The organism is Chryseobacterium sp. SSA4.19, assembly GCF_022601875.1.
Classification (GTDB): Bacteria; Bacteroidota; Bacteroidia; order Flavobacteriales; family Weeksellaceae; genus Chryseobacterium.
Genome location: NZ_JAKVIP010000004.1, coordinates 94,009 through 151,679, shown reverse-complemented (window position 1 = coordinate 151,679; position 57,671 = coordinate 94,009). Strand labels below are relative to the sequence as shown.

At 38.0% G+C, this 57,671-nt stretch carries 57 protein-coding genes and 3 tRNA genes (2 of these 60 only partly in view); 31 read left to right on the top strand and 29 right to left on the bottom strand.

Translation table 11 applies throughout. The annotated features are described in order from the left end of the window. Positions 1 to 1,058, top strand: the 3' portion of a protein-coding gene (locus MKJ01_RS04060) for a hypothetical protein (RefSeq protein WP_241611775.1). 274 nt of this gene lie to the left of the window's left edge; the window shows 1,058 of its 1,332 coding nt (coding positions 275-1,332); its start codon lies off the left edge, out of view; the stop codon is at positions 1,056 to 1,058. A 9-nt stretch (positions 1,059 to 1,067) separates the two neighbouring features. Further along, positions 1,068 to 1,955, top strand: coding sequence for a hypothetical protein (locus MKJ01_RS04055; RefSeq protein WP_241611777.1), 888 nt, complete (start codon positions 1,068 to 1,070; stop codon positions 1,953 to 1,955). Between the two features lie 56 nt (positions 1,956 to 2,011). Here MKJ01_RS04055 and MKJ01_RS04050 read toward each other — a convergent pair whose 3' ends face one another. The 3 genes from MKJ01_RS04050 to MKJ01_RS04040 form a co-directional block, all read right to left on the bottom strand. Beyond that, positions 2,012 to 2,461 (bottom strand): GNAT family N-acetyltransferase, encoded by a 450-nt coding sequence (locus MKJ01_RS04050; RefSeq protein ID WP_241611779.1) that lies wholly within the window; start codon positions 2,459 to 2,461, stop codon positions 2,012 to 2,014. Further along, positions 2,454 to 3,077: a ribosome biogenesis GTP-binding protein YihA/YsxC gene (yihA, locus tag MKJ01_RS04045; protein WP_241611781.1), complete on the bottom strand. Its 624-nt coding sequence runs from the start codon at positions 3,075 to 3,077 to the stop codon at positions 2,454 to 2,456. Before yihA ends, MKJ01_RS04050 begins: the two co-directional genes overlap by 8 nt. Before the next feature lie 67 nt (positions 3,078 to 3,144). Beyond that, complete coding sequence (locus MKJ01_RS04040; RefSeq protein WP_241611783.1) at positions 3,145 to 3,906, bottom strand: alpha/beta fold hydrolase; 762 nt, start codon at positions 3,904 to 3,906, stop codon at positions 3,145 to 3,147. 272 nt (positions 3,907 to 4,178) lie between these two features. Between MKJ01_RS04040 and mraZ the strand changes: the two genes are divergently transcribed. The 18 genes from mraZ to MKJ01_RS03950 all read left to right on the top strand — a co-directional run bounded on the left by mraZ (position 4,179) and on the right by MKJ01_RS03950 (position 23,926). Further along, positions 4,179 to 4,637, top strand: a complete 459-nt coding sequence (gene mraZ / locus MKJ01_RS04035; RefSeq protein ID WP_241611784.1) for a division/cell wall cluster transcriptional repressor MraZ — start codon at positions 4,179 to 4,181, stop codon at positions 4,635 to 4,637. Positions 4,638 to 4,675: 38 nt separating this feature from the next. Continuing rightward, on the top strand, positions 4,676 to 5,569 hold the full coding sequence (gene rsmH / locus MKJ01_RS04030) for a 16S rRNA (cytosine(1402)-N(4))-methyltransferase RsmH (RefSeq protein WP_241611785.1): 894 nt from the start codon (positions 4,676 to 4,678) through the stop codon (positions 5,567 to 5,569). Positions 5,570 to 5,639: 70 nt separating this feature from the next. Next, positions 5,640 to 6,005 carry an FtsL-like putative cell division protein gene (locus MKJ01_RS04025; RefSeq protein WP_241611786.1) on the top strand — a complete coding sequence of 122 codons (366 nt, stop codon included), beginning with the start codon at positions 5,640 to 5,642 and terminating at the stop codon, positions 6,003 to 6,005. Continuing rightward, positions 5,989 to 7,980 (top strand): penicillin-binding transpeptidase domain-containing protein, encoded by a 1,992-nt coding sequence (locus tag MKJ01_RS04020; RefSeq protein ID WP_241611787.1) that lies wholly within the window; start codon positions 5,989 to 5,991, stop codon positions 7,978 to 7,980. Before MKJ01_RS04025 ends, MKJ01_RS04020 begins: the two co-directional genes overlap by 17 nt. 71 nt (positions 7,981 to 8,051) lie before the next feature. After that, a complete protein-coding gene (locus MKJ01_RS04015) occupies positions 8,052 to 9,512 on the top strand; it encodes a UDP-N-acetylmuramoyl-L-alanyl-D-glutamate--2,6-diaminopimelate ligase (protein WP_241632498.1) in 1,461 nt (486 codons plus the stop codon). A 6-nt stretch (positions 9,513 to 9,518) separates the two neighbouring features. Next, the gene (locus MKJ01_RS04010; RefSeq protein ID WP_241611789.1) at positions 9,519 to 9,884 is read left to right on the top strand and encodes a hypothetical protein; all 366 of its coding nucleotides are present in this window, start codon (positions 9,519 to 9,521) and stop codon (positions 9,882 to 9,884) included. An 18-nt stretch (positions 9,885 to 9,902) separates the two neighbouring features. Continuing rightward, entirely contained in the window at positions 9,903 to 11,144 is a 1,242-nt protein-coding gene (mraY, locus tag MKJ01_RS04005; protein WP_241611790.1) for a phospho-N-acetylmuramoyl-pentapeptide-transferase, read from the top strand. A 70-nt stretch (positions 11,145 to 11,214) separates the two neighbouring features. Then, positions 11,215 to 12,552, top strand: a complete 1,338-nt coding sequence (murD, locus tag MKJ01_RS04000) for a UDP-N-acetylmuramoyl-L-alanine--D-glutamate ligase (protein ID WP_241611791.1) — start codon at positions 11,215 to 11,217, stop codon at positions 12,550 to 12,552. A gap of 42 nt (positions 12,553 to 12,594) precedes the next feature. Further along, the gene (locus MKJ01_RS03995; protein ID WP_241611793.1) at positions 12,595 to 13,833 is read left to right on the top strand and encodes an FtsW/RodA/SpoVE family cell cycle protein; all 1,239 of its coding nucleotides are present in this window, start codon (positions 12,595 to 12,597) and stop codon (positions 13,831 to 13,833) included. 10 nt (positions 13,834 to 13,843) lie between these two features. Then, positions 13,844 to 14,086 (top strand): hypothetical protein, encoded by a 243-nt coding sequence (locus MKJ01_RS03990; RefSeq protein ID WP_241611794.1) that lies wholly within the window; start codon positions 13,844 to 13,846, stop codon positions 14,084 to 14,086. A 9-nt stretch (positions 14,087 to 14,095) separates the two neighbouring features. Next, a complete protein-coding gene (gene murG / locus MKJ01_RS03985) occupies positions 14,096 to 15,190 on the top strand; it encodes an undecaprenyldiphospho-muramoylpentapeptide beta-N-acetylglucosaminyltransferase (protein WP_241611795.1) in 1,095 nt (364 codons plus the stop codon). Positions 15,191 to 15,242: 52 nt separating this feature from the next. Further along, entirely contained in the window at positions 15,243 to 16,601 is a 1,359-nt protein-coding gene (murC, locus tag MKJ01_RS03980) for a UDP-N-acetylmuramate--L-alanine ligase (protein WP_241611796.1), read from the top strand. Positions 16,602 to 16,686: 85 nt separating this feature from the next. Continuing rightward, entirely contained in the window at positions 16,687 to 17,643 is a 957-nt protein-coding gene (locus MKJ01_RS03975) for a cell division protein FtsQ/DivIB (RefSeq protein WP_241611797.1), read from the top strand. Positions 17,644 to 17,719: 76 nt separating this feature from the next. Then, complete coding sequence (gene ftsA / locus MKJ01_RS03970; protein ID WP_241611798.1) at positions 17,720 to 19,117, top strand: cell division protein FtsA; 1,398 nt, start codon at positions 17,720 to 17,722, stop codon at positions 19,115 to 19,117. 89 nt (positions 19,118 to 19,206) lie between these two features. Then, the gene (ftsZ, locus tag MKJ01_RS03965) at positions 19,207 to 21,126 is read left to right on the top strand and encodes a cell division protein FtsZ (RefSeq protein WP_241611799.1); all 1,920 of its coding nucleotides are present in this window, start codon (positions 19,207 to 19,209) and stop codon (positions 21,124 to 21,126) included. Between the two features lie 94 nt (positions 21,127 to 21,220). Then, complete coding sequence (locus tag MKJ01_RS03960) at positions 21,221 to 21,667, top strand: GatB/YqeY domain-containing protein (protein WP_241611800.1); 447 nt, start codon at positions 21,221 to 21,223, stop codon at positions 21,665 to 21,667. 226 nt (positions 21,668 to 21,893) lie between these two features. Continuing rightward, positions 21,894 to 22,304 carry a BrxA/BrxB family bacilliredoxin gene (locus MKJ01_RS03955; protein WP_241611801.1) on the top strand — a complete coding sequence of 137 codons (411 nt, stop codon included), beginning with the start codon at positions 21,894 to 21,896 and terminating at the stop codon, positions 22,302 to 22,304. A 107-nt stretch (positions 22,305 to 22,411) separates the two neighbouring features. After that, entirely contained in the window at positions 22,412 to 23,926 is a 1,515-nt protein-coding gene (locus MKJ01_RS03950; protein WP_241611802.1) for a GH3 auxin-responsive promoter family protein, read from the top strand. A 29-nt stretch (positions 23,927 to 23,955) separates the two neighbouring features. On the opposite strand, the gene MKJ01_RS03945 is transcribed toward MKJ01_RS03950, so the two are convergent. From MKJ01_RS03945 to MKJ01_RS03915, 7 genes are all read right to left on the bottom strand, one after another. Continuing rightward, positions 23,956 to 24,363 carry a hypothetical protein gene (locus MKJ01_RS03945; protein ID WP_241611804.1) on the bottom strand — a complete coding sequence of 136 codons (408 nt, stop codon included), beginning with the start codon at positions 24,361 to 24,363 and terminating at the stop codon, positions 23,956 to 23,958. Between the two features lie 47 nt (positions 24,364 to 24,410). Beyond that, positions 24,411 to 24,758 (bottom strand): hypothetical protein, encoded by a 348-nt coding sequence (locus MKJ01_RS03940; protein ID WP_241611806.1) that lies wholly within the window; start codon positions 24,756 to 24,758, stop codon positions 24,411 to 24,413. Positions 24,759 to 24,980: 222 nt separating this feature from the next. Then, positions 24,981 to 25,973 carry an endonuclease/exonuclease/phosphatase family protein gene (locus tag MKJ01_RS03935; RefSeq protein ID WP_241611809.1) on the bottom strand — a complete coding sequence of 331 codons (993 nt, stop codon included), beginning with the start codon at positions 25,971 to 25,973 and terminating at the stop codon, positions 24,981 to 24,983. A 5-nt stretch (positions 25,974 to 25,978) separates the two neighbouring features. Continuing rightward, positions 25,979 to 26,710 (bottom strand): rhomboid family intramembrane serine protease, encoded by a 732-nt coding sequence (locus tag MKJ01_RS03930; RefSeq protein ID WP_241611811.1) that lies wholly within the window; start codon positions 26,708 to 26,710, stop codon positions 25,979 to 25,981. 4 nt (positions 26,711 to 26,714) lie between these two features. Continuing rightward, positions 26,715 to 28,496 carry a DNA mismatch repair endonuclease MutL gene (gene mutL / locus MKJ01_RS03925; protein WP_241611813.1) on the bottom strand — a complete coding sequence of 594 codons (1,782 nt, stop codon included), beginning with the start codon at positions 28,494 to 28,496 and terminating at the stop codon, positions 26,715 to 26,717. A 303-nt stretch (positions 28,497 to 28,799) separates the two neighbouring features. Continuing rightward, positions 28,800 to 29,651, bottom strand: coding sequence for a YoaK family protein (locus tag MKJ01_RS03920; protein ID WP_241611815.1), 852 nt, complete (start codon positions 29,649 to 29,651; stop codon positions 28,800 to 28,802). A 25-nt stretch (positions 29,652 to 29,676) separates the two neighbouring features. Beyond that, positions 29,677 to 30,171, bottom strand: a complete 495-nt coding sequence (locus tag MKJ01_RS03915; RefSeq protein WP_241611818.1) for a hypothetical protein — start codon at positions 30,169 to 30,171, stop codon at positions 29,677 to 29,679. Positions 30,172 to 30,406: 235 nt separating this feature from the next. Here MKJ01_RS03915 and MKJ01_RS03910 point away from each other — a divergent pair, with 235 nt between their 5' ends. The 5 genes from MKJ01_RS03910 to MKJ01_RS03890 all read left to right on the top strand — a co-directional run bounded on the left by MKJ01_RS03910 (position 30,407) and on the right by MKJ01_RS03890 (position 36,888). Further along, positions 30,407 to 31,339, top strand: coding sequence for a GLPGLI family protein (locus tag MKJ01_RS03910; protein ID WP_241611820.1), 933 nt, complete (start codon positions 30,407 to 30,409; stop codon positions 31,337 to 31,339). A 136-nt stretch (positions 31,340 to 31,475) separates the two neighbouring features. Further along, positions 31,476 to 31,730, top strand: coding sequence for a FeoA family protein (locus MKJ01_RS03905; protein ID WP_302850471.1), 255 nt, complete (start codon positions 31,476 to 31,478; stop codon positions 31,728 to 31,730). Beyond that, the gene (gene feoB / locus MKJ01_RS03900; protein WP_241611823.1) at positions 31,730 to 33,763 is read left to right on the top strand and encodes a ferrous iron transport protein B; all 2,034 of its coding nucleotides are present in this window, start codon (positions 31,730 to 31,732) and stop codon (positions 33,761 to 33,763) included. Before MKJ01_RS03905 ends, feoB begins: the two co-directional genes overlap by 1 nt. 236 nt (positions 33,764 to 33,999) lie before the next feature. Beyond that, positions 34,000 to 35,382, top strand: coding sequence for a phosphoglucosamine mutase (gene glmM, locus MKJ01_RS03895; protein ID WP_241611824.1), 1,383 nt, complete (start codon positions 34,000 to 34,002; stop codon positions 35,380 to 35,382). Positions 35,383 to 35,505: 123 nt separating this feature from the next. Beyond that, on the top strand, positions 35,506 to 36,888 hold the full coding sequence (locus MKJ01_RS03890; protein ID WP_241611825.1) for a tetratricopeptide repeat protein: 1,383 nt from the start codon (positions 35,506 to 35,508) through the stop codon (positions 36,886 to 36,888). A gap of 194 nt (positions 36,889 to 37,082) precedes the next feature. On the opposite strand, the gene MKJ01_RS03885 is transcribed toward MKJ01_RS03890, so the two are convergent. The 3 genes from MKJ01_RS03885 to MKJ01_RS03875 all read right to left on the bottom strand — a co-directional run bounded on the left by MKJ01_RS03885 (position 37,083) and on the right by MKJ01_RS03875 (position 39,049). Beyond that, entirely contained in the window at positions 37,083 to 37,973 is an 891-nt protein-coding gene (locus tag MKJ01_RS03885; protein ID WP_241611826.1) for a DMT family transporter, read from the bottom strand. Then, on the bottom strand, positions 37,960 to 38,610 hold the full coding sequence (gene aat / locus MKJ01_RS03880; RefSeq protein WP_241611827.1) for a leucyl/phenylalanyl-tRNA--protein transferase: 651 nt from the start codon (positions 38,608 to 38,610) through the stop codon (positions 37,960 to 37,962). The genes MKJ01_RS03885 and aat overlap by 14 nt, the downstream gene beginning before the upstream one ends. 61 nt (positions 38,611 to 38,671) lie before the next feature. Continuing rightward, entirely contained in the window at positions 38,672 to 39,049 is a 378-nt protein-coding gene (locus tag MKJ01_RS03875) for a DUF3127 domain-containing protein (RefSeq protein WP_241611828.1), read from the bottom strand. Between the two features lie 178 nt (positions 39,050 to 39,227). Here MKJ01_RS03875 and MKJ01_RS03870 point away from each other — a divergent pair. The 5 genes from MKJ01_RS03870 (at position 39,228) to MKJ01_RS03850 (ending at position 41,950) form a co-directional block, all read left to right on the top strand. Beyond that, positions 39,228 to 39,309 (top strand) — tRNA-Leu (locus tag MKJ01_RS03870). A 6-nt stretch (positions 39,310 to 39,315) separates the two neighbouring features. Continuing rightward, positions 39,316 to 39,391, top strand: a tRNA-Gly gene (locus tag MKJ01_RS03865). A 6-nt stretch (positions 39,392 to 39,397) separates the two neighbouring features. Beyond that, positions 39,398 to 39,481 (top strand) — tRNA-Leu (locus MKJ01_RS03860). Positions 39,482 to 39,822: 341 nt separating this feature from the next. Further along, the gene (locus MKJ01_RS03855) at positions 39,823 to 40,530 is read left to right on the top strand and encodes a response regulator transcription factor (RefSeq protein ID WP_241611829.1); all 708 of its coding nucleotides are present in this window, start codon (positions 39,823 to 39,825) and stop codon (positions 40,528 to 40,530) included. 4 nt (positions 40,531 to 40,534) lie between these two features. After that, positions 40,535 to 41,950, top strand: a complete 1,416-nt coding sequence (locus MKJ01_RS03850; RefSeq protein ID WP_241611831.1) for a HAMP domain-containing sensor histidine kinase — start codon at positions 40,535 to 40,537, stop codon at positions 41,948 to 41,950. 56 nt (positions 41,951 to 42,006) lie between these two features. On the opposite strand, the gene MKJ01_RS03845 is transcribed toward MKJ01_RS03850, so the two are convergent. Then, a complete protein-coding gene (locus tag MKJ01_RS03845) occupies positions 42,007 to 44,685 on the bottom strand; it encodes a carboxypeptidase-like regulatory domain-containing protein (RefSeq protein ID WP_241632483.1) in 2,679 nt (892 codons plus the stop codon). Positions 44,686 to 45,241: 556 nt separating this feature from the next. On the opposite strand from MKJ01_RS03845, the gene MKJ01_RS03840 reads away from it, so the two are divergent. Continuing rightward, on the top strand, positions 45,242 to 46,123 hold the full coding sequence (locus MKJ01_RS03840) for a cupin-like domain-containing protein (RefSeq protein ID WP_241611835.1): 882 nt from the start codon (positions 45,242 to 45,244) through the stop codon (positions 46,121 to 46,123). 93 nt (positions 46,124 to 46,216) lie between these two features. Here MKJ01_RS03840 and MKJ01_RS03835 read toward each other — a convergent pair whose 3' ends face one another. From MKJ01_RS03835 to lepA, 15 genes are all read right to left on the bottom strand, one after another. Beyond that, the gene (locus MKJ01_RS03835; RefSeq protein ID WP_241611837.1) at positions 46,217 to 47,941 is read right to left on the bottom strand and encodes a hypothetical protein; all 1,725 of its coding nucleotides are present in this window, start codon (positions 47,939 to 47,941) and stop codon (positions 46,217 to 46,219) included. A gap of 75 nt (positions 47,942 to 48,016) precedes the next feature. Beyond that, on the bottom strand, positions 48,017 to 48,754 hold the full coding sequence (locus tag MKJ01_RS03830) for a metallophosphoesterase family protein (RefSeq protein WP_241611839.1): 738 nt from the start codon (positions 48,752 to 48,754) through the stop codon (positions 48,017 to 48,019). Next, on the bottom strand, positions 48,755 to 49,297 hold the full coding sequence (locus MKJ01_RS03825; RefSeq protein WP_241611841.1) for an RNA 2'-phosphotransferase: 543 nt from the start codon (positions 49,295 to 49,297) through the stop codon (positions 48,755 to 48,757). Next, positions 49,290 to 50,267 carry an ADP-ribosylglycohydrolase family protein gene (locus MKJ01_RS03820; RefSeq protein WP_241611843.1) on the bottom strand — a complete coding sequence of 326 codons (978 nt, stop codon included), beginning with the start codon at positions 50,265 to 50,267 and terminating at the stop codon, positions 49,290 to 49,292. Before MKJ01_RS03820 ends, MKJ01_RS03825 begins: the two co-directional genes overlap by 8 nt. Next, a complete protein-coding gene (locus MKJ01_RS03815; protein WP_241611844.1) occupies positions 50,268 to 50,954 on the bottom strand; it encodes an NAD-dependent deacylase in 687 nt (228 codons plus the stop codon). A gap of 4 nt (positions 50,955 to 50,958) precedes the next feature. After that, on the bottom strand, positions 50,959 to 51,465 hold the full coding sequence (locus MKJ01_RS03810) for an O-acetyl-ADP-ribose deacetylase (RefSeq protein WP_241611845.1): 507 nt from the start codon (positions 51,463 to 51,465) through the stop codon (positions 50,959 to 50,961). Further along, positions 51,455 to 52,114 carry a DUF4291 domain-containing protein gene (locus tag MKJ01_RS03805; RefSeq protein ID WP_241611846.1) on the bottom strand — a complete coding sequence of 220 codons (660 nt, stop codon included), beginning with the start codon at positions 52,112 to 52,114 and terminating at the stop codon, positions 51,455 to 51,457. Before MKJ01_RS03805 ends, MKJ01_RS03810 begins: the two co-directional genes overlap by 11 nt. Continuing rightward, entirely contained in the window at positions 52,114 to 52,524 is a 411-nt protein-coding gene (locus tag MKJ01_RS03800; RefSeq protein WP_241611847.1) for an ADP-ribosylation/crystallin J1, read from the bottom strand. Before MKJ01_RS03800 ends, MKJ01_RS03805 begins: the two co-directional genes overlap by 1 nt. Before the next feature lie 13 nt (positions 52,525 to 52,537). After that, complete coding sequence (locus MKJ01_RS03795; RefSeq protein WP_241611848.1) at positions 52,538 to 53,005, bottom strand: macro domain-containing protein; 468 nt, start codon at positions 53,003 to 53,005, stop codon at positions 52,538 to 52,540. Between the two features lie 11 nt (positions 53,006 to 53,016). Further along, on the bottom strand, positions 53,017 to 53,925 hold the full coding sequence (locus MKJ01_RS03790; protein WP_241611849.1) for a sugar kinase: 909 nt from the start codon (positions 53,923 to 53,925) through the stop codon (positions 53,017 to 53,019). A 46-nt stretch (positions 53,926 to 53,971) separates the two neighbouring features. After that, the gene (locus tag MKJ01_RS03785) at positions 53,972 to 54,976 is read right to left on the bottom strand and encodes an SPFH domain-containing protein (RefSeq protein ID WP_241632481.1); all 1,005 of its coding nucleotides are present in this window, start codon (positions 54,974 to 54,976) and stop codon (positions 53,972 to 53,974) included. A gap of 78 nt (positions 54,977 to 55,054) precedes the next feature. Continuing rightward, on the bottom strand, positions 55,055 to 55,603 hold the full coding sequence (locus MKJ01_RS03780) for a 2OG-Fe(II) oxygenase (RefSeq protein WP_241611852.1): 549 nt from the start codon (positions 55,601 to 55,603) through the stop codon (positions 55,055 to 55,057). Positions 55,604 to 55,637: 34 nt separating this feature from the next. Then, positions 55,638 to 56,180, bottom strand: a complete 543-nt coding sequence (locus tag MKJ01_RS03775) for an NADAR family protein (protein ID WP_241611853.1) — start codon at positions 56,178 to 56,180, stop codon at positions 55,638 to 55,640. A gap of 130 nt (positions 56,181 to 56,310) precedes the next feature. Then, positions 56,311 to 57,006 carry an NUDIX domain-containing protein gene (locus tag MKJ01_RS03770; RefSeq protein WP_241611854.1) on the bottom strand — a complete coding sequence of 232 codons (696 nt, stop codon included), beginning with the start codon at positions 57,004 to 57,006 and terminating at the stop codon, positions 56,311 to 56,313. Positions 57,007 to 57,115: 109 nt separating this feature from the next. Next, positions 57,116 to 57,671, bottom strand: the 3' end of a protein-coding gene (lepA, locus tag MKJ01_RS03765) for a translation elongation factor 4 (protein WP_241611855.1). Its footprint extends 1,241 nt past the window's final position; 556 of the gene's 1,797 nt are visible here — the last part of the coding sequence; the start codon falls outside the window, past its right edge; the stop codon is at positions 57,116 to 57,118.

Sequence of the window (57,671 nt, the reverse complement as noted above, 5' to 3'; positions counted from 1 at the left end):
CTTATCTTAATGAGCAAAAAAATAAGGAAACTGAAATTAAAGGATTGACCGTTTCTTTAGATAACAAAGAAGAACAATTAAAAAATATTGGGGAGAATATTGAGGCTATCCAGGATAAAATTGAAAAAATAAAATTAGAAATAAATGATCTTCCCAGAAATCCTGAAATTTATAATGTTAAAGCGACCAAAGGTGCCTCTACAAAATTTTGGATCGGTTTAATTATTTTAATTCCAATCACTTTGTATCTTTTTACTTTTTATATTTCTACCTCTTATTCAGCTTTCTTTAAAAGTTTTGATACAAACGGAAATATCATTCAGAATGTTTTGGATGCACAGGCTTTTAATAAAGCCTGGGATGAAGGAGCGCTGGAAGGAGCTTTTGTCACATTAATCCCATTTGTTTTTTTAGGATTGGGATATCTGATTCATATGTTTGGCGAGAATAAAAATTTTGTCAATTACTCCAAAGTTGCCTTGCTCTTCATTATAACATTTGCTTTTGATGCGATTTTGGCATATGAAATTGAATCAAAACTATATGAATTGAACAAAACCTTCAGCTCTTCTCCCTTTGACCTTTCAATAGCCTTTACAAAAAATCAGTTTTGGGGAATTATCTTCGCAGGATTTATTGTGTACATTATCTGGGGTCTCGTTTTCGATTTTGTGATGAAAGAGCATAAAGAAAAAGATAAGATTAAACATGAACAAACAAAAAGGCAGAAAGATATTTTAATTTATGAGGAAAAAATCAAAGATCATGAAAAACAAAGAGACGAAACCCGAACAGGTATTGGAAGTATTAAGGAAATGGTTGCGAAAGCAAAAGGCAGAATTGAAGAACTTCAGAATATCATTGACGGTACTATTATTCCTACAAAAGACTATAGACTGTATGCATCAGAGTATATGCAGGGCTGGATCACCAATATTAATGAAAGAATCCATTCTCAGAAATTAATTGAAGAATGTATGGAAAGGTACCATGCTAATCTCAAGAAAGTTGGTGCCAGTGCAGATAGTCAGAATACCGTTTATATGTCTATTCTATAAAAAACTGATATGAAAAAAATAATTTATTTTTTAATCTTTTCTGCACTTTTCATTCAGTGTGGAAAACCTAAAGAACAGATTCAGGGAATCTCGGCTCCTGCCAACACCACTAATTTGAAAAATTTAAATGTAAGTATTCTGATTGATCTCTCGGATAGGATTGATCCCGAAAAAAATGCCAATCCAACTATGGAATATTTCCAGCGTGATGTAGAATATATTAAATCAATAAATAAAGGATTTTTAGATCACATCAAAACAAAAAGAGTAATTCAGCTCAATGACCAGATGCAGGTTTTTTTCAACCCGGAACCTTCCGATCCGAAGATGAATGAACTCACAAAAGAATTGAAGGTCTTTTTCGATAAAACCACGACAAAAGATAATATTAATCTGGTTGATAAAAAATATTCCTCCTTACCTTTACAAATCTATCAGTCTGCTATAAAAGATAAGCAATATGTTGGCTCAGATATCTGGGGATTTTTCAAGAATCAGGTAAAAGATTATTGTATCAAAGAGAATTACCGAAACCTCCTTTTCATCTTAACAGATGGCTACATTTATCACAAAGATTCCAAGTTTTCTGAAGGCAAAATGACTTCATATCTTACGCCAGAATTAATAAAATCATTAAGACTTAATTCTTCCGATTTTAAAACAAAAATTCAGGATAAAGGTTTAGGTTTTATTAAAGCTAATGATGATTTAGACAACCTGGAAGTCATTGTTCTCGGTATCAACCCTGAAAAAGGGAATCCTTTCGAAGAAGCCGTTATCAAAGAATACTGGGAAAACTGGTTTAAAGAAATGAAGATCAAGCACTATCAGATCAAATCTGCCGACCTGCCATCCAATCTTGAGCCGATTATTCTAAAAGCGATTTCAGGAAAATAAAAACACATTTCTATATAACCATCAAAAAAGCGAAGAATGAATATCTTCGCTTTTCTTTATTTTCTGAACATTTCCGTGTGAGGAATGTCATCTTCGAGGTATTTCTTTCCGGTATCTTCAAATCCGAAACCTCCGTAAAACTTCAATAAATAATCCTGTGCGGAAATCCTGATTTCAGAAGTATGGAACCGGTTTTCAATGGTTTCTACCGCATATTGTATCAAAAGTTTTCCAAGGCTTTTTCCCCGGGCTTTCTCCGTGGTTAGTACCCTTCCTATAGAAGCATCAGCGTATTTGATTCCTTTATCAAAAATCCGGCAGTATGCCATTACTTCCCCATCCTCTTCTGCCCAGAGATGAATAGCCTGCTGGTCATAGTTGTCGAGATCCGGATAAGGACAGTTCTGCTCGATCACGAAAACATCTATTCTGGCTTTTAAAACTGCATATAATTCAGGAACGGTAAATTCATCAAAAGATTTAATCTTCCAAACAATCTTATTCATCGAAACTTACACTGTTATTGATTAAAAATTCGTTTGTTCTCTGAATAAAATTCAGGATTTCTTCCCCACCGGTTTTCTTTTCAGCAGAAGTGACATATAATTCCGGAAGGTCTTCCCAGGTCTTGTGCAGTTCTTTTTTATAGTCTTCTACATTGGTGATGACAACATTAGGCTTCAGTTTATCTGCTTTGGTGAATACAATGGAAAACGGCACTCCGCTTTCCCCGCACCACTGGATAAATTCCAGATCAATTGTTTGAGGCTTATGTCTTGAATCAACAAGAACGAATAGGTTCACCAGGTTTTTCCGGTTAAGGATATAATTGGTGATCAGCTTCTCAAAATCTCTTCTGATGGATTTGGAAACCTTGGCATATCCGTATCCCGGCAAATCGGTGAGGTACCAGTTTTCATTGACTAAAAAATGATTGATAAGCTGTGTTTTCCCGGGAGTTCCTGACGTTTTGGCCAGGTCCTTATGATTCATAATAGCGTTGATTAATGAAGATTTCCCAACATTAGATCTTCCGATAAAAGCATATTCGGGAAGGGTCGGTTCGGGACATTCCTGCCATTTTCCGCTGCTTTTGACAAACGTTGCTGTTTTGATGATCATTTTTTTGAAATATTTTTAGAAAAATAAACCATTAAGAAACTCTTAATGGTTATGTATATTAATTTATTTAAACTTTATCCTTGAGCCAGCTGTACAGAATCTCATTGAATTCGTCCGGCTTTTCCATCATCGCCGCATGCCCGCATTTATCAATCCAGAACAGTTCAGAGTTCGGAATGAATTTATGCATATCTTCCGCGACTTCAGGAGGTGTCACATTATCCTGCTTACCCCATATCAGACAGGTTGGAGTCAGAATTTTAGGCAGATCATGCAACATGTTATGTTTAATAGCACTTCTCGCCAGCATGACGGTTTTTATCCCCTTCATTCTGTCATTGACCACACTGAACACTTCATCCACAAGATCTTCAGTAGCCACTGCAGGATCATAAAAAACATCTTCTGTTTTTTTCCTGATGTAAGAACGGTCATTCTTTCGGGGAAAACTGTCACCAAAAGTTCTTTCATACAGCCCGGAGCTTCCTGTAAGGACAAGATTCTTAACAAGGTCCGGTCTTGCCAGGGTTAAAATAAGTCCCACATGGCCTCCCATTGAATTACCTACTATGGTAGCAGGACCCTCAATGTGGCTTTCCAAAAACTTAATAATATATTTGGCAATCGTTGTTAAATTTGTATTGAGTACCGGCAAATCGTAGATTGGAAGCTGGGGAACATATACTTTGAATCCTCTGCTTGAAAAAAAATCCACCATCTTGTCGAAATTACTCAAGCCACCCATTAAACCATGCAGCAGCACCAATGGATGTCCTTCTCCCGCCTCAATAAAGGTATATTTCTTCTCTTTTTTCGTACTAAATATCATATAATGCCTTAATAAAGCCTTGCAAAAATACAAATTAAACCTCAAAAATATTTTGATAATCCTAATTTAAAATAAAAATAACATACCAAACTCTTTTTTCCTGTTTTTTTTCTAAACTTATTTATTATGGGCTGAATAATAGCACCTCTAACAATCAATTGGTCAATTTATTACCCTATTGAAATTAAACTTTTAATAAAACTTATTAACATTAAGGGAAAAAGTGGGAAAAAGTGGGAACTTTTAGAAATTATTATATAAATTTGTTCCAAATGAAGAATTTCATTGGAACATATGAGTGTAAAATTGACGATAAAGGCCGTTTAAAAGTTCCTTCTTCTCTGATCAAACAGATGGAAGACTTCGATGACAAGGCGTTTGTAGTTAAAAGATCCGTGTTCCAGCCTTGCCTGGAGGTGTACCCTATGCATGCATGGGAAAAGGTGATGGGCAAGATAAACAAGCTGAATAGATTCATTAAAAAAAACGCTGATTTCATCAGAATGTTTACGGCAGGGGTAAAAACGGCAGAACTGGACAGTGCAGGAAGACTGCAGATTTCGAAGGATCTGACCTATTTCGCAAATCTTCAGAAAGATATTGTGATAACCAGCGCAGGAGAATTGTTTGAAATCTGGGATAAAGCAGCGTATGAAAATGTGATCAGTACCAATGAAGATGATTTTGCGGGCCTTGCTGAAGAAGTTATGGGCTCATTTGATGAAGAATAGCAACGCTGAATATAAATAAAGAAAAAACACAACGTAACATGTACCATAACCCCGTTTTGCTAAGACAGAGTGTTGATGATTTGGTAACGAATCCGGACGGAACATATGTGGACTGCACCTTCGGCGGCGGCGGACACTCGAGGGAAATTTTAAGCAGGCTTTCAGAAAAAGGAAGACTGTTCAGTTTTGACCAGGACCTGGATGCCCTTACAAATACAATTGACGATCCGAGATTTACATTGATCAACCAGAACTTCAGATTTCTGGAGAATTCTTTACTGATGCACGGCATTTCCCAGGTAGACGGTATTCTGGCAGACTTAGGGGTATCTTCCCACCAGTTTGACGAAGCAGAGAGAGGCTTTTCCACAAGAAGCAATGCACCTCTGGATATGAGAATGAATGTCATGCAGAGCCTGGATGCAAAAAGAGTAATTAATGATTATGATGAAGAACAGCTTGCTGACATCTTTTACTATTACGGAGAACTGAGAGAAGCAAGAAAACTGGCAAGAGATATTGTTTACCACAGAAAAACAAAAAATATCAATACCACAGAAGATCTGAAAAAGCTCTTCAATTATCTTCCGCCTCACAAGGTTAATAAATTTTATGCTCAACTGTTTCAGGCTATAAGAATTGAAGTCAATCAGGAGCTTGAAGTTTTGAAAGAAATGCTGGTTCAGGCATATAACATTTTAAAACCGGAAGGAAGGCTGGTAGTGATTTCTTACCATTCACTTGAAGACAGGCTTGTCAAAAGATTTTTGAAAAACGGAATGTTTGAGGGCGAACCGGAAAGAGATATATACGGGAATTATAAAAAAGCATTTGAGCTGGTAAAAAGCAAGGCGATTATTCCTGATGACAAGGAAATTGAGGAGAACTCAAGAGCCAGAAGCGCAAAAATGAGAACGGGAATAAAAATATAAAATGATTAATAATAAATGATAATTGGTTTTACTTTCAATTATCATTAATCCATTATCTAATAGACATAAATTGGCCAAAAGAACAACATACCGCCCTCAGAAGAAACTAACTTTTATAGATATTGTAAAAGGGAATTTCCTGAACCGTGATGAGGTCAAAATACATTACAGGTACTTTTTATTACTGTTTGTCCTGATGATGGCTATGATTTACAGCAATCATCTGGTTAATAAAAAAATAAAAATCGTTAACGCATTAAAAGAAGAAACGGAAGAATATAAATCGAGAAATGCTTACGCACAGAGTAAGCTGATCAAAGTAAAAATGGAATCCCAACTGGGAAAAGAGGTGGCCCGGGACTCTTTAATGACCCTGGAAAACCATCCTCATAAACTGCTAATTAAAATGGACAGTAGCGATGCAAAAGCAAAGTGAATATGATAACAAGCGTAAGAAAACGCTAAAATGGGGCTACCTCTTTACAGTGGTGGCTTTGTGCGTATTTGTCATGTTCCTGGCCAGGATCGTTATCCTCCAGAATACCAATGTTCAGGAAATCAAAGACGATTACATCAATAAAAATTACCGGGAAGCGACCTTGAAAGCGGCCCGTGGAAATTTGTTTGCTTCAGATGGCTCTATTCTCGCCACTACGGTGATGCGTTATGACATCTATCTTGATTTCAAAACCATGAAGGATTCGGTTTACACCAACAATATCGGAGCACTGACAGACTCTCTCAGCAATATGTTCGGGAAGCCAAGAGCTGAATTCAGAAAGAAATTTGACGAGCAGAGAAAAAAGAAGAATCAATATTACACTCTTGTAAAAGGCCTTGACTTTGACCAGTATGACAGGATCAGAAAATTCCCGATTTTCAAAAGAGGAAAAAACAAAGGGGGTTTCATCGTAGACCGGAATTACAAAAGAGAACTTGCTACCTCGGAAATCGGAGCAGGAACCATCGGTATGGACAACGGCGAATACAGCTCGGGGCTTGAAGGTGCTTTTTCAAAATACTTGAGAGGGACCGACGGGAAAAGATTAGAGCAGAGAATCAATTCATCCCAGTGGAAGCCGATTGATTTCTGGAAAGTAAAAGAACCTATTGACGGAGATGATGTTTACACTACCTTAGACCTTAGAATACAGGACATTGCCCATTCAGCTCTGGAAAAACAGCTGATCAATTTCGAAGCGAAGCACGGAACTGTGATTGTTATGGAGGTGGCAACCGGTAAAGTGCGCGCCCTGGTAAATTTAAGGCAGAATGAAGAAGGAGAGTTTGTTGATTCTTATAACTATGCTTTAAAAGATAATATTGAACCCGGTTCCACTTTTAAAACCATTTCACTACTCGCTGCAATGGATGACGGTTTTATTGACGAAAATACAACGGTAGATGTAGGGAACGGTGTCTGGGTCTATGCCAAGCAAAGGATTTCTGACGGTCACGGTCACGGAATTTATGACATCAGTGATGTACTGGCGAAATCCAGCAATGTAGGCACTGCGAAACTGATTACGAAATATTACGCAGAAAAGCCTCAGATTTTCCTTGACCACCTGAAACGCTGGAAATTATTCGACAAAATGGACATCGAGCTTCCGGGGATTACAAAGCCAAAAATCGTAACACCCGAAAATAAACGATGGAATGCCGCAACGTTAGCATCAATTGCGTACGGATATTCATCCAACATCAATCTATTACAGTTAACCACTTTTTACAACGGAGTTGCTAATGGCGGTAAAATGCTGAAACCTCTATTTATTGACAAAATCATGAAGGACGGAAAGCTGACGTACAGCGCCAAGCCTGAAGTGATGGTCAATAAAATGGCTTCTGAAAAAGCCATAAAAATGATGACCAGTGCCCTGACAAAAGCCGTAGAAAAAGGAACCGGGAAAAGCATCTTCACCCCAAACCTTAAAATGGCAGGAAAAACAGGAACCGCAAGGTTTGAATACTGGCTTCCGGGCCCTATGAAGTACCGCGCCTCATTCGCAGGTTTTTATCCGGCCGATAAACCGAAATATACCTGCTATGTCATGATCAGTGAGCCTAATACAGCAAAAGGGTTCTACGGAGGAAGTGTCTCTGCACCTGTATTCAAAGAGATTGCAGGAAAAACATTCCTCAAAACTCCTCAGAATATTGAAAAGGAAATGCTCGTTGAAAGAAAGGTAAACCTAAGCAAAATGGTTGAGCCTAATGTAAAGATAGCGGTGAATAATAAGCAGATGCCAAGCGTGGTCGGATTAATTGGAAAAAATGTTATTCCACAGTTGGAAAATTTAGGCTACCGGGTTGATTTTAAAGGAGTAGGAAGAATTACGGAACAGTTTCCCTTGGAAGGCACCACCATCAGCAAAAATCAGAGGATTTATTTATCTCTGCAAAATTAAAATGAATAAAGACAGAATAGAAACCTGTCAAAAAAATAAAATTGAAAAGGGAAAAATCCCATCCATATAAAATGGTATTAACAGATTTATTAAAAAGAATTCCAGTTGTAGAAATTCACGGTAACGATACCCGTGAGGTTTCAGAATTGGTTTTTGACAGCAGAAAGGTTACTGAAAATTCTCTTTACATAGCAATAAGAGGAACGGCTGCAGATGGCCACTCATTTATTACCTCATCTGTTGAAAAAGGGGCCGGAACCATTATTTGTGAAGAGCTTCCGGAAAATCTGGATGAAAATGTCACCTATGTTAAAGTAAAAGATTCTTCAAAAACGTTAGGTCAGCTGGCTTCCAATTTCTATGGAAACCCTTCAGAAAAACTGAACCTGATCGGAGTTACGGGAACCAATGGGAAAACATCGGTTTCGACCCTGCTTTTCGATGTTTTTAAAAATTTAGGATATGATTCTGTTTTATTGTCCACCGTGGAAATCAGGATCGGAGAAAAAATAATTCCCGCAACCCACACAACACCCGATGTTATTACCATAAATAAAATTTTAGCCCAGGCTGTTGAAGAAGGTTGTGATTTTGCTTTCATGGAAGTAAGCTCTCATGGAATCGCCCAGAACAGGATTGAAGGCCTTCATTTCAAAATAGCTGGTTTTACAAACCTCACCCATGATCATCTGGATTACCATAAAACGTTTGACGAGTATTTGAAAACCAAGAAAAGGTTTTTTGACGGATTGGATGAAAATGCCGTTGCCCTTACCAACATTGATGATAAGAATGGTAATGTTATGCTGCAGAATACAAAGGCTGTAAAAAAGTCCTATGCATCAAAAACAATGGCAGATTACCACGGAAAACTTTTAGAAGCTGATTTTAACGGCATGCTGTTGAACTTTAACGGAAAAGAATTCTGGACAACCCTGACAGGAAAATTCAATGTTTATAATTTATTGTTGGTATTTGGAATTGCTGCTGAACTTGGTTTTGAGCAGGGCATCGTTCTTCAGGCGATCAGTACACTAAAAAGAGTTTCCGGAAGGTTTGAAACCTTCAAATCAGACGGGGGGATTTTCTTTATCGTAGATTATGCACACACTCCTGATGCGTTGGAAAATGTCCTGGACAGCATTAATGACATCCGGACCAAAAACGAAAGATTAATTACCGTTTTCGGCTGCGGAGGCGACAGGGATCATGCAAAAAGACCGGAAATGGGAAATATTGCTACCAAAAAATCGACTCTGAGTATTATCACCTCAGATAATCCGAGGACAGAAAATCCGGCTGTGATCATAAAGGAAATTGAAGCCGGTGTTGAGCCGCAACATTTCAGCAAATACACTTCAATTCCAGACAGAAGAGAAGCGATAAAAATGGCCATAAAATTTGCTGAGCCTAAAGATATCATCCTCGTTGCCGGAAAAGGCCATGAAAATTACCAGGAAATCAATGGAGTAAAACATCATTTTGATGATAAAGAAGTCATTAATGAGCTTTGGAAATTAATGAGTAAATAAATTAGAATGAAAATAAAAGCATTAAAAATTTCTCTTATAATTCTACTTATTACAGGATTAAGCATATTAATGTTTTATGTTTTAAATAATGATTCTGAAAAAGAATATAAAATCATAGATTGTGAAGAATCTTATGAAGTTGAAAATCCACAACCAGGATTTTTAGATTTTTCAAAATCGAATGCAAAGAAAAGAGTTGCAGTTTGTTTGTGTGAAAAATACCTGCAGAATAGAGAAGAAAAATATAAAATAGAGATTTTGAAGCTTTACAATGATGTTGGAATGATGTATCCGAGTTATGAAAAAGGAAATAAAATAGATTCAGTTTGTAATAATAGAAAATACGTTTTTCTTGAGTTATCTAATCTTTAAGAACCAAAATTACAGAAAATGTTATACTATCTATACGAATACTTAACCGCCCACGGCATTCATATTCCAGGATTGGGATTGTTGAGATATATCTCTTTCCGTGCCGGGATGGCTGTACTTTTCTCGCTTATTATTGCTCTTGCCTACGGAAAAAGGATCATCAGTTTCCTGAGAACAAAGCAAATGGGTGAAATGGTTCGGGATCTTGGGCTGGATGGGCAAAAGCAAAAAGAAGGAACCCCTACCATGGGAGGTTTTATCATTATCGTAGCCACTCTTATTCCTGTTTTATTGTTTACTAAGATCACCAATGTTTATATTGTCCTCTTACTGGTTTCAATGATTTGGATGGGGGCCATCGGCTTCCTTGATGACTATCTTAAAAAGATAAAGAAAAATAAAGACGGATTAAGCGGAAAATTCAAAATTGTAGGACAGGTCGGCTTAGGGCTTATTGTAGGCGTTATTATGTATTTTCATCCTGATATCACCGTAAAAAGAAAATATTCAGACGCCAAGGTAGTTAACAGAAATAATGTGGAGCAAAATTTTATGCCTACCGAGAAAATTACGGTTTCCACAGTTCCCTTTGCCAAAAACAATGAGTTTGACTACAGCGGAATTTTATTCTGGATGAATAATAAAGATGCTCATGAATGGGCCTGGATAGTATTTATCCCGATTGTCATTTTTATCGTGACAGCAGTATCAAACGGAGCGAATATTACGGATGGTATTGACGGCCTCGCAGCTGGGACAAGTACGGTAATTCTATTGACCTTAGGTTTATTCGCCTATCTTTCCGGAAATATTATTTTTGCGGACTACCTGAATATCATGTTCCTCCCGAATATGGGAGAAACTACCATTTTTGTTGTCGCGATGGTAGGGGCTGTGATCGGGTTTTTCTGGTACAATACCTATCCTGCCCAGGTATTTATGGGAGATACAGGAAGTTTAATGCTGGGAGGAGTGATCGCTGTTTTAGCAATTATCCTTAGAAAAGAATTAATGATTCCGGTGTTGTGCGGGATCTTCCTGATAGAGAATGTCTCTGTAATGCTTCAGGTTATTGTATTTAAATACAGAAAAAGGAAATTCGGGCTGGAATATGCTCAGAACAACAGGCTGTTCAAGATGTCCCCTTTACATCATCATTATCAGAAGGAAGGATTTCATGAGAGCAAAATTGTTAACAGAATGATTATCATAGGTGTTATGCTGGCCATTGTATGCCTGATAACATTAAAGATGAGATAAACCGGCAGTATGCAATAAGCAATAAGCATCAGGCTTAAAGCTTATAGCCTACAGCATAAAGCAAAAAAGTATGAAAATAGTTGTTTTAGGAGGAGGAGAAAGTGGTTGCGGAGCTGCTTATTTGGCTAAAAAACAAGGCCTGGAAGTTTTTCTTTCAGACCAGGGAACTATTAAGGATAACTACAAACAGTTTCTTACAGATCATAATATCGAGTTTGAAGAAGGGAATCACGATGAAGAAAAGATCTTAAATGCCGACTGGATCGTAAAAAGCCCGGGAATTCCTAAAAAAGCAGATATTATCCAAAAAATTCAGGATAAAGGCATCCGTCTTTCATCTGAAATTGAATTCGCTTCGGAGTTTACCGACGCTAAAATCATTGCAATTACCGGAAGCAACGGAAAAACAACAACAACATCCCTGATCTATCATATTCTGAAAAATGACGGATTGAATGTGGGATTGGGCGGGAATATCGGCTATAGCTTTGCCAGGCAGGTAGCCGATGAAAAATTTGAATATTATGTTCTGGAAGTAAGCTCTTTCCAATTGGATGATATCCAGAATTTCAGGCCATATATTTCTTTACTGCTGAACCTGTCCCAGGACCATCTGGATCAGTACAACTACAACTATGAAGAATATGCCTTAGCAAAATTCAGAATTACAGAAAATCAGGAAAATGATAATTTTTTCATCTACAACAAAGATGATGAGATGAGCAAAAACCTGCTGGAAAAACTGGAAATAAAAGCGAAAATGATTCCTTTTTCAACAAGAGAAAAATTGTCTGAAGGAGGATTTACCGCTGAAGATAAAATAGTGGTACGGCTAAAAGATGAATTTTCAATGAAAGTAGATGAGCTGTCTCTTCTGGGTAAACATAATGTAGCCAATAGTTTAGCCGCTTCAATCGCCGGTAAAATCCTTGAAATCAACAATGAAAGCATCCGGAATTCTTTAATGACCTTTCAGGCTGTGGAACACAGGTTAGAGCTTGTTACTGAAACGGAAGGAATTAAATATATCAATGACAGTAAGGCAACCAATGTCAATGCAACCTACTATGCATTAGAAAGTATGAAAACGCCAACCGTGTGGATCGTTGGAGGAGTAGATAAAGGAAATGACTATACCGAGATTGAAGAGCTGGTCAAAAGAAAAGTAAAAGCTATTGTCTGTCTGGGAATCGATAACCAGAAAATTATAGATTTCTTTAAAGATAAAAAAGAATTTATATACGATACCTCAAGCATGGAAGAAGCGGTAAAGATTTCAAAGTCTCTCGCTAAAAAAGGAGATACGGTTTTGCTTTCCCCCTGCTGTGCCAGTTTTGATTTATTCAAAAGTTATGAAGACAGAGGCCGCCAGTTTAAGGAGCAAATATTAAAAATAAATGAAATGTAAAATGTCAGTTGTAAAAAGTACAATTTACATGAATACAATATTATGAACGAACAAGACACAGAAAACAGATTTGAATTCCTGAAGGGCGATAAAGTGCTTTGGATGGTCATTCTCGTGATCTCCATTTTCTCTATTTTCCCTGTATATTCTGCAAGTTCGAATCTGGAATATATCGTGAACAACGGGACCACAACAGGTCACGTAATCAAGCATATGTTCTTTGTCGTTTTAGGACTGGCCATCATGAGGATCGTCGGAATGGTAAAATACGAATACATCGGCAAGCTCAGCAGCATAATGCTTGGTTTAATGATCATTCTTCTCATCATCACGATGTTTACCGGACAGACCATTGATGGGGCCAGTGCCTCCAGATGGCTGAAAATCCCGGGAACACCGATTTCATTTCAGCCCTCTTCATTTGCCTTTTTAATGCTGATCATTTACCTGTGCCGTTATCTGACCAAAAAAATCACCCGGGAAAGGCTTCCTATTGAGAATATTATGTACATTTTCGGGCCGATCTTACTGGTTTTTGTATTGGTTGCCAAAGATAACGGGTCAACAGCCTTGATGATTCTACTGGTTTCGGTTATTGTCTTGGTTGTAGGACAGCTGCACTGGAAATATATTGTCGGTTTTATTTCGGCATCATTTATAGCAATTGTTCTGTTTTTAATCATCGCGCTGAACACCAATTTAATCGGCGGAAACCGTGTTCATACCTGGATGAGCCGTATTGAAACGTTCACTTCAAGCAAAGCCAAGACAGCCGACGTGGACGATGAAAGCATAAAAGCCAAAAACTACCAGGTTATGCAGGCAAAAGCAGCCATTGTTCACGGAGGAATTACAGGAATGGGGCCTGGAAAAAGTGCTTTAAAGCAGATGCTTCCGCAATCCGCCTCGGATTTTATTTTTGCCGTGATTGTTGAAGAATATGGATTAATCGGAGCCGCTTTTTTAGTCAGTTTATATTTGATTATGATGATCCGTATTGTGATGATCGCCAGTAAAATGCCGGCATTTTTCGGATCATTGCTCGTGCTGAGCCTTGGGGTAATGATTTTTATACAGCTTTCAGTCAATATTGCCGTTGCTGTTAATCTGATCCCTGTTACGGGACAGCCGTTGCCGTTGATCAGTTATGGAGGGACCTCTATGCTCGTAACCTATCTGCAGCTGGGAATTATTTTAAATATCAGCTCAAGAATCCAGATTTATGATGAAGAAGGCATGGGTAAAAAACAGAGTGTGGCAGAAATCAACGATATCGCTTAAAAAAAACAAAATGGAAATAAGAAAAATTACTTTTACCGATAGCAAAAACTCAGAGAATCCAGTGATTATTGACACGAGCGAAAATATCACCAATTTTCTTGAAACTTTTAGATTGGAAATCAGTGAAGTTATAGAGCTCAACGATGCTATGTATACCGTGAAAGAGATCTCGGAAAAACATATCGACGGGAAAAATGAAATTTCGGTCGATGTAGAATTTATTGATTTGATTGAAAATCAACCTACCGCTTAAATTGATATCATGAACAAAAAACTAAAAGTAGTACTGAGCGGTGGCGGAACAGGAGGACATATCTTCCCTGCTATTGCTATTGCTGACGAGATCAGGAAAAGATTTCCGGATACCGAATTTTTGTTCATCGGAGCCAACGGGAAAATGGAAATGGAAAAAGTTCCCCAGGCCGGTTATCCTATTGAAGGGATAGATATTGCAGGAATCAACAGAGGAAAAATGCTTTCCAATCTAAGCCTTCCTTTTAAAATTCTGAAAAGCTTATCCAGATCAAAAAGAATTATTAAAAATTTTGCTCCCGATTTCGCTGTAGGCACCGGCGGTTTTGCAAGCGGTCCGGCATTATATGAAGCCAGCAGATTGGGAATTCCTATTTTTATTCAGGAACAGAATGCGCATGCAGGAGTCACTAATAAAATTTTAAGTAAAAAAGCGAAAGCGGTCTTCACGGCTTATCCTGAAGTGGAAGGCTTCCCGGCTGATAAAATAAAATTCCTGGGCAATCCGATCCGGTCAACGATCATTTCAGGAATGCAGGATACTGTTCAGGCAAGAGAAAAAATGGGGCTGGACAAAGAAAAGCTGACTATTCTTTCCGTTGGAGGATCTTTAGGTTCCAGAACCTTAAATAACGGCTGGAAAGATAATCTTGAGAACCTTAGAGAAAAAGGGTACCAATTGATCTGGCAAACCGGAAAGCTTGATTATAATGAACTATCTTCCGAACTGCAGCTTCCGGGCTCTGTCCGGTTAAAAGAATTCATTAAAGACATGGAAACAGCCTATTCTGCAGCAGACGTTATTGTTTCAAGAGCAGGTGCGATTGCCATTTCAGAGCTGGCAGTAGCACAAAAACCTGTTTTGCTGGTTCCTTTTCCTTTTGCAGCAGAAGATCATCAAACCAAAAATGCCATGAATCTGGTTGAAAAAAATGCAGCCAGAATGGTGAAAGACTCTGAAATGAAGGAAAAATTCTGGAATACCCTTTCAGAGATCTGCGAAAATGAAAATATAAGAAAAGAAATGTCACACAATCTAAACTATTTTGCAAAGCCCAATGCAGCAAAGGAGATTGTAGATGAGATTTTTAAAGTAATACAATAAAAGGTTTGAATTAATTTTTAATTATTTAATCTTTAAATTTTTTAAATAAATAATGAAATTTTTAGAAACATATCAGAATTTTTATTTTGTTGGTATCGGAGGCATCGGTATGAGCGCTTTGGCACGTTATTTCCATGCTTCGGGCAAAAAAGTATCAGGTTATGATAAAACTAATACCAAGCTTACGCAGATTTTAATGGACGAAGGAATTGATATTGTTTTTGAAGATATCATTGATGAAAAAGTCACTTCCCTTCAAAAAGAAAATACACTGGTAATTTATACTCCTGCAATTAAAAAACTTGGACTTCTTGATTACTTCACTGAAAACCAGTTTAAAGTATTAAAACGCGCAAAAGTTTTAGGTCTGATTACAGAAAATACAGACTGTATTGCCATTGCAGGAACCCACGGAAAAACAACTACTTCTACCCTAGTGGCTCACCTGTGTAAAGAAGCTGATCTACCCTTTTCGTGCTTTCTTGGAGGTATTTCTGAAAATTTCAAATCAAATTTCTTATACAACGGTGCAAAATATGCTGTAGTAGAGGCAGACGAGTATGACAGAAGCTTCCTGAATCTTTCGCCGGACTGGGCTGTGATTACTTCCACAGATGCAGACCACCTTGATATTTATGGTGATAGAAATACCATTGAAGAAGGTTTCAGGCAGTTTGCGGCATTAGTCCCTGATGATCAGAAGCTTTTTGTAAGAAAAGGAATTGAGATCGGAAGGCCTCATCTTACGTATGCGGTGAATGAAAAAGCTGATTATTATTCTGATCATCTCAGAATGGAGAATGACCATATCTATTTTGATTTCCACACGCCTACAGAAACCGTACCCAATTTCATCTGGGAAATTCCCGGGATCCATAATGTGGAAAATGCTACGGTGGCATTGGCAATTCTTCACCGTTTGGGAGTAGATTTTGAAATATTAAAAAAAGCAATCGCCAGCTTTAAAGGAATTAAAAGGAGATATACAAAGCACAGTTATAAAAACGGTAAAATATATATCGACGATTACGCTCATCACCCAACGGAAATCAATGCCGTGATGAGTTCGATCAGAACTTTTTATCCTGAAAAGAAATTATTGGTAATTTTCCAGCCACACCTGTTCAGCAGAACAAAAGATTTTGCAGATGGGTTTGCAGAAAGTTTAAGCCAGGCTGATGAACTGATGCTGCTGGATATTTATCCTGCAAGAGAACTGCAGGAAAACTATCACGGGATTACATCGGACTGGTTGTCGGAAAAAGTAACATTAGATGAAAAGGAAGTATCCTCATTGCAGGATGCTTTCGGAAAAATAAAAGAAAAAGAATTTGATATTATCCTTACAATAGGGGCAGGCAACATCGATACCTTGTACGATCCTATTTGCGAATGGATGAATTCATTATAAAAATTTAATAATGTATCAGCCTATTAATGCACGTGTACCATAAGATCAGAAATACATTTGCCTAAATACTTGAATACAAAAAAATATGAAAAATAAATACAGAATAATAAAAATTGCCGTCACAGTAATCCTTCTCGGATTCCTGCTGAGCTTCTCGCTGAAAAAATTCAGCGGCCAGAAAATCACGGACGACAAAATTTCTGTAAAGCTGAATGAAAAAGCTCCGGTCTATTTCATTGATGAAAAGGACATCCGTGAAATTGTAAAAAAAGAAAATCCTTCGGGAAAAGTCGGTGCTTTAGATATTCCTGCACTGGAAAAGAAAATCAATGCACTTCCTGCAGTGGATAGTGCTAATGTTTATTTAAACTTAAACGGTAAACTAAATCTGGATATTGTACAGAGAGTTCCTGTTTTCAGGTTGAATACAGATGGCAGGGATTTTTACGTAGATGAAAAAGGCACCGAATTCCCTATTTCAAAAACATATTCCCATCCTTGTATGCTGGTGACGGGAAGTGTGAAAAAAGATGAATATGAAAAATTAGCAGAGCTGGTAGAGAAAATCGATAAAGATGATTTCAGCAAAAAATACTTTATCGGGATTTCAAAAGACAATGGTGATTATAATCTATTGACCAGCGAAGGGAATTATAAAGTGGAGATAGGAGATTTAGACAATATTGAATTTAAAGTAAAAGGATTTAAAACCTTTGTAGAAAAATATCTGGTGTTTCAGGATCCTGAAAAATACAGCATGGTATCCGTGAAATATCAGAATCAGATTGTGACCACTTTAAATCCTTATTTTAAAGAGAACGACAGTATTTTAAAAGCAGGAAATAAAGAACTGGCAAAAGCCCCGGCAATCATTCCTGTCAAAAAAAACGAAGATAAGCCGAAAGCTACCGAAGTGAAAAAACAGATTAAAAAATCTGATCCCATTCCAAAAAAAACCAAAACCATAACTAAGCCAAAAAAAACAGAGAAAAAATTAGCGGTTGAAAAACCGAAAACAAAAGCAAAAGTTAAGATTGAATAAATCCCCAGGGATAATTGAAGAATACAGGATCAACCTGGAAGTCTGGAAAAAGAATAAAAAATCAAATCGGTATAAAATGGAAAATCAAGAGTATTCAGTAGGTCTGGATATCGGGACAACAAAGATTGTTGCGATCGTCGGACGGAGGAACGCGCACGGGAAAATAGAAGTTCTCGGTGTCGGGAAGGCTAAGAGTCTTGGTGTTCACAAAGGTATTGTGAATAATATTTCACAGACCATTAATTCAATCAAAGCAGCTGTATCTGAAGCACAGGCCAGCGCAGGAGTTCCCATCCGTAAAGTAACGGTAGGAATCGCAGGAAAGCATATCCGTTCCCTGCAGCACTCCGATTATATTATGCGTGAACATCCGGACAAATTTATCACAGACGAAGATATTGAAGCATTAAAAGACCAGGTAAAAAAACTGGTGATGCTTCCCGGAGAAGAAATCATCCATGTCCTTCCCCAGGAATATAAAGTGGATTCCGAAGGTGAAATTCAGGAACCTATCGGAATGCACGGAAAACGTTTAGAAGCCAATTTCCATGTTGTGGTGGGACAGATGGGAAGCATCCGCAATATTGCAAGATGTGTCCGCGAAGCCGGGCTGGAAATGGAAGCCCTTACCCTTGAACCTCTGGCATCTTCTGAAGCGGTGCTTACCAAAGAAGAAAAAGAAGCAGGTGTAGCCATTGTAGACATCGGCGGAGGAACAACGGATATTGCAATTTTTAAAGACAATATCATTCGTCACACCTGTGTTATTCCTTACGGTGGCGGAATTATTACAGAAGATATTAAAGAAGGCTGTTCCATTATTGAAAAACACGCTGAGCAGCTCAAAGTAAAATTCGGTTCTGCAGTACCTGAGCTTGAAAAAGACAGTACCTACGTAACCATTCCGGGACTTCACGGGAGACCTGATAAAGAAATTTCCCTGAAAACTCTGGCGCAGATTATCAACGCAAGAGTAGAAGAAATTCTTGAAATGGTAAATACCGAACTTAAAGCCTACGGAGCCTTCGAACAAAAGAAAAAGCTGATTGCAGGCATTGTCCTGACGGGTGGCGGATCTAACCTGAAACACCTCAGACAGCTTGCCAATTATACTACAGGTTTCGACAGCAGAATAGGTTTTGCAAATGAGTATATTGCGAACGATAAAAATCAGTATCTTAAAGGCCCCGAATATGCAACTTCCATCGGACTATTGATGGAAAGTTTGAAGATCAGGGACAAGAAGCAGAATGCCGAGCTTCAGGAAGTTACTGAGGAAGAGCAGACTCAGACCTTATCCGATGCTGAAACGGTAATAGCCGCAGGTGAAACGGTACAGCAGCCGATCCAGCAGTCAGAACCGGTGCCTCAGCACGACAGTGTGAACGAACAGCGGGAAAAAAGAGCGGCAAAACTGACTTTCGGACAGTCGCTGATGGAAAAGGTAAAAAAATTCTTTGAAGAGGTAGAGTAAATTATAAATGATGAATGGTAAGCGGCGTATGATCTTCATTACTGAACATCATCAGTCAATTATCATTATAATTATAAAAAAGTATAGTTATGGAAAATTTAGGGACACAGGGGTTTTCATTTGATTTGCCAAAAGGAAATTCATCAATCATAAAAGTAATCGGTGTTGGAGGCGGTGGAAATAACGCGCTGAAACACATGTACGAAAAAGGAATTCACGGGGTAGACTTCGTGATTTGCAATACAGACGCTCAAACGCTGGATAACAACCCTGTATCAAACAAGGTACAGCTGGGAACAACCATTACGGAGGGTCTTGGAGCCGGTGCTGATCCTGAAGTAGGTGAAAAATCTGCAATAGAAAGCATTGAGGAGATCAAAGCAGCGATGGGACAAAATACCAAAATGGTTTTCATCACAGCCGGAATGGGCGGTGGTACGGGAACCGGTGCTGCTCCTGTTATTGCTAAAGTCGCAAAAGACATGGGAATTCTTACCGTAGGAATTGTAACCGTTCCTTTCAGCTTTGAAGGCAAAAGAAGGCTTGAACAGGCTGAAAACGGGCTTGATAAACTAAGGAATAATGTTGATTCATTAATTGTGATCAACAATGACAAGCTAAGACAGCAATTCGGAAATCTCGGTTTCAAGCAGGGATTCTCAAAAGCCGATGAGGTATTAACCAATGCGGCCAAAGGAATGGCGGAAGTAATTACCGGTTATTTCGATGTAAACATTGACTTTAGAGATGCTAAATCCGTGCTCCAGAATTCAGGTACGGCACTCATGTCAACAGGGGTGGCTTCAGGTGAAAATAAAGCGGAAGAAGCCGTAAGAAAAGCCCTTGACTCTCCATTGCTAAATGACAATAAGATTATCGGTGCCAAAAATGTACTGTTGTTGATCAGAAGCGGTGCTGAAGAAGTAACAATGGATGAAATCGGTGTGATCATGGACCACATCCAGAAAGAAGCCGGGAATACGGCAGATATTATCTTTGGAGTAGGTGCTGATGAAGAGCTTGGAGATTCCGTAAGCGTACTGGTTATTGCCACAGGTTTTTCAAATGATAATAAAAAATTTTCCGGACCTACTGAGAAAATCAAGATCAGCTTAAATGACACCTTTGATACTCAGAAGGAATCCCCTTTCAAAACAAGAGACCAGAGAGAAAACAACTCCGGACGCACCCAGGATTTCGGGGGCAAAAACCTTTTCAGATTAGACGATGAAGAAAATGACATGCCGTTGTTCAGTTCTTCAGCTTCTGAAAAAATGATTATTGAAGAAGAGCCTAAAAAGACCGAAAATAATTTTTTCGATCACGAAGAAAATAATTCAGACCGTTTTACCCAAAACTGGAAAGAAGAGGACAGTCAGGAAGAATCTTACAGCCTTTTCACCTCTTCGGATGAAGAAAGCGATGATCCTAATGACCTGGAAACGCAATCTTTCAGATTTGATTTTGAAGATAAAAAAGAAGAGCCTCAGGCCAATAATTCATTCAGCAATTCCTATTCACGGGAAAAACCTGTTGAATTCAGCTTTTTCGTAAATGAGCCTGTAAAAAACGAGCCGAAGACTGATTCGGGACAGCCAAAAGCTGAGTTTGTCTCCCATCAGGTAAACCAACTTACGGAAGAACCTTTTCAGACCGTAGAACATTTCTTTCAGCATTTAAAAGAAGAACCGGTAGAAAATATACAGGCTACAGAAAGCAAAAAAGAGGAAGAAGCCCCGCAAACCGCTGAAACAGGATTTACTTTTGTGAATAAAACGGTAGATCAGGAAAGAGTCGTTGAGAGACGAAACAAATTAAAAGAGTTCAACTCAAGATACCAGAGTTTTGACAGCTCCAGTGAGTTTGAATCTGTTCCTGCTTTTAAAAGAAAGAATATTTCCATTGACGGAAATAATGCCTCTGACCAGAATATCAATACGTACCTGTCTGACAGTAACGGATCAATACAAATCAGGGAAAACAGATTCTTAAATAAAGACGTAGACTAAAATAATATAACAATGTATCAATCGCATAATGTAACAGTTTTGTGCATTTAAATTATGGGTACATTGATATACTTTACATTGCTAAATTGGAAAAATGAGTTTAGAAAATACCATAAATGAAGCTATAAAAACAGCCATGAGGGCGAAAGACAGAGTAGCCCTGGACTCCCTCCGTGCTGTAAAGTCACAGATCCTATTGCTGAAAACGGAAGCAAGGGACGCGGAAGTAACTGCAGAGCAGGAAATTGCCATTCTTCAGCGGATGGTAAAACAGCGTAAGGATTCTTACGATCAGTTTACGGCTCAGGACAGGAATGATCTTGCAGAAGTGGAAGATGCCCAGATGAAAATTATTGAACGGTTTTTACCGAAACAGCTCTCTTCAGAAGAACTGGAAGCGGAAATAAAAAACATTATCCGTGAAGCCGGCGCCGAATCAATGAAGGATTTAGGCAAGGTGATGGGGATTGCTTCAAAATCTTTAGCTGGAAAATCCGATGGGAAAAGTATTTCCGAAATGGCAAAAAAGCTCCTTTCCTAACATTTCATTCCGACATTTAAATGCTTGAAAGACCCCTTCCATAACAAGGATATTTAACCTTACCATATCGATTTGATTGAGCAGCCCGAAACTGAAAGTTTCGGGCTGCTCTTATTTTAAATTGATGATATATGCTGTATTTTATTTACCAAAAATACCGATAGTTTTTATATATTGATGAAGAGTAAAGAATTTCGTAAATTTGCAACTGATTAAAAACAAAAATATGTATCCAACAGATTTAGTAATGCCGATGAAGGCTGAACTTACAGATAAAGGTTTTGAAGACCTTACCAACCCTGCCCAGGTAGAAGAAGCAATCAAGCAGTCGGGAACTACCCTCTTGGTTATCAATTCCGTATGCGGATGTGCTGCAGGAGCTGCAAGACCGGGAGTTGTCTATTCTTTGACCGGAGATAAAAAGCCGGATCATTTAACCACTGTTTTTGCAGGTTTCGATACGGAAGCGGTAGCAGAAGCAAGAAAACATCTGGCCCCTTTCCCTCCAAGCTCTCCTTGTGTAGCGCTTTTCAAAGACGGAGAACTGGTTCATATGCTTGAAAGACATCATATCGAAGGAAACCCTGCAGGAGCTATTGCGGCTAACCTTCAGGCAGCTTATGATGAATACTGCTAAGAAATAACACTTCAGAATATTGAACCGTTACAAAAATGTAACGGTTTTTTTTATTTTATTGTGTGAAAACATTCTATGAAAATCCAAATAGTATTATATTTGTTGAAATGGCAACAAAAGCACTTTTCAATACTGTGGTGAACTGGTTTATCCGCCAAAGGATAGATCAGATCCAGAATTTTATGGATCATCCCATTGAGACACAGAAGGGCATATTATTTTCCCAACTGTTTCATGCTGAAGATACGGAATACGGAAAGAAATACGGCTTTAATTCTATTTCGAGCTACCAAGACTTTAAAAATAAAGTTCCGGTAGTCACTTATGAAGAAATGGAGCCTTACATTGAGAAGGCAAGACAGGGACAAAAAGATGTCAGCTGGCCTGGCTATATAAAACATTTTGCCAAATCTTCCGGAACTACCAACGCAAAAAGTAAATTTATCCCGATTTCTGCTGAAAGTCTTGAGTACTGCCATATGAAAGCCGGGAAAGACATGGTTTCAATCTATGCCAATAACCATCCGGAAAACCAGCTCTTTAATTATAAGAACCTGAGATTAGGCGGCAGCTCAGAGCTCTATGCTGATTTTAACACTAAATTCGGCGATTTATCCGCTATCCTGATAGATAACCTCCCTTTTTGGGTAGAAGTGACTACAACGCCCAGTAAAAAAGTTTCTTTAATGGGGGAATGGGAAAGCAAGCTTAAAGCCATTACCTTTGAAGTAAAGAACGAGGATGTAGGAAGTATTTTGGGTGTTCCGAGCTGGATGATGGTTCTTCTGCAAAGGGTAATACAGGAAACAGATATTAAAAATATCTCTCAGCTGTGGCCGAACCTTGAAGTATTCTTTCATGGCGGCATCAGCTTTAAACCTTATAGAGAGCAGTACAAACAGATCATCGGTAAACCTATCAATTACTACGAAATCTACAATGCTTCTGAAGGATTTTTCGGAATTCAGGATCGGTCTGACAGCGATGAAATGCTCCTGATGCTTGATTACGGCATTTTTTATGAGTTTATCCCGATGGATCAGTTTCATTTACCTAATCCGAAAGTGGTAAGCCTTGAAGATGTGGAAGCAGGAAAAAATTATGCTATGGTGATCACCACCAACGGCGGATTATGGAGATACCTGATCGGAGATACGGTGGTATTTACGTCAGTAAATCCTTTCAGAATAAGAATTACCGGAAGAACAAAGCATTATATTAATGCTTTTGGTGAAGAATTAATGATTACCAATGTAGAATCTGCCCTCGCCAGAGCCTGCGAAGAAACCCAGGCATCGGTTTCTGACTTTACAGGAGCACCGGTTTTTATGAAAGACAATGAAGGCGGAGCCCATGAGTGGATTTTTGAATTCTGTAAACAACCGGATAACCTGGAGCTTTTTATTGATGAATTTGATAATCATCTGAAATCCATCAATTCGGATTATGAAGCGAAACGGTATAATAATATCACTTTAAAAAGACCCATTGTCCACATTGCAAAAGAAAAACTATTTTACCGGTGGCTGGAATCCAAAGGTAAGCTCGGCGGACAGAATAAGGTTCCCAGATTAAGCAACGACCGGGAATATATAGATCCATTGCTGGAATTGAATAAATAGAAAACCGCAGCTTATTCTGCGGTCTCTCGTTATTTGCTCAAATCTTCTTTCAGTTTTTTTGCGCCTTCCTCCACTTTGGAAGCGCCTTTTGCAGTTGCATCTTTTACATCTCTTCCTACTTCCTGAGCCCCTTGTTTAATGTCCTGTCCGGCTTTATGCAAATCTGCTTTGGTCTTATTTGCAGTCGCATCAATCTGATTCTTTGCGTTCTCCGCAGCATGGTCTATTTTTCTGTCTGCTTCATCTATCTTTGCCTGTGCGTTTTCTTTGGCATCGTTGATTTTTGCCGTGTCAACGCCCAATGCATTTTCAGAAACCGTAGTAGTGGTCGTAACAGAACCGTCCGGATTTTCTACTTTTTCTGTCTTTGTACTCGATTTTGTGCATGATACAACTACTGTAGCCATGATCAATGCTGATAAAATGTTTTTTTTCATACGTATTTATAATTCTAAAATGATATTTAACTTATAATTTATTTAAGCTACTTATTTTCAGGCTCTACAGGTAATTTGTTGCTTTTTTCACCCTCTGCTTTTTGCTTTTTTTCTGCTGCTTTCTTTTTATCCTCTTTTTCCAGTTCATCCTTTAGTTTGTTTTCATCCTCCTGAATTTTCAGGGCCTTTTTTACAGAATCCTGGTACTGTTGGGAAGACATTCTGATCTGTCGGGCGACATCTACTGAAACAGCACCATTTGAAAAAGAATCAACTGCCACAGTATCGTAGCCGGATTTCGGGCTGTCTGCCGAATAAAGGTCCACAGGCTCTTTTTTAGAACAGGAAATTACTGAAACCGAGAAAATAAAGGCTGCAAAAAATAAATTTTTCATAGAACTAATTTAGCAGAATTTCTGCAATTACAGGGGAAAGTTTTGATAATTGAACGGATGCCGGCATTGTTATGGCAGAGCCTTGGGATTTCTATATGTACCAACGAGTAAATAGCGACTATCATAAACCAATTGTGTCTGGCAGAATTTCATAAGAGGCATTATATACCACAATTTCAGCAAAAAGCTGACCAAATTAAAAACTTGAATAGCTCCTTTAGTTTAATGTTCAAGTTTAAATGTCGCAATTACCGGAAAATGGTCTGAAATCCTGACAGAACGGTCAACTTTATAACTTATGGGCTGTATCGATTTTGATGAAAAAACATAGTCAATCCTTATTGGGAATTTATAGTCATGGAAGCTCGTAGCACTTCCTTTTCCTGTTTCCATAAAGGCATCTTTAAGATCTTCTGATAAATGATAATATTCATAAGAATTCGGCACAGAATTGAAATCACCGGCCATAATTACAGGATACGGCGAATTCTCCACAGCTTTTCTGATCGCTGCCACTTCTTCCTGATGAAGTTTAAAAGTAGGAATTAATTTTCCGATGATATTTTTTATTTTCTTTTCATCCTGATCACTATTTCCATTAAGCTTTACCATGCTTTTTTTAAACTTGAAGGGATGAAGATACACATTGATAAAACGGTATATTCTTCCGCGGATTTTAATATCCGTTTGTGTGCCATAGGATGCTATGGATTCTGTATCCGGATCTATCAGCTTTTCATCTATGATTTCATGCTTTGTGAATAATGTCGTCAGGGATTTTACACCTCCCTTGGTATATCCTTTAAAATTTATCTGATATCCAGATTCTTCCTGCAGAAACATAACATCGGCATGTTGGGAATTCAGATAGTCCTCAAGGTCTTTTTTTCCTGAAATCTGTCCGTCTTTTGTATTAAAAGAAACTATTTTCAAATCGGCAACATCCTTTTTTTCAGGAGTGTAATTGATCCAGCGTATCGTAGCATTAAAAAACATCAGGCCCAGCAAAAGAAATACAACGGCTCTTTTTTTCCAGCAGAAAACCCAGAAGACTGTTAATACTATATATCCTGTCATTAAAACAGGAAATCCCAGAGAAATTAAATTAAACCAAGGGAAAACCTTTGGCGGAACGTACGTATTGAGCAACATTCCTACAAGAAGAAAAAAGATTCCTATATGGATGATAAGAAAAATGAGACGAACAATTTTCATGGGAATTAATTGAATCTGTATAAATGTTTTTTCCAGATTTTTGCGAGGATAAAGCCTACCAAAGCACCGCCTACATGCGCTAAATGGGCAATCCCTCCTGCATTACCTGTAACACCCAGCCAGACTGAACCCAATACAATAACCGGTAAGACATATTTTACTTTTACTGGTATCGGAATAAACATTATTCCGATCTTTGCATCCGGATAAAGAGTCGCAAAGGCAGCTACAACACCAAAAATTGCTCCCGAAGCTCCAACCATGGGTGTTCCCATGATACCGTTCAGATTTTCTATCAAATCTTTTTGCCTGAGTATTGACTCTTGAGTTCCTGTAAAATTAACACTTGCTCCAGACAGATAGGCATTTATATTAAATCCTAATTCCTGTAATTCTGTGGAAAATTTTTGTACTTCAATAAAATTCCACAAATTAAATAAGAAGAATGCTCCCAGACCGCTCAGGAAATACAGGACCAGATATTTTTTATTTCCCAAACTTTGTTCTAAAACAGGACCGAAGCTAAACAACGTAAACATATTAAATAAAATATGCATGATACTCCCATGCATAAACATATGGGTAATCACCTGCCAGGATTTAAAAAAGGGAGAAAAAGGATAAAAAGCAGCCAGATATTCCGTAAACTTACCCTGAAATATCAGATTGGTGATAATAAATATGATGACATTTATTATGATAATATTTCTGGTAATCGGTGGGATATTATTAAACATATTTTTAAAATTTATTCTTAAAATCATTAAAGGGCACCTCGAAGAAACACCTTTTTCCGTTCGGTAAAAATTCCGGAAAGCCTAATGCCGTAAAGTCTTTGATTAACTGTTCCGCATCTTTTTTATAAATGAAATCAAATCTGGATTTTGACTGCATTTTATTCCATTGGTTCTGGTAAAACTGCAGAAACTCCTCTTCGGTTTTATACTCCATGATTTCAAAAAGATCTTCAAGGAATTTCATCACCTGGGTTTCTTTCAAACCTTCCGGAACGGCATCAATCCTCAGGACATTTTCATGGGCGATGCTCGTTTCAAAACCTAATTCTGGAAGATATTTTTTAATGGATTTGTATTTATTTTTTTCAATCTCATTCATATGGTATTCCAGAGAGAACAGCAGTGAATGACTGTTGGTTGTTCCTCGTTTTACGGGCTTTGCATGTTCGGAAACCACCAGCCTGTGCATTCTCCCCAGATCCAGCATCAGTGTCCTGTCGCCTTTGTTAAACAGCCAGTATCCATTGGGAAGCCTCATGATATCTTCATCAAAATCTTCATCCTCAAACAGATTGATCTTTGATGGCTCTGCAGCGATATTCTGGTGATACATCTCTGCAAGATTCTGAATTTCGGCCTGTTTTACGCCCCGTTCTTCAAGAAACGGATTGTAGTCTCTATCTACTATGATTTCAGGCATTTTTACAAAGCCGCCGCCATTGCCTTTGCTTGGAAAAGTTTTCTGGAGAATTTCCTCCAGCTGCGGATCTTTTTCAAAATCAAGGCTTGGTGCTACATTGTAAATTCCCAGAGATCTTTTGATGGTTGAGCGCAGCAAAGCGAAGATCAGATGTTCGTCCTCAAACTTTACTTCGGTTTTCTGCGGATGGATATTGACATCAATTTTCTCAGGATCAAGTTCCAGGAAAAGAAAAAATGTAGGAATATATCCCGGCAGCAGCAATCCTTCAAAAGCATCCTGTACCGCTTTATTGAAATAGGAACTTTTAAAATACCTGCCGTTGACAAAAAGAAACTGTTCGCCCCGGGTTTTTTTGGCGCCTTCTGGTTTTGCAACGAATCCGTGAAGCTTACACCAGAGAATGTCTTCTTTTATGGGGATCAGCTGCGGCTGAAGTTTTCTGCCGAAAATATCGACAATACGCTGCATCTGGCTGCCTTTTCTTAATCTGAATACGGCTTCATCATCATGGAACATAGAAAACTCCAGATTTTCGTGAGCCAGTGCCACACGCTGAAATTCATCGATCACATGCCTGAATTCGACATTGTTATTTTTAAGGAATTTTCTTCTGGCAGGAACGTTATAGAAAAGGTTCTTAATTAAAAAATTAGATCCGTCCGCTGTCTGAACCGGATCCTGAAACTGGAAAACGCCGCCTTCTATATAGATATTGGTTCCAATGGCAGCATCCTTCTGCTTTGTCCTTAACTCAACCTGGGAAACCGCAGCAATAGATGCCAGGGCCTCACCCCGAAAACCTTTCGTAGAAATCTTGAAGATATCTTCTGTTCCTCTTATCTTAGAAGTCGCATGTCTTTCAAATGCCATTCTAGCATCGGTTTCAGACATGCCGATACCGTCGTCTACTACCTGGATCAGATTTTTTCCGGCGTCTCTTATGATCAGCTCAATTTTGCTTGCACCTGCATCAATTGCATTTTCCAATAGTTCTTTTACAATGGATGCCGGCCTCTGCACCACTTCTCCTGCTGCGATCTGGTTAGCTACATGATCCGGTAAAAGCTGAATAATATCTGACATAAAACGTAAATCAACTTACAAAAATAGGCATTCAGAATAAGAATTAAAATAATATACCCTTTAATTAAAATTTAATTATCAACATATCAACAACCTAACCGTAAAAAACACTTCATACAAGGCAGATCCGGCAACCCATAGTTTATTAAAAACACAATCCCCTGATTGCATTACACAATTAGAGGATTGATTCACAGCTAGTTTACACAAATTAATACTGATATTTATTTTCCAATCGTATCATTATAAAGCTGATGCGCTATAACATCATTTATTTATCATGACACTTGAACAATAACCTCGTTATTCATCGAAAATAAGGGTTCTTTTTTTCTCACGCTTTTCTTTAATTTCCATTTTTATCCCAGGAGTACCGTGTATTCTTTCATACAGATAAGCTACCACATTAGGCTTTTTATAGATTTTATTGTACCTGTATCGTGTGTTGAAATGTCTGATATGAATCTTATAAGCATCATATCCGATCACCACCAGTAAACATAAACTGATAATATAAAACACCCTGAATTCAAGATAGAAATATGTAAGTCCTGAAAATACGGCTCCTACCACATAAGCCAACATAATACTCATTAACAGTTTGGCTCTCGCTACCAGCTCATGGTTCTTTCTGAATTTTTTCTGGGTAAACATAGAGAACAGGATCCCCAGGTCGGTTGTTGTACCCGTAAGGTGGGTGGTCTTTACCGAGAAATTGGAGATACTTGCTGTTAAGCCATTCTGCAGGCCTGTTGCAAATAGCATCAACGCAACCAGATATTCTGTTTCTTCTAATGTTTTCCGGTAATAAAATTGTCCGTAAATCCCGACAAACAGCAGACATGCGATTTCCAGGAACAGAGGCATGGCATGGGCAAAATACTTACTTTTCTTATTGAAGTTAATCACAATAAAATTAGACACAAACCCTCCGAAAAAAAACAGGAAAATCCACAATCCTACCACTGCCACCTGGGACCAGTTTCCTTTGCTGATCTCTGCTGCAAAAATGGCGTAATGACCTGTCACGTTTGACGTGAACGAGAGAAATATTAATAAAGAGGCTATATTTATAGTACCTGCCGTAAAGGCAGTCAGCGTCCCCAGTTTAATGTTGTCTCCCAACGTCCTGCTGTTACTATAATTCCTTAACATTTTTTAATTTTTATAGGGTTTAAAGTTAAGCTTCCGCGAAAATCTCTGCCAGCCTTCCTTTTTCCGGAAGACTTTTCTGAACTTCTAAAGAAACTTCATATGATTCAAGTTCTTTACATTTCTGAATGTACGGAACCAGATTAAATTTCCCATCACCTACACTTTTAATAGAAGAAGAATAATAAGCCTCAGTAATGCCTTCTATTTTCACATAATTATTAAAAGTACGCTGAAAGCTGCCTGTAAAAACATCACAGATAATTTTATTGATCAGGTGGGGATATTTATTCTTAACAATTTCATAGGCGTCACAAAATTCCTTCGGCCTCAGCTTATTGAAAACCGAACTTTTTGTATTAAACAGAAGGTCCCGGATAGAATCCCCGGCATCATACCCTGAAACCAAAAGGACATTATATTGATTCTCATCTTCCGAAGCATTTTTTTCCTTCAATACTTTCTTTAAAATATTTAAAGACTCAAGAGAATAATCTGTGGCTATTAAAATCGTTCTGGTCATATTATTAAGATTTAGGTTATACATTATCTTTTTCGATGATACAAAACTAGAATGGCCAGATTAAAACCTTTTTGGAACAGAATTAAAATGTGATTAAAGAGATTAAAATGAGATTAGAATATATAAAAAGGGGGCTAATCTGATAAAATCCGTAAGCGCCAATCAGTAAAAATCAAAAAAATTATGTAACAAAAGCTTAAAACCGTTAACTAATTATTCAAACATCAGAAATACAATGAAAAACCTATTTTCAATATTTTTTATCGCGCTCTTCGCTTTTGCAGGAGCACAGAGCAATGATTCCAAAGAAACAGCCAACCGCTTTTTCTATGAACTGACTTTTAAACCCAAAAAAGATTCCGCTAAAGTTGAAAAAGTAATGGCAGCACTGGATATTGTTAAAGACCGTTCTGTATACCGCGATTACACCGCTGTAGGACAGGATTCAATTATCAAAGTACAGGTTGAGGCTATGCAAAAGTCAGGTGTTTTTAAAGATCTTTCAAAGTCTTTTAAAATGCCCAAATTTTCGGAAAAGATTGTCAAATATTATCCGGATATGAAGCTACAGTATATTGAAAGAATTGCAAGCGGGTTTACCCCGATGAATATTGGATATAATGAAACCATTAAATTCGACTGGAAAATTTCAAATGAAAAAGCCAAGATAGGAACTTACAATGCGCAGAAAGCAACCACTGAATTCGGGGGAAAGAAATGGACCGCATGGTTCAGTACAGATTTGCCATTCCAGGACGGCCCTTATAAATTCTCAGGACTTCCGGGACTGATCGTAAAAATTGAAGATGAAGGCAAAAATTACTCGTGGGTTCTTCAGGGAAACAGAAAAGTACCGAACTGGGAGGAGCTGACCTATGCTGAAAAAGTTTCAAATGTAGGCTTAAAGGTAACGGAGATGCCAAGAGAAAAATTTGAGAAGACCTTTACTGATTTTAAAAAAGATCCCTTTGCAACGATAAGACCGATGATGACTCAGGAAATGATGTCAAAATCAATCCCGGGAATGGATGGCACGATTGGTGACATGATCAAGAAGCAGGAAAAAACCTACAAAGATTTCTTCAATTCCAATGATAACCCGATTGAGCCGCCTTACCAAAAGCTAAAAGTAGGACAAGTGGAAAAAGTAGGAAAGGAAAAAGACTAAATCAGACACATTCATATTTAACTATATTTCAGATCAACCCAAATGAATTACTTCATTTGGGTTGATTTTTTTCATGGAATGTTGTTATTTAGATTAAATTTAAATAGCGTATATTTGCATACACAAAATTTTGGCTTTGAAAGAGAATGGTTTACATAAGTTGAGCGGGTTTCCCAGAAACAGGATGGGAAAAATTCTGGGATATGATAATGACAGCCTTACCATGCCGAATAAGATTATTGAAATGGGGCTTCTTCCGGAAACATCATTCAGGATTTTATATCAGGCACCTTTCAGCGGACCGATGTATGTGGAGTTCGGGGATGAAAAAAGCCGCATTGCGCTCCGTGAAGAGGAGGGTGATTTTATTATTGTTGAAGAATTGGTTTAATGCAGGAAATTCAGAGAAAACAAGTCCTTTTGGTCGGGAATCCTAATGTAGGAAAGTCAACGGTTTTTAATGCGCTTTGTAATAAAAAGCAGAAAACCGGAAACTATGCCGGGGTTACCGTAGCAAGTCATTCAGGATATTATACCTACGGAAATGAAGAGATAGAGGTTGTTGATTTACCAGGCTCATACAGCATATATCCAAGCTCGGAAGATGAAGCGATCTTTTCTAAATTTGTCATGGATCATCAGAAAGAGTATGCAGGGGTTATCTATATTCTTGAAGCATTAAGCTTAAAACGAGGCCTTTTGTTATTTCAGCAGATCCAGGACCTGGGTATTCCGATGATTCTGGTGGTCAATCAGATTGACCAGGCGGAAAAAAGAGGCATTACCATTGATATTCAGAAATTTTCTGACGCTTTAGGCATAAAGATTATCCGTACCAACGCCAAAGAACAGATTGGCATTAACGATATTAAAGAAGCTGTTCTCCATAATACTTTTGTAAAATCCGGAAAACATAACTTCGAAACTCCGGGTGAACATAAAGATTTCATTCAGAAAATAGCTGTCCATAAAGGCATTGACAATGAATACAAGGCATGGCTAAGCCTCACCTTAGCCACAGATGCAGGAAAATTCAATTCTATTGTTGAGCAGATTAATGAGCCAGATGCGAAAAGCCTGGTTCCAAAAAGACTGCAGGTTCAGGAAACCGTACGAAGATACCAGAAGGTGGATGCCATTTTAGCTGATGTTATTGCCAAGAAACCTCAGTTCAAAGAACTGCTAACGGAGAAATTAGACAAAGTTCTGGTCCATAAGTTCTGGGGATATGTCGTTTTTATGGCGATTTTATTAGTCATTTTCCAGAGTGTTTTCTTTTTGGCGGAATATCCGATGAACTGGATTGACAGCCTTTTTGCCTGGCTGTCAGCGTTTACTTCTGAACATCTTCCTGAAGGACCGATCAATTCTTTGATTTCTAAAGGAATTGTTCCGGGTATCGGTGGAATTGTCATCTTTGCCCCGCAAATAGGGATTTTGCTGTACTTCTTATATCTTTTGGAAGATTCAGGGTATATGGCACGAGTGGTGTTCCTGATGGACAGGATTCTCCGGCCATTCGGGCTGAACGGCAAAAGCATTGTCCCGTTGGTTTCCGGAACGGCGTGTGCCATTCCTGCTGTTATTTCCACGAGAAACATTGAAAACCTGAAAGAACGGCTGCTTACTATTCTGGTGACGCCTTTCATGACATGCTCTGCGAGGCTCCCCGTTTATAGCATCATCATCGGGTTGATTATTTCAGACAAAACCGTTTTAGGGATTAAATACAAGGCCTTGGTTCTGATGGGAATGTATTTGTTAGGTTTTGTAGTTGCCTTGCTGTCTGCAGCAATTCTTAATAAGTTCATTAAAAATAAAGAGAAAACATATCTTGTTATGGACTTGCCCACCTACAAAAAGCCACTTTTTGCATATGATTTAAAAATGGTGCTAAGTAAGGTATGGGATTTCATTACAGGGGCAGGAAAAATTATTTTCATTGTAAGTATTATCATTTGGTTCCTCAGTTATTTCGGTCCGAAACAATCTCCCGATCAGTTTGTGGCTACAAATGTTGAGCTTGACCATTCTTATCTGGCAAAGATGGGTAAAGGCATAGAGCCGGTGATTGCACCTCTCGGTTATGACTGGAAAATGGGTGTTGGAATTCTCACCAGTTTTGTAGCAAGAGAAGTTTTTGTAGGCACCATGTCTACCTTATACAGCCTGGAAGATGATGCTCCGGAAGTAAAAGTGATTGATAAAATGAGACGGGATGTTAAGCCGGATGGCGAAAAAGTTTTCAGCTTTGCGACAGGCGTTTCCGTACTTCTGTTTTACGCATTTGCAATGCAGTGTATTTCAACACTTGCAGTAGTCTACAGAGAAACCAAAAGCTGGAAATGGACGGCTTTTCAGGTAGTCATGATGACTGGTTTGGCTTATTTTGTGTCGATGCTTGCTTATCAAATTTTAAAATAATGGACTCTTCATTGATTTTACAATACATCCTAATTTTTCTCATTGTTGCATTTGCCTGTTATGCTTTGTTTAAGATGCTCAGGAAAAATTTTGCACCGAAGAAATTCAGTTCTAAAAGAACAAACTGCGATAAAGACTGCGGTTGTTCATAACTTTCTGACGGGGTGTAATAAATAATATCTAATTTTGCTTTGTCTTAATCAATCAAACCAACATTAACCTATAAAACACTCATAATGTCATTAATAAAAAGTATTTCAGGAATCCGTGGAACCATCGGCGGAAAAGTGAATGATAATTTAACGCCACTGGATGTTGTAAAATTTGCTTCCGCATTCGGAACCTGGCTTCAGAACAATAAAAATAAAAAAGACCTTACTCTCGTTATAGGAAGAGATGCCAGAATTTCAGGACAGATGGTTTCTTCCCTGGTAACGGCAACCTTACAGGGTCTCGGAATCAATGTAATTGACTTAGGTCTTTCTACCACTCCGACCGTTGAGATTATGGTACCGGAATTAAAGGCAGACGGCGGGATAATCCTTACCGCCTCTCATAACCCCAAACAATGGAATGCCCTTAAATTATTAAATGATAAAGGAGAATTCATCACCGGAGAAAACGGCGCAGAAGTTCTTGCCCTGGCAGAAAGTGAAGATTTTAACTATGCAGAAGTAGATGACCTTGGACAATATGAAACAAGAGATGACGCTTTTGACATCCATATTCAGCAGGTTCTGGATTTGCCGATGGTTGATGCCGAAGCGGTTAAGGCCAAGAATTTCAAAATCGTTTTGGATGCCGTGAACTCTACAGGAGGTATTGCCATTCCGATGCTTCTGGAAAAATTGGGATGTGAAACCATAAAATTATATTGTGAGCCGAACGGACAGTTTCCACACAATCCTGAGCCCCTGAAAGAGCATTTGGGTGATATCTGTGAACTGGTTAAGAAAGAAAACGCGGATTTAGGAATTGTGGTGGATCCGGATGTTGACCGATTGGCTTTAATTGATGAAAAAGGCGAAATGTTTGGCGAAGAATATACATTGGTCGCTGTTGCAGATTATTTACTGAAGAATAAATCCGGCGCCGCTGTTTCCAATCTGTCGTCAAGCCGTGCGCTGAGAGACGTTGCGCAAACTCACGGTTCGGAATATTTTGCAAGTGCTGTAGGAGAAGTGAACGTGGTTACTTTAATGAAAGAAAAACATGCAGTGATTGGCGGAGAAGGAAACGGAGGTATTATCTATCCTGATCTGCATTACGGAAGAGACTCTCTGGTAGGGATTGCATTATTCTTAACGCACCTGGCGAAGGAAAACAAAACGGTTTCTGAATTGAGATCAGGCTATCCCGGTTATTTCATGGGTAAAAAGAAAATTGAACTGACTCCGGAAATTGATGTGGACGCTCTTTTAACCAAAATGGAAAAAGAGTATCAAAATGAAGAGGTATCTACGGTTGACGGTGTAAAAATAGATTTTGAAAACAATTGGGTTCATCTTAGAAAGTCTAATACGGAACCCATTATCAGAATTTATACCGAAGCCAAATCTCAGGAAGAAGCCGATAGGTTAGGTGATGAAATGATAGCTAAAATCAATAGTTTGATTTAATAAATATTAACATCCGTTTCATCATTTTAATCGTATTTATTATTAAATTTAGTACTAAGATTTTCAGAACCGAGTATTTGTACATCTCATATCTCAAGTCTTAAATCTTAAAACTGTTTTATATTGGAAGAATATTTTGGAAATGAACTTGTAAAAAAGTTCGAGGAAATGATGGAAAACAATGATGAATTCTACTTTGATACAGAAGAGTTGGAAGACATTATTGTTTACTATCTGGAGCTTGGCGACTTTAATTATGCCGATACGGCAGTGAATTACGGTTTAAAGCTTCACCCCAATTCTTTAGATATCAAGATCAAAAAACTTGAAGTTCTCCTGGAATGGGAAGATTATAATACGGCGAAGGAACTCATCAACGAGCTGAAAGGCTCTTCTATGGAAAACACAGACTTTCTGGTCTGCTACGCAAAGTATTATTCGAACCTGGGAAATCCAAGAAAATCCATTGACATCTGTAAAATAGCATTGGAACTGAAAGAAGAAGAAAACTTTCTGAACAATTTTATTGCTGATGAATATGTAAATCTCGGAGATCCTTTTAACGCTCTTAAACACTACAGAAAAGCGCTTGCAGAAGATCCTACGGATGATTATGCCCTGGAAAACTGTATGGTCTGCTTCTCAGATCTGAATAAGAACGATGAGGCTATTGCCTTTCTTAATGAATATCTGGACGAATATGCCTATTCTGAAATTGCCTGGTTTGAATACGGACAGTTCTATTTCAACAGGAAAAATTACGAAGAAGCCATCAAAGGATATGATTATTTACTGGCCATCAACTCAAGCTCCGTAGGGGTTTACGCAAATAAAGCGGCTTGCTATGAAGCATTGGGCCAGTACAAAAATGCTATTGAGGTGTATGAAGAAATGCTTGAGCTTGAATATACCAAAGCCTTTACCTTTTATAAAATAGGGCTATGTTATAAAGCGTTAAAGCAGCCTATTATTGCTTTAAACGCATTTCAGAAATCCTTGAGAGAAGATCCTCAGTTTTATCTGTCTATGATGGAGCAGTCTTATCTGTATGAAGAAATGGGCGGAATGACGGAAGCCTTGCATTTTGCAAAAGAAGCAACCCATCTGAATGAAAGTAATCTTGATTATCAGAAAAGACTGGCATTTCTATTCATTGATTCCGGGAAGTTTGAGGAAAGTCTTTATTGCCTGAAAAAGCTGGTAGAAGCTGAGCCTACAAGGTTTTACAACTGGTATGCTTATTCTGAAGTACTGATGCTTCTGGGAGAATATGAAGAAGCTGTCACTCTATTAAATAAAGCAGTAAAAGTGCATCACAGGGCGGAGTTGTTTTATCAGCTCAGCAACTGTTACCTTAACCTTAAAGACCAGGAAAAAGGTAAAGAAGCTTTATTAAAAGCGTTGGATCTGGATCCTTCACTGGTTTCTGATATGCAGAAAAAATATCCTTTCATCAAAGATGAGGTGAAAAAAGTCAGAGCGAGGGTAAAAAAGAAAAATCCTTAGAAATAAAGAGGACGCCTGATGTTGAATAATTTACAGTAAGGGGGCATCCTGCCCGCTATAATGAAATCCTGCAAATTGCAGGATTTCTGTTTTATTAATTATACCTGTATCATCTTCTGCAGATAGTATTTGTAAAAAGCCGGTCGTATTTATTATAATTCAGAATCGGGAAGACAGCTTTAGGAAATTAACTACTACAGCTTTTTAATCACAGGCTCTGATCTTAAAAAGATTAATCCTGCAATGATGACTCCTGTTCCTGCAAACTGTAGCAGGGAAAGCTTTTCACCATCCAGAATTCCCCAGGCAATGGCAACAATCGGCATTAGTAAAGTTACCGTTGAGGCAAAAAGAGGTGAAGAGACTTTTAAAAGCCTGTAGTTCATCATCATGGCCAATCCGGTCCCGAAAACGGATAATAAGCTTACGAACATCAGTCCCAGCATCGTATCTTTATCCAGGCTGAATTCTGTAAAAAACCCTGTAAAAGACAAAGCGAAAACGGAAGGTAAAAACAGGACAAAAGCAAATACAAATGCTGACAATATGGTGGAAGACACCTCCATTAATTTAGATTTTACCGTAGTGGTGCTGATGGCATAACACAAAGTGGCCAGCAACAGCAGGAGAATCGGGATCAGCTTAAAGGTCCCGCCTTCACCATCACCCCCGAAAGCCAGCAGGCAGACACCCGTAAAGCTGATAAGCGTCCCTGCCATCTGCCGTTTCGTTGTTTCAAACTTCCAGATCAGTGCCCCTACGATAATCACGAAAATAGGCATCATAGAATTGATGATTCCGGCAATACTGCTGCTTACTTCAGTTTCTGCAATCGGGAACAGAAACATCGGAATAAAGTTTCCTGTAAAAGCAGCCAGCAGAAGCCATTTCAGATGCTTCTTAGGAAACAGTCTATATTTTGAAACGGCAACCGGCATTAAAATAATTCCGGCAATAAGAACCCTTAAAGCGCCAACCTGATACGGACTGAAATGTTCCAGTGATTTTTTGATTAAAATAAATGACGATCCCCAGATCAGACTCAGCACAATCAGAAGAAGCCATTTTTCTTTATCTGCGTTCATTATTTCTATACAAAATTTTTAAAAAATCTCTTTTGGGAATCATTTTCGCACCCAGACTTTCCAGGTGGTCCGTATGGGACTGGCAATCGATAAGCTCCAAATCTTTATGGGTTTCTATAAAATGAATAAACCCTGCTTTAGAAGCATTACTGACTTTCGCAAACATGCTCTCCCCACAGAAAACATTACCGATCTGAAGCCCATAAAAACCGCCAACCAGTTCACCATTCTGCCATACTTCAATGCTTTTAGCCAAACCATATTGATGAAGCTGGATAAAAGCTTCCATCAGCTCATCGGAAAGCCATGTTCCGGCTTGTTCTCTTCTGCTGATTTCCTGACAGTTTTTAATCACTTCCCTGAAGTTACGGTTTTGCGAGAAGGTAAACACGTTACGGTTGAGTATTTTCCGCATGGATTTAGATACCTTTAGTTCCCTGGGAACCAAAACGAATCTCGGATCAGGGCACCACCAGAGAATTTCTTCCTCCGGATTAAACCAGGGGAAAATACCCAATTGATAGGCAAAACAGATCCGCTCAACCGAAAGGTCGCCCCCGAAAGCAATAACACCTTCATGGCCGTCATATAGCTCAGGATCCGGAAATGAAATCTCGTTATTATCCAGTCTCACCATTTTTCAGGAAAAAAAATCCCACTTAAGAAAGCAGGATTTATATTTACGTGTTATCTTTTAATTAAAAAGGAAGATCATCATCGTCATCACCTGCGAAAGGATTTTCATTGGATGCAGAAGAAGCAGACTGAGAAGGTGCCGCTTGTGTAGGCTCAGAAGCATGGTCAGAAACTTTCTCTACCCTCCACCCGGTAATCGAGTTGAAGTATTTTGTTTCGCCCTGAGGAGAAACCCATTCTCTTCCTCTGATGTTGATTCCCACTTTTACATTTTCCCCTTCTTTCAGATTATCCAATAAACTGATCTTATCAGACAAAAATTCTATGTTTATCGGCTGCGGATACTGCTCCTGCGTAAGGATAACCATTTCTCTTTTTTGGAAACCGCTCGCAAATGTCTGAGCATCAAAAAGTTTCTTTACCGTTCCTTGTAATTCCATATCATAATAATTAACGATGTAAAAGTAAGAAAATGAAATGTAATACAAGGGGTCGGAAATAAAAAATGTAAAATTTTTTATTTTTTTTCATGAAAAGTTTGGAGGTAAAGGAAAATGCCCTATATTTGCACTCACAAAAACGAAACAAGTTCTTTAAAATACGACTTCATAAAACAACGCGGATGTGGTGTAATTGGTAGCCACGCCAGACTTAGGATCTGGTGCCGAGAGGCGTGGGGGTTCGAGTCCCTTCATCCGCACAGTTTGCGAAAATAGCTCAGCTGGTAGAGCACAACCTTGCCAAGGTTGGGGTCGCGGGTTCGAGTCCCGTTTTTCGCTCCACTCCATGCCCTGGTGGTGGAACTGGTAGACACGCAGGACTTAAAATCCTGTGTCCGTAAGGACGTACGGGTTCAAGTCCCGTCTGGGGTACTTAAAAACCTCCGTAATCAAAATTACGGAGGTTTTTTGTGTTTTATACGGTTTACTATAATTATGTAAAGCTGTAATTTGAATTTAAGAAATGTCATAACTTCAATTATTTAAGCTTAGTGCCCATCTAAATATATACTTTAAATTTTATATCTGCCTTTAAATATATTCTCGCAGATTTTTATTTACACTTATATCTGCATCATAACCGTAATATGTGAGAGATTATGTTTTCCAACCCAATTTAGACAGTCTCATAAATAGATGTAGAATTTTCCTGCCTAAATCAATATAAACCCATTCCCGATCTTTTTTCTATTTTTGTATAATTCCTTATGACAATGAAAAAAATCATCCTTATCGAAGACGAAACCAGTGTGGTCTCCTTTATTAAGAAAGGGCTGCAGGAAAACGGTTATGAAGTTTCCGTTGCTTTTGACGGAAAAACGGGCGTGCAGCTGGTACAGTCGAATGATTTTGATCTCGTCATTCTGGATATCATGCTTCCTGAAATGAATGGCCTGGATGCGTGTAAGGAAATCAGGAAAACCAATCAGCATGTCCCGATTTTATTTTTAACGGCACTTGGAACTTCTGAAAATATTGTTCTGGGACTTGAAAGCGGTGGTGACGACTATCTGGTGAAACCTTTTAAATTTATTGAACTGGTGGCACGGGTGAAATCTTTACTGAGGAGAAGTAATAATGGAACGGCTCCTGAAATCCAGGAACCTGAAGCGGATCATGAATACATGTATCAGTTTTCCGATCTGGTCCTGAATGATTATACTAAAAAAGTGACCCGGGCAGGAGAAGAAATTTCACTGACCTCGACAGAATATAAATTGTTGATGTATTTTTTAAATAATCCTGAGAAGGTAATTTCCCGGGCAGAAATCCTGGATGCCGTCTGGGGCGTCAATTACGAATTGGGGACGAATGTAGTGGATGTTTACGTCAATTATCTAAGGAAAAAGCTGGATAACCAGGATGACCATAAGCTGATCCATACCGTCATTGGGATGGGATATGTTTTAAAAAAACCATAGCAGAATGTTTAACAAAGTTATTGTAACCAACCAGACCAAGACAATGGTGCTCCTCATGCTGGTTTTTACGGCCATCATTTTACTGTTTAGCGGACTGGTTTATTTTTCAATTGTCAACTTTTCGCATCAGCGGTTTTATGAGCTTCTTAAAATCCGTACGACAACTATTATCCAGATCGAAAAAAGCAAAGATGAACTTGATATTCCGGAAAATTATATCCTGAACGGATTAAATGATGAAGAGCTTCCCATGGAACGTGATTATGTGTTTGCAGTTCCTTCTGACACCAATTTTAATAAGATTTCCCAGGAAATCCATATTCCGGGTTCTTTTTTCAGGAACATTGTAAAAAAAGGGGAATCCAATTATAATGATAAAGAGTTTTATTATATAGGCCAGACGTTCAGGCATGATAACAAAAATTATATTGCCATTGCTTCTGCCAAGAACCATTACGTAGTGTATTATCTGGGCTTCCTGAAGCGTACTTTAATCACATGTATCGTCCTTTCGCTGTTCTTCAGTATGATCTTCTCTTTTTACCTTTCAAAGACGTTATTTAAGCCCATTCTTAAAATCACGGGCAAAGTAAAAGATATCAGTTCAGAGAATCTTCATTTAAGACTGGAACCTCAGCCCGATAATAAAGAGCTGAACGAACTGATTGAAACCTTTAACGATATGCTGAACCGCATTGAGACGTCTTTTGAAACCCAGAATCACCTGATCGGAAATGTTTCCCATGAGCTGAGGACTCCTTTAACCTCTATTATGGGTGAAGCGGATGTGGCCCTGTCGATCTCGCGGACCAATGATGAATATAAGGAAACACTGGGAATCATCCTTGATGAAGCCGAAAAGCTGGACAGAAAAATCAAAGCTTTACTGATGATTGCCCAGACCGGCTTCGACGGGAAAATCCAGAAAATGGATAAAGTAAGAATGGACCAGTTGTTGTGGGATGTTATCGAAACCCTCAGAAGGATTGATACCCGGAATAATATTTTTCTGGATATCAGCATGCTTCCTGACAACCCGAAAAAGCTAAAGGTTCAGGGCAATGAGCAGCTGCTGCACCTTGCCGTTACCAACATCATCCAGAATGGCTGTAAATATTCCAATTTCGAGCAGGTAAAAGTATCATTGGGCGCAACGGATACGGATGTTTATCTTATTGTAAAAGACAACGGAATCGGAATCCCGGAAGAAGAGATGAATAAAATTTACGATCCATTCTTCCGGGCTTCCAATACCAATAATTATGAAGGTTATGGAATCGGGCTTCCCCTGGCAAGAAATATCGTCAGGATGCATCACGGGGAACTTATGGTAAGCTCGTATGAAAACCAGGGCACCACTGTACAGATCAGATTTCCGAATTATTATCACACCACCCAGCAGGAAAGCATAGAAAGTTAATCCAAAACCATCAATAAATAAAAAACCAACCTCAACGAGATTGGTTTTTTATTTTGCTATTTGAAGTTGAACTTCACCGTGAACATTACCTGGCTCGGACGGAGCTGAATCCTGGTAAAAGTAGTTCTAATCGTTTCGATCTCAAAGTTTTCAAAGACTTTCTTATTAGCAATATTTATCCACTTAAGCTCAAAATCTATTTTCTTTTTCGCCCATGTAAATTGATAAGAAAGATCGTAGAATCCATTATGGTATTTTTGATCAGGTGTATTTGTATCAATCTGATCCCAATTAAATCCAATAGTATGATTCTCGATCGGATAAAGGAATAAAGCGAGGTTATGATTGAATCCTGATGTAGTAGCATTAGTAACCACATCTCCAACACTTGTCTGCTTAGTTCTTGAAAAACGTGCATTATAATCAATGCTCATCCAGCTAAAATAAGTATTGTTGAATTTTACACCGAAAGACTGACCGTTATTTTTATTTGTGAAAAACTTATTATCTAAAAAGGCGTTAGATTTCGTCGTATTATTACTGTAGCTGACAGAAGCATTTGTTTTAAATTTAGGAAAATATTTCCCTATTTCAGTGCTGTATCCGTTAGTTAGCACATTATTATCCTGTTCAATATATCCCATAACGCTATAACCTGAAACAATTGTCGGATTTGAAATTAGATTTCTTTTGGCATCTGAAAATCGGTAATTAACATTAAAAAACAAATTATTCAGAGGATTTCTGTATTCTAATCTTGTTCCTGCAGATTTATTATTATTCTGAGGAATAGGATTTTTAGGATCCATAGCATTAATACCACTTGGAGAGGTCATCAGAAACCCTGAATAAGCTGTATTTATTTCTCCAAAATTATTATTGATATTAGCATTTACCGAAGCTTTCCAGAAAGAAGCAAAAGTATATTGTGCAAAAATACTTGGTTCAAAAGTAACTTTATTTTCTTCCTTTGAAACTGATCTTAAAGGATCATCTGCTTTTATATTATTAGAATTGACAGGGAAATTAGCATATAACATCCAGGAATCATTTTTATAATTAACTCCCACACTTCCGTACGGTGTTGCAGTGGTATAGGTAAGATCATTACTATACTGCCTCAATAGTGCTGTTCCTTGCGAAAAAATATTCGATAAATCCGAAACTAATTCTGTTGATTTAAAATTAAATCCGACTTCTGGAGTAAACGTCCATCCTTTTGTAGAGAATCCTATGTTTGCTGAATGATTAGCTTCAAAAGTTTTAAGCCTCAAGCTCTGGCCAACAAAATCACTTGATGTATTTGGAGTAAACCCAGGTATTTTTAAATAAGATGAAGGAGAAACACTTAAGGTTTGTCTATCTGTCTGGTAACTTAAATATGATAATACATTTACCATTTTTTCTTTCCAAGGAACAATGGTACTTAATGAGTTTTGGAATGAGGTTGTTGGAGATTCCAATGCTTCTTCTCCATGGCTTTGTATATTATTCTTTGTATCCCTTCTATCGACAATCCCTCTGTCTGCATTCCAATATTGGGAAAAGCTTGTGGTATTCTTAAAGAATCCTTTTTTAGCATTCTTTGTAAATATTAGCTCTCCTTTTGCTTTATCAGTGTAGAAATTATTAAAAATATTTATGTTATTGGAAGTTCCATTGAAATAATCTTCTTGAGAGTTAGATTCCCTTTCAACAGTATTATTCGTATAATTCGCATTTGCTTTAAGTTCCCACTCTTTTTTCTTGTCAATATTGGTCAGATAATTGGCTGATACATAATGAACACTGTTCATCAGGTATCTTTTTACCGGAAGGTTGGGTGTACTGGCATTTTCCACATTCAGCCAGTCATTTTGGGTTGCGTTGATTCTTCTACCTTCAAACCTGTTTCCGAAAGCCAGGATATTCCCTTCATTTTCTACCTGCTCGCCCATATTGTTGGTCTTGTAATTGACTACCCATTGGCTTTTCTGCCCGAAGAACATCGGCGTTAGTTTAACGTTCCAGAGCCACGGCTCTCCGAAACCGGTTCCCACTTCTCCCCTTCCGGTCATGGTCACGGAGTTTTTCAGCTTGATATTAATGGCTGCCTGATCGGAAGGTACTTTATTCTGTAATATTTTTACGGGCTGGTGATTTTCAAGAACCTCCACTTTTTGTACGGCGTCTTTTGGCAGGGAGTTATTGATAGTTCCGTAACCGCCTTCCATCAGATCTTTTCCATTCACATAGAATTTGTTGATAGCATTTCCCTGATACAGGATCGTCCCATCGGTATTCACTTCAATTCCCGGGATTTTTTTCATAACATCAGCCAGTGTCCGGTCGCTTTTGCTGTCAAAAGCTTTAAGGTCATAGGCAATCGTATCTCCTCTGGCTGTAATCATTTTTGTTTTCAGCTGCACTTCCTTTATTTCCGTGGCCTCTCCTTCCATTTTAAAGCTCAGGCTCTGATCACTGTTACTGACCTGCTTGGTTAACGGTCTCTGGTTGAACGCCTTTACTTTAAGGTCAACACTGGGTTCTGCGGAGGTAAAAGTAACTTTATATTCCCCTTTAGAATTGGTAATGGCATACGCAAGAATCGCATCTTTACCGGGTTCCTCTATCGTTACGCTCGCACTTGGAATGGCCACGCCGTCTTCATCCGTAATTTTACCCGAAACTGTTTTCTGCGCAAATGAGAGAACAGAGAGAAAAATCATCAGGAATAAAGAAATTTTCATTTTCATAATGTATTATTTGAATAATTAGTTACCGGTTACCTGTTTTTGTTACACCTTTTAAAGATGGTATTTGACAGCAAAAGTTAAAGGCTATTTCTATCACTACAAACATAGTGATATTTTTAATGTGTTTTCATTTTATATTGTCTAATTTCATTACCATAAAACCGCCCGGATAATTATCTTGATTACAATATGTTATCTATTTCTTGTCATTAATAATTGATTTTAATTTTATGGCGTAACCTCTCTTGTATGCCTTATTATGTTTGACAGTTAGCCTTAATCATTCTTTCAGAATAAAAAATGACAAAATATCACATTTAAATCATATTTTGTTACCTTTAAAGTTTCTAGCTTTAATAATGTATATTATACGCTTCACAGTAATACTTGATCACTGAACTTATGGGATTCTTTTTATAAGCCTATTATCATAATTACTTTATATTTTTATTTAGAATAAATAGGCAAAAATGATTTGAATCATAGATTAAAAAAAGCTTAAAACTGTTAACGTATATTTTAATTTAATAATTTTGTAACATTAAATTTTTAAAAAATGGGAATTAATTTAAAGCCGATAGATATTGTAGATGATATTACCCAGGAAGAGTTTATCATTAAATATCTGAAGCCCAGAAAGCCAGTTGTGATCAAGAATATGGCAAAAAAATGGCCGGCTTACCAAAAATGGACCATGGAATATATGAAGGAAGTTGTGGGAGATGTTGAAGTCCCTTTGTATGACAGTGCCAAGGCTGACCCGGCAGCTCCGATTAATACTCCTACTGCAAAAATGATGTTCAAAGATTATATAGATCTGATCCGGAAAGAGCCTACTGATCTGAGGATTTTTTTCTTTGACCCCATAAAACATGCAAAAAAATTACTGGAAGATTATATTTCTCCAAAAGATCTTATGGGCGGGTTCTTAGATAAGTATCCATCGATGTTCTTTGGAGGCAAGGGTTCTGTGACTTTCCTTCATTATGATATCGATATGGCCCATATTTTCCATACTCATTTTAACGGGAGAAAGCATGTGCTGTTATTTGATTATAAATGGAAAGAAAGACTATACCAGATTCCTTATGCTACCTATGCTCTGGAGGACTATGATATTGAAAATCCCGACTTTACCAAATTCCCGGCTTTGGATGGTGTAGAAGGAATCGAATGTTTCCTTGAGCACGGCGATACGCTGTTTATGCCTACGGGATGGTGGCACTGGATGAAATATCTTGACGGAAGTTTTTCCATTTCCCTGAGAGCCTGGGACAAATCCTGGGGCGTGAAAGCCCATTCTCTCTGGAACCTTACGGTTCAGCGTAAATTTGATGACATCATGAAGAAAAGCTTCAAAAAGAAATACATGGACTGGAAAGAGAAAGTCGCCGTAAAAAGAGCGGAACTTGCTTTAAAAAAGGGTTTTCCCAAATAAATAAAGACGTTTCATCAGAAACGTCTTTTTTGTATCTGGTAAATAACTCTGTTAGCAAGCATCTTAGAAAAACAAAGCTTACCGAAACTAAACTTATAAGATCCTGTATACCGGATATTGCCTGAATGTTTTCTGCTCGAAATAAGGGGAATTCCTGTAAATCCAGTCCAACTGAGCCGTACCATCGGCAGCAAATTTTTGATCAGCAGATTTCTTCGCTTCGAATTTTTGTTTCAGATCCTTATCCTTTTTTAATAATTCAGCCGCTGTATCTTCAAAAATATAGGCTGAATAATATTCTTTCTGCGCTAGAATGCCATCAAAGAAATTCCAGTTAAAAAAAGAATCAACAGCTTCGGGTTCAAGGGTTTCAATAATATATTTTACGCCTTCCTGATTGGTTGGGACAAGATAATCTCCGGTAGAAAAAACTATATTTTTATAGGATGGATTAACTGTAGTTTCGTAATGGAGGTAATGACCTTCGTAAGCGTTTTTCACCGTTTTAAAATCATTGATGGTATAAGTTTCAACCTGTATGGTACTATCCTTTGAAATCGTTTTTATCCGGATATGATTTCTTTTGAGCTGCTCAATTATACGGTATTGCGACTGCGGGACCACATAGTATTTAGGAATGGTAATGTATCCTGTCGGAACTGCAGTGGTAAAAAGTTTGATCTTTTTGGTAAAAGGTTTATTCCGGTCATAATACAGACGCGGTTTCCCGGAGATCTCGCTCGGTTTATACTTCCCTTCATATCCTTTAAAATCTATCGTTGTATATTTTGTGGAGTCTATTTTCCACCGGATCCCATATTGCTTTCCGGCCTGGTATTGCTTTAAATTCTCCGCTCTGAGCTGTTTTATGGTTTTATATTCCTTATCCAGATTCTGAAGATTGGCGAACATATATTTATAGGTAGCATCCACTCTCTTGTCATAAGGTTTCAGCATATGCGTTTCGGGCATAGTCGATAAAGCATTAAACAAAGAGGCATACCCTGTGGAATATCTCGGAAAGTCTTCAAAAGCAGCAAACCCAATTTCCGGAACATCACCGTGGATATTCACGTAGGGCGTACTTTCATAGCCTGATCTTTTTAAATCCATAAGGTTTTTAGCCTGGAAATCATTATAAAAATAAGTTCCCAATACCTGACCCAATCTTTCCTTAAACGTCGAAATATAGGTAAATGTATATTGATAATCTGCACCGTTGCTTACATGGTTATCAATAAAAACATCGGGTTTCAGCCATTGGTAAATTTCCTGAAAGCTTCTTGCATTCTTCGTATCTGCCTTAATGAAGTCTCTGTTTAAGTCATAGTTTCCTGCATTTCCCCTGAAACCATATTGTTCAGGCCCGTTCTGATTAGCTCTGGAAAACGAACCTCTATTCAGTATTCCGCTTACATTATAGGCTGAAATGGCAGCAATAATAAAATTGTGCGGTGTTTTTATTTTCTTAGTGGCCAGATCTCTTATCAACATCATGGTTGCATCGATTCCATCAGGCTCACCGGGATGAATACCGTTATTGATGAACAGGACGGCTTTTTCTTTTCTTAGCTGATCAAGATTCTTTTCCGGAAAGGGATTGTACACCACTACATAAATAGGTTTTCCATTGTCATCCTCTCCTTTTTTGAGATACTGAACAGTATTGAAATGTTCAGCAAGATTCTGATAATAAGCATTCATCTCATCATAGGTAACCGTCTGATTGCCATTTCCTTTTTCAAAGGGAGTCCGAAATGTATCCTGTGCAAAAAATAGTGTTGGGCATAGAAAAAATAAAAAGTATATCAGTTTCATTGAGGTCATATTTCGACCTTAAAATTACTCCGTTTTTGTAAAACTATGAAATCATAAATAATAAAGACTGATGATTTATTTAATCTGGTTTCTTCCATTTTCTTCAGGATATAGTACCGGCAGAGGATCGCTTTGCCAGAATTCCTTGGTATCAACATCCATTACCGATAATGCGCCAGTAAATGCAGCACCTGTATCCAAGTTCCAGATATTAGCTTTATTAACAGGTACGGTACTTCCCAGATGTAAGGTCGGCGTGTGACCAATAAAAATTTCCTTGTATAACAGCAATCTTTTCGGATACAATTCTGAATTCTTTGACAGCTTTTTGTCCATGGCAACAGCCGTCTCCCAAAGTGTCCTGTCCCAGCGGTAGTTACTTGAATATACTTCTTTTTCAGGCCCATGCATAGAAGAATAACCGGCATGGATAAACAGCCGGTTATTCTCATCAACATAATAATTTTTCATACTCTGAAAAAATTCAACATGCAGGGCAAGATCTTTCAAATCATAATCTGAATAACTTTTAACGGTGCTTTTCCCGCCATTGGAAAGCCATACATCTTCGCTTTTTCCGAAGGAAAGCCAGTCTTCGCACCAGGCATCATGATTTCCTTTGATAAAAATACAATCCTGCTTTTCTGAGAGTTCTATTAAAAACCGGATAATTTGTGAAGATTCGCTCCAGCCGTCCACATAATCTCCCAGAAAAATTAATTTATCGTCCTGAGTAATACCGCCTCTTTCAAAAACCTGTTCCAAAGCTTTGAATCCTCCGTGAATATCACCGATCACCAATGTTCTTTTCATTTATTCTAAAATATATTTAGTATCCACAAAATCTGTCAGCCAGATGTTATTGTCAGAAAGGTAAAACAAAATACCATGTTCAGCCATTTTACCGGTCTTTATCGTCAGAATAACAGGCTTTCCGTGGCGCATCCCAACTTTCATTGCAGTTTCCCTGTCACTGCTTAAATGAACGTGCTGACGGCTTCTTTTTTCAATCCCTTTTTCCAGGATAGAATCAACATTCGCCTGCGCTGTTCCATGATAGAGGAATTCCGGTGGCTGCTGCGGGATTAAAGCCAAATTAATATCAATCGAATGTCCCTGATTCGCCCTGATTTTTGTCTTATCTTCATTAAAAATGAATCGTTTTTTATCATTCGTCTGTACGATTTCATCAAGCTCTTCAAAGGTAAAGCCTTGAGAGTCGTTTGTTGATTTTGTAATCAATTCGTTTACATCTGCCCATCCGTATTCATCCAAACTCAAATTGATAAGTTCGGGATGATGCCTGAGCACGTAGCTCAGGAATTTACTTGTTTTTTTCTTATGTTTTTCATTCATGATTTCTTATCATTAATTTATTTTCCAGTCGGATACATACGTTTTCAATATCCTCCTTTCTCACCAGTTGTGTAATCCACTCTTCAGGAATATCTTCAAACCCATAATAAATTCCGGCAATTCCACCTGTGACAGCTCCTGTCGTATCGGTGTCTTCTCCTAAATTAACAGCCTTCAACACAGCTTCAGCATAGCTTCCGGAGTTTAGAAAGCACCACAATGAAGCTTCTAAACTTGAAACAACATATCCTGAAGAGCTTATTTCTTCTTGCTGCAAACTATACAACGGAGCTAAATCATATGCGCCTACTTTCAATTCTAAAATTCTGTGAAATTTATCCAATTCAGATTGGGAGCAGATTGGATGATGATCTAAAAATTTCCGGACTGTTTTCTGCATGGTCTTGTAGGCTTCCCATTTTTCTTTTCCTTTCAAAATTTCCAAAGCAAATTCTAAATAGATAAAACAGTCCAAAACAGATCTTATATGTCCGTGTGTAATACCTGAAACCTCTTTTATTTTGTCAAAGCGTTGCTCAATGCGTAAATCTTTAATATAAAACAACAGCGGCAGAATTCTCATTAAAGAACCATTTCCATTCTCGGATTCACTGGTTCCGCCACATAAATTCGGAGGTGTTCCTTTACTGATTCTGTGAATCGCTTGTGAGGTAGCAATTCCGATATCAAAAACTTTTCCATGTGGAGTCCAATGTCCGAATTTTTTCCATTCTACAAAACTTTGTCCAATCTTTTCCAAATTATATCCTTTAATTAACTCTTCAGCAAGACATAATGTAAGTGAACCATCATCGCTCAACGTTCCTGCAGGTTGATGATGGGTTCCGAAAGCCCTCATATCTGTAACGGGTGAACGCTGCACCTCTTCCCTCCTTTTAAACTCCACCGGAACACCTAAAGCATCACCGACACAAACTCCGAAAATTCCCGCTTTTACAACATTTTCCATTTATGCCATATTTACCAATTTATCAAACAGCAATTTCATTCCCTGAGTGGCTGTTTCTTTCATTACTACCGCTCTCTGGCCATATCCGAACCCTGTTTCTTTAGGATTAATCACAATCAGAAGACAGTCATCTTTAATCTCATGGATCAGCCCTGCTGCCGGATATACCTGCAGAGAAGTTCCGATGACCAGGAAAATATCGGCTTCCCGGGCGAGTTTCGTAGCTTCCTTCATCAGCGGAACCTCTTCCCCGAACCATACGATGAAAGGCCTCAGTTGAGCCTCGTCTTCCGCCTTATCCCCGATGTTGATATCGTCTTTCTGTTCATAGATAAGCTTTTTATTATTACAGGAACATGATTTAAAAAGTTCCCCGTGAAGATGGAGAATATTTGAAGATCCCGCTCTTTCATGCAGGTCATCAATGTTCTGGGTGATAATCTGCACTTCGAAATACTTTTCTAGTTCTGCCACTAATCGATGTGCTTCATTCGGTGCCACTTCATGGAGCTGGCGGCGTCTTTGGTTGTAGAATTCCAATACCAAAGCCCTGTCTTTCCGCCATCCTTCGGGACTTGCCACATCTGTGATGCTGTGATTTTCCCAAAGGCCATCGCCGTCTCTAAAGGTTTTGATTCCGCTTTCGGCACTGATTCCTGCGCCGGTTAATATGGTTAGTTTTTTCATTTGTTTAGCTTAATAGTTTTTTGTAAATCTCTTCATTTTCATCATCAAAGCAAACGAATATTACTTTTTCTATACTTTTTGATTTAAAATTTTTCAATTGATTTATTGCAATTTTAGCAGCCAACTCTTTTGGGAATCCATACACACCCGTGCTGATATTAGGAAAAGCAATTGTTTTTACCTTCAGGGTTTCTGCCAGCTTCAAAGAATTTGTGTAGCAATTTGCCAACAGTTCCGAGCATTTTTCTACGTCATTATTCCAAATCGGACCTACGGTATGGATCACATATTCAGCAGAAAGATTTCCTGCTGTAGTTACAACGGCTTCTCCTGTATTGCAGTTTCCCTGCCGGTTCCTGATTGATTTGCATTCTTCCAGAATCTGCGGTCCTCCTGCCCGGTGGATAGCACCATCTACGCCGCCGCCGCCCAATAAAGAAGAATTGGCTGCGTTCACGATGGCATCTGTTTTTATTTTGGTGATATCTGTTTTTATTAATTCAATATTCATAAGGATCAGGATTTTTGTTAAGCTTCAATTTTTTATTTAAATTTTCATCATCAAATACTAACGGTTTTTCTTCAGGCAGCATCAGGTTATCCAAATCATCATTCAAAACATACTGATACTGCTCTTTCACAAAATCTGAAATATCATCAATTAAAATAATGTCATCCTGAGCAAAAGATCTAATAAAATCATTTCTTAAACCTATCTGAATTGCTCTCCTCTCTAATTTGTTTCCAAAAGGATCATGATCCGGATCCCATTGCAGCCTTACCGAAGATTCATTTACCTGATCCTTCCATTCTTCTCTGGAAATTTCCATCTCCTTGTTATATGAAGAATACACCGCATTTCTCAGATATTCTTTAAAGGCTTCCATTTTTAAATGAATTGCTAAAACATATTCCTGACCTTCTTTTTTTCCCCAACCATTCCTGTACATCATCCAGAGGAAATTAGGTTTTATCCAAGTCATTCTTTCCAGACTGAATGCACCACCAAAATATTGGTTCTTAACAGCAAATTCACCAATCTCTTTCCGATAGGATTGATAAATTATAATTTTTTCATTGTCATATTGAGCCATGATATGATGTCCTTTCTGAGGCCAATCCTGTAGTTGTTGTTTATATTTTTCTAATTTTAATTTCATTATTTTAAATTTACAAGCAGGTCTTTAATTTCATTATTGGAAGCTCTTTTAAAATCTTTTCCTATGAAAACTTTCACCACTTCAATTTTTCCTGCAATGGACTGATTGAACGTTTCCAGATTTTCCGAAGGAACCCACAGTTCATTATGATTTCCCGCTCCGACGTTCTGCATCGGATATTTATTTACTTCATCCTCCGACACTTCAAATTTGGTTACAAAACCGAGATAATTTCCTGCCTGATCACGGGTATTCCACTTTTCTGCAATTTCTGAAGCATAGTCTTCATTTAAAACAGGATAGAAAATCGGCTGCCACTCCAGCCGTGGAGGAAATTTCTTATAATTGCTTTCTATAATTAAAATCATTTCCTTTTCACCTACAGGCCTGTATAATGTTATTGTTTTCATGGTTTAATTAATTTTATTCAAAATCATACACATATACTTCCACCTCATTGTTTAACAAGGTTCTTTCAATAATCGGTTCGATTGCTTCCCATTTTCCACCTGCCAGCCCACAACCGATTCTCGGCATATGGATACCAGCATTTAACTTTAATGCTTCAACAGAAAGTTTCTCCAGACATTTTTCGACAGCTTCATACCTGATCGGAGAAACTTCTTTTGAACTGGTAATCGTTTTATGTTGGGCAATCATATTGCAAATCCAGATATTCTCTTTCACCTGAACCATTTGGATTTCTCCAAGCTGAAAATGTTCACCATTCTTAAACCACTTTCTGTATTCATTTTCCGGTTCTTTCCATCTTTTCGAAATTGCCACAACAAAACCTTTTCCCCAGCCTCCGATATCGTTGCAAATATGAGCAATGATTTTATTTCCCTCTATTTGAGGGTTTGCTGCATCACCTGTTAAATATTGTATCATTTTCATGCTTTTTACTGTAATACCAAAACTGCTTCTTCATCAGCAAGCCTGATTTCTGCAGTTGCACCGCTGTTAAAATGAAGAAAATCCTGCTCAATGCCGTCACTAAATATAAAGCCATTATTCGGCATTAATGATTCGATGATCAGTTTATTTCCCTTTTCCAATTTTCCTCCGCAGATATCCGTTTGTGTTCTGATACTTTTAAAAGGCTCTCTTACCGCAAAATACAGATCCTCATCTTTTAATTGCGGATATTTCATATCCGATACACCTAAAATCCCGGAAGCCATATTGAAAACCGAACTCAACCATCCTGTGCTCCCGGTTTTGGTGGAAACAATAATTCCGCTTGAAGAATGGGTTTCTTCTTTTCCGTTCAGCATGATTTTATATCTTGCCGAGGCATGGGAAGAAATCCCGATGAATAGATCATTAACGGCCAGTAATTTTTGTCCGTCATTCAATACGGCTTCTGCAAACCGCATCTTTCTTGAACTAAAACTTTCGTTTATTACGGATTTCACTGCATTCAAAAAATTCTTAGCCGTAAAAGGAAGCAGTGTTCCATCATACCTCTCTTCATCAGGATTAATCGCTATAATCGGAATATGCCTGGAATATTTAGCCACATTGGCAACCAGTCCGTCCTGCCCTATCACCACAATCACATTATTTTCTGAGAAGATATAGGACGGTATGAAATCCTTTTCAACCACTTTATTTTTAATGATTCCGGAAAGCTGAGTCTGGACTTCCAGAAATGAACGGTAAAACTGTTCATGCTCATCCACATAGTCCTGGAAATTTCCTCCTGAACGTTCAATATAAAACTTTGCCTGCGCTTTGGTATTGAATCTTTCAATTAAAGATTCTAGTCTTGTTTTATTCTTAATGATGATGGCATATTCAATTTTCATAATTACGATTTTTAAATATATTCAGACTCCTTTATTGCCGCCTTTTTTATTGTTTCAGAATCGTATCCAATAAATCCGGACTGATATTCAGATTTCCTATTTTGCCTGCATTTTCAGCCAGTTCCCGGAAAGCTAAAGCAATATTATTTTTGGCATCCTGTTTTCCGGTTAAAGCACTGAGGATTTTCCAGTCGATTTCTTTATACGGTTTTAAAGAAGCTTCTACCATATATCCCTGTGTTTCCGCCTCTTTCCTGTCGTTTTCCGTTTTCTGCTCGATCAGCTGTTTTCTCTGGCTTTCCACAGAAATATCGGCTGCAATCTTCATTTCTCTTAAGATCCTGTTGTTTTCTTCCTGCTGCACTTCGGTCTCCATTCTTTTCTCTTCAATCTGTTTTTGCTTTTCTTCAACGGCAATTTCGGTATTCAGTTCAGACTCTTTAATTTTCCTTTCCTGTTCTACTGCAAAATTCCTTCTTTCATAGATGGCTTCATCGGCCTGCTGCTGTAATTTTTCCCTTGTTTCCGTCTCCAGCGCCCTTGCCATTTCAGGTGTGGTCTGAACCGCCAGAATACTGGTTCCCATAATCTCGATACCCATGGTTTTAATTGCTTCTGAATTCATCAGTCCTTCCAGGATATTCATTTCAATCTGCTTTGCAGAACGGATGGCATCTTTTAAGCTTAATTCATGGATAAATGATGATGTGGAAGTCTGTGCCAGGTTAATAATTCTCTGGTTAAGCTTTTCCATATCGTTTTTCTTATATACTCCCGCTTCGTTTACCGTAAAATCCAGGGTATTGGAAAGTGCTTTCGGATCGGTAATTTTATAACTGATCTGCCCCTGGATTTTCACGGTCTGATAATCCCGTGTATTTTCATTAAAAATAAACGGCAGGTCATTACTTCCCATCGGAATCGCTACAATAGATGAATTCGGTGCGAAATAAAAGAATGATAATCCCCGCCCTTCTTTCATAATTTTACCATTACTGAAATGAATGACATACGTCATTGAATCGAATTTGATGTGTCGGAAACCAAACATAGCTTTAGGTTTTAAATTAATATTTGTGTTATTTTTACGCTAATTAAAAAAGGCATAGTTTTGCATCTATTTTAGCAATTACGCTTTAGCATACATGACATCTGTCCTCAAAACATACTTCAATCCATTAATCAGAGTTTTTCCTTCGTGCCTTAATGGGTGATAGAAAACCAATGCAGATCCTTTTATCGGGGTAACTGTGAACAGGTTTTCGAATTCTGTTTCCCCACCCTCAAAATCATCATTCAAATAGATTAAAAAAGTATAAAAGCTTTTCTCATTCTCATTTCTGATGTAGCTTCCGTCACGATGCATGTTGAACCTCTGCCCCGGAGAATATTTGTAGATCCTGAACATTTCATTAAAATCCAAAACTTTATAAGCGTCATGGGTTTGAGGAAGAAATCCAACTGCTTTTTCGAAAAGATTTTTAGCTAAATCATTATCAAAAATCATTAATCTATCATTATTTCTTATTCCTTTGTTCATCATCTGCCGAGCACCCATACTAATTTTAGCTTCTTCGAAAGCCTTTCCTTGTGACATCGAAATATACTCATCACATTTTGAATCGGAAAGAAAATTTTCAATCAAAAATATTTGCGGATGCAACTCTGTTTTTTCCATAATAAATAATTTTGTGTTGATTCTTTATTGTGTTCTATCCTTTCAACACATCTCTAACTTCCATTAATGCAAATCCTAAAAGGTTTTCTCCCTTCCAAATATCGGGATTGTCTACTCCCGGATCAGTCTCCAGCATTCCAATTCCCCAAACAGTATCATAAGGACTGGCTTCTACCAAAACTTTATCATGTGTTGAAAGCAAGAATTCTTTAAACTTTTCATTCTGAGAAAATTTCAATAAATTTCCCTGTTTTACGATTTCATATTTATGTTCATCCCAAATTTCCGGATCAAAGTTCTTGACTTTTCTGCCTAATCTCTTTGCTTGATTTGGTGTTTCTGATCTTAAAATTTCTTCTAGAATTTCCTGATCATTAAATAATCTTGCTTTCCCAGCCATCATATAATGTTCAGCAGTTTTGTAAGAAATTCCATTTTCTTCAAATTCAAAAGCAAACCATTGGCTGAAACAGGCTTTTGTTATATAATCTTTTACAGTATGTCCCCAGAAAAACAAAAACTCAGGCTTTTCTTGTTGCTGAAACTTTTTAATTATACTTTCTACTGTATATTTCATAATTGCGTTATTATTACACAAATTTAAATAAACATGCTTTTACTAACCAAATTAATTTGCGTTAATTTTACACTAAATAATTTAAGTTGCTGATTATCAATAATAAAATTTATGAAATTATAAAAGTAAATTATTTGATCTCAAAATAAAATCCTTGTTCTTCCAGTTCTTTATATTTTTCCTGATTGAATGTAAAAAGTTTTCCCGGTCTTCCGCTCCCTTCTTTTTTTACGTTGTCCGTCTCATTCAGGAGACCGTAGCTCATTATTTTTTTTCTGAAATTCCGGCGGTCAATTTCTCTTCCTATAATGGTGGTGTAGAGATGTTCAAGCTCGGAAAAAGCAAACTCGTCGTGAAGAAGATTGAAGCCAACCGGCTGATACTGAATTTTTGTACGGAGGCGTTTTAATGCTGTCTCAATGATCGTCTGATGATCAAAGGCGAGCTCCGGAAGTGTGTTGATGCTGAACCATTGAGCATCTTCTGCATCAGAATCGGCAAACAGTTCGTAATAAGAAGGATTCACAAGCCCCAGATAAGCTATAGAAACCACTCTGTTCCTGGGATCCCGGCCTACGTTGCCAAATGTATATAATTGCTCTAAAAAATCAGGCTTAATGCCAGCCTCTTCGTACAATTCCCTTTTTACTGCATCGTCCAGATTTTCATCATCTAAAACGAGGCCGCCCGGCAATGCCCATCCTCCTTTGAAAGGTCCGATATTTCTTTTGATTAAAAGGATCTGTAAATCTTTTTTATCAAAATATCCAAAAACCACCGCGTCTACTGCTACCTTTATATCCTGTAATTTCTTTGGAGAATCCATTGTATTAATTTGCGTTGTGAATACACAAAATTACAACTTCGATGCCACTTAAAAAATAATTTGAATCATAAATACAAAAAAACCGCTTCGGCTGAAGCGGTTGATATCGTTAGTCATTAAGTTTTAAGACGGCCATGAATGCTGATTGCGGTACTTCTACCCTTCCGATCTGCTTCATTTTCTTCTTTCCTTCTTTCTGTTTTTCCAAAAGCTTACGCTTTCTGGAAATATCCCCTCCATAACATTTTGCCGTAACATCTTTTCTTAACGCTTTAATCGTTTCTCTTGCGATCACTTTTGCTCCCAAGGCCGCCTGTACCGCAATATCGAATTGCTGTCTCGGGATCAGTTCACGAAGCTTTTCACACATTTTTTTACCAATATAATAGGCATTGGATTCGTGGATTAATGAAGACAAAGCATCTACCATATCTCCGTTGATTAAAATATCCATTTTAACCAGTTTGGAAGAACGCATTCCGATCGGTGAGTAATCAAATGATGCATATCCTTTAGAAATTGATTTCAGACGGTCATAAAAGTCGAAAACAACCTCAGCCAAGGGCATATTGAAAGTAAGTTCTACCCTGTCTGCCGTAAGATAAGATTGATTGACGATCTCACCTCTCTTTTCAATACAAAGTGTCATGACCGCACCCACAAAA

Excerpts from the sequence above, each read along its gene's own strand:
- MKJ01_RS04055 (WP_241611777.1), top strand. The coding sequence starts at position 1,068 with ATGAAAAAAATAATTTATTTTTTAATCTTTTCTGCACTTTTCATTCAG.
- MKJ01_RS04050 (WP_241611779.1), bottom strand. The coding sequence starts at position 2,461 with ATGAATAAGATTGTTTGGAAGATTAAATCTTTTGATGAATTTACCGTT.
- yihA (WP_241611781.1), bottom strand. The coding sequence starts at position 3,077 with ATGATCATCAAAACAGCAACGTTTGTCAAAAGCAGCGGAAAATGGCAG.
- MKJ01_RS04040 (WP_241611783.1), bottom strand. The coding sequence starts at position 3,906 with ATGATATTTAGTACGAAAAAAGAGAAGAAATATACCTTTATTGAGGCG.
- mraZ (WP_241611784.1), top strand. The coding sequence starts at position 4,179 with ATGAAGAATTTCATTGGAACATATGAGTGTAAAATTGACGATAAAGGC.
- rsmH (WP_241611785.1), top strand. The coding sequence starts at position 4,676 with ATGTACCATAACCCCGTTTTGCTAAGACAGAGTGTTGATGATTTGGTA.
- MKJ01_RS04020 (WP_241611787.1), top strand. The coding sequence starts at position 5,989 with ATGCAAAAGCAAAGTGAATATGATAACAAGCGTAAGAAAACGCTAAAA.
- MKJ01_RS04015 (WP_241632498.1), top strand. The coding sequence starts at position 8,052 with ATGGTATTAACAGATTTATTAAAAAGAATTCCAGTTGTAGAAATTCAC.
- MKJ01_RS04010 (WP_241611789.1), top strand. The coding sequence starts at position 9,519 with ATGAAAATAAAAGCATTAAAAATTTCTCTTATAATTCTACTTATTACA.
- mraY (WP_241611790.1), top strand. The coding sequence starts at position 9,903 with ATGTTATACTATCTATACGAATACTTAACCGCCCACGGCATTCATATT.
- murD (WP_241611791.1), top strand. The coding sequence starts at position 11,215 with ATGAAAATAGTTGTTTTAGGAGGAGGAGAAAGTGGTTGCGGAGCTGCT.
- MKJ01_RS03995 (WP_241611793.1), top strand. The coding sequence starts at position 12,595 with ATGAACGAACAAGACACAGAAAACAGATTTGAATTCCTGAAGGGCGAT.
- MKJ01_RS03990 (WP_241611794.1), top strand. The coding sequence starts at position 13,844 with ATGGAAATAAGAAAAATTACTTTTACCGATAGCAAAAACTCAGAGAAT.
- murG (WP_241611795.1), top strand. The coding sequence starts at position 14,096 with ATGAACAAAAAACTAAAAGTAGTACTGAGCGGTGGCGGAACAGGAGGA.
- murC (WP_241611796.1), top strand. The coding sequence starts at position 15,243 with ATGAAATTTTTAGAAACATATCAGAATTTTTATTTTGTTGGTATCGGA.
- MKJ01_RS03975 (WP_241611797.1), top strand. The coding sequence starts at position 16,687 with ATGAAAAATAAATACAGAATAATAAAAATTGCCGTCACAGTAATCCTT.
- ftsA (WP_241611798.1), top strand. The coding sequence starts at position 17,720 with ATGGAAAATCAAGAGTATTCAGTAGGTCTGGATATCGGGACAACAAAG.
- ftsZ (WP_241611799.1), top strand. The coding sequence starts at position 19,207 with ATGGAAAATTTAGGGACACAGGGGTTTTCATTTGATTTGCCAAAAGGA.
- MKJ01_RS03960 (WP_241611800.1), top strand. The coding sequence starts at position 21,221 with ATGAGTTTAGAAAATACCATAAATGAAGCTATAAAAACAGCCATGAGG.
- MKJ01_RS03955 (WP_241611801.1), top strand. The coding sequence starts at position 21,894 with ATGTATCCAACAGATTTAGTAATGCCGATGAAGGCTGAACTTACAGAT.
- MKJ01_RS03950 (WP_241611802.1), top strand. The coding sequence starts at position 22,412 with ATGGCAACAAAAGCACTTTTCAATACTGTGGTGAACTGGTTTATCCGC.
- MKJ01_RS03945 (WP_241611804.1), bottom strand. The coding sequence starts at position 24,363 with ATGAAAAAAAACATTTTATCAGCATTGATCATGGCTACAGTAGTTGTA.
- MKJ01_RS03940 (WP_241611806.1), bottom strand. The coding sequence starts at position 24,758 with ATGAAAAATTTATTTTTTGCAGCCTTTATTTTCTCGGTTTCAGTAATT.
- MKJ01_RS03935 (WP_241611809.1), bottom strand. The coding sequence starts at position 25,973 with ATGAAAATTGTTCGTCTCATTTTTCTTATCATCCATATAGGAATCTTT.
- MKJ01_RS03930 (WP_241611811.1), bottom strand. The coding sequence starts at position 26,710 with ATGTTTAATAATATCCCACCGATTACCAGAAATATTATCATAATAAAT.
- mutL (WP_241611813.1), bottom strand. The coding sequence starts at position 28,496 with ATGTCAGATATTATTCAGCTTTTACCGGATCATGTAGCTAACCAGATC.
- MKJ01_RS03920 (WP_241611815.1), bottom strand. The coding sequence starts at position 29,651 with ATGTTAAGGAATTATAGTAACAGCAGGACGTTGGGAGACAACATTAAA.
- MKJ01_RS03915 (WP_241611818.1), bottom strand. The coding sequence starts at position 30,171 with ATGACCAGAACGATTTTAATAGCCACAGATTATTCTCTTGAGTCTTTA.
- MKJ01_RS03910 (WP_241611820.1), top strand. The coding sequence starts at position 30,407 with ATGAAAAACCTATTTTCAATATTTTTTATCGCGCTCTTCGCTTTTGCA.
- feoB (WP_241611823.1), top strand. The coding sequence starts at position 31,730 with ATGCAGGAAATTCAGAGAAAACAAGTCCTTTTGGTCGGGAATCCTAAT.
- glmM (WP_241611824.1), top strand. The coding sequence starts at position 34,000 with ATGTCATTAATAAAAAGTATTTCAGGAATCCGTGGAACCATCGGCGGA.
- MKJ01_RS03885 (WP_241611826.1), bottom strand. The coding sequence starts at position 37,973 with ATGAACGCAGATAAAGAAAAATGGCTTCTTCTGATTGTGCTGAGTCTG.
- aat (WP_241611827.1), bottom strand. The coding sequence starts at position 38,610 with ATGGTGAGACTGGATAATAACGAGATTTCATTTCCGGATCCTGAGCTA.
- MKJ01_RS03875 (WP_241611828.1), bottom strand. The coding sequence starts at position 39,049 with ATGGAATTACAAGGAACGGTAAAGAAACTTTTTGATGCTCAGACATTT.
- MKJ01_RS03855 (WP_241611829.1), top strand. The coding sequence starts at position 39,823 with ATGAAAAAAATCATCCTTATCGAAGACGAAACCAGTGTGGTCTCCTTT.
- MKJ01_RS03850 (WP_241611831.1), top strand. The coding sequence starts at position 40,535 with ATGTTTAACAAAGTTATTGTAACCAACCAGACCAAGACAATGGTGCTC.
- MKJ01_RS03845 (WP_241632483.1), bottom strand. The coding sequence starts at position 44,685 with ATGAAAATGAAAATTTCTTTATTCCTGATGATTTTTCTCTCTGTTCTC.
- MKJ01_RS03840 (WP_241611835.1), top strand. The coding sequence starts at position 45,242 with ATGGGAATTAATTTAAAGCCGATAGATATTGTAGATGATATTACCCAG.
- MKJ01_RS03835 (WP_241611837.1), bottom strand. The coding sequence starts at position 47,941 with ATGAAACTGATATACTTTTTATTTTTTCTATGCCCAACACTATTTTTT.
- MKJ01_RS03830 (WP_241611839.1), bottom strand. The coding sequence starts at position 48,754 with ATGAAAAGAACATTGGTGATCGGTGATATTCACGGAGGATTCAAAGCT.
- MKJ01_RS03825 (WP_241611841.1), bottom strand. The coding sequence starts at position 49,297 with ATGAATGAAAAACATAAGAAAAAAACAAGTAAATTCCTGAGCTACGTG.
- MKJ01_RS03820 (WP_241611843.1), bottom strand. The coding sequence starts at position 50,267 with ATGGAAAATGTTGTAAAAGCGGGAATTTTCGGAGTTTGTGTCGGTGAT.
- MKJ01_RS03815 (WP_241611844.1), bottom strand. The coding sequence starts at position 50,954 with ATGAAAAAACTAACCATATTAACCGGCGCAGGAATCAGTGCCGAAAGC.
- MKJ01_RS03810 (WP_241611845.1), bottom strand. The coding sequence starts at position 51,465 with ATGAATATTGAATTAATAAAAACAGATATCACCAAAATAAAAACAGAT.
- MKJ01_RS03805 (WP_241611846.1), bottom strand. The coding sequence starts at position 52,114 with ATGAAATTAAAATTAGAAAAATATAAACAACAACTACAGGATTGGCCT.
- MKJ01_RS03800 (WP_241611847.1), bottom strand. The coding sequence starts at position 52,524 with ATGAAAACAATAACATTATACAGGCCTGTAGGTGAAAAGGAAATGATT.
- MKJ01_RS03795 (WP_241611848.1), bottom strand. The coding sequence starts at position 53,005 with ATGATACAATATTTAACAGGTGATGCAGCAAACCCTCAAATAGAGGGA.
- MKJ01_RS03790 (WP_241611849.1), bottom strand. The coding sequence starts at position 53,925 with ATGAAAATTGAATATGCCATCATCATTAAGAATAAAACAAGACTAGAA.
- MKJ01_RS03785 (WP_241632481.1), bottom strand. The coding sequence starts at position 54,976 with ATGTTTGGTTTCCGACACATCAAATTCGATTCAATGACGTATGTCATT.
- MKJ01_RS03780 (WP_241611852.1), bottom strand. The coding sequence starts at position 55,603 with ATGGAAAAAACAGAGTTGCATCCGCAAATATTTTTGATTGAAAATTTT.
- MKJ01_RS03775 (WP_241611853.1), bottom strand. The coding sequence starts at position 56,180 with ATGAAATATACAGTAGAAAGTATAATTAAAAAGTTTCAGCAACAAGAA.
- MKJ01_RS03770 (WP_241611854.1), bottom strand. The coding sequence starts at position 57,006 with ATGGATTCTCCAAAGAAATTACAGGATATAAAGGTAGCAGTAGACGCG.